Origin of the sequence: Streptomyces fumanus (assembly GCF_014655295.1) — a bacterium.
GTDB lineage: Bacteria > Actinomycetota > Actinomycetes > Streptomycetales > Streptomycetaceae > Streptomyces > Streptomyces fumanus.
In genome coordinates, this window is the sequence record NZ_BNBI01000003.1 from 341,284 (window position 1) to 395,582 (window position 54,299).

The window sequence follows — 54,299 nt, forward strand, 5'->3', positions numbered from 1 at the left end:
CCTCGAACTCGCCGCCGACGGCCAGCAGTTGGTCGTCTACCTCCCGGCGGACGACAGCACGGCACAGGCCGTCGACGCGCTGCTGCGCCCGCGGCACGCCCCGCTCCGCGCCATCTCGTAGCCGGGCCGCCGTACCCGACGCCGAAGCCACCGGGCAGCCTCACCTCCCGGCGTCGTCCCCCCGCTCCCCCGCCAGGCGCCGGCCGACCCGGGCCGCCGTCTCCCGGAGCCAGATGTGCGCCGCGTCGTGGGTGTGCACCGGGTGCCACCACATGGCCTCCCGCAACGGCACGGCCTCGTACGGCGGCTCCAGTACGCGCACGGCGGCCAGCGGTGTCATCAGGTGGGCGAGCCGGGACTGGATCAGGGCGATCCGCCGGGTGCCGGCCACCAGCAGCGGCAGCAACTGGAAGCTGTCCACGGAGACTTCCACCCGCGGTTCGACGCCCAGCATCCCGAGCTGGCGTACGGCCGGCGCGTCGTAGGTGCGCTGGTAGGTGACCCAGGGCAGCTCGGCCAGGTTCCGCCGGGTGAGCCGGTCGCCGACGTCGGGGTGGTCGTCGGCGACGAGGAAGACCCAGCGGTCGCGGTACAGGTCGGTGGCGGGGAAGCCGCTGATCACCCCGTGCGGCATGAACAGGCCGTCGGTGGCGCTGAGCAGCGCCGAGGTGTCGTCGACGACGGTGGGCGGGCTCTGGGTGAAGCGCAGCCGGATGCCGGGGGCCTCCGCGTGCACGACCCGGGCGAGTTCGGCGCCGAAGACGGCCACGGCGTAATCGGAGGCGAGCAGCTTGAACTCGCGGCTCTCCCGCGCCGGGTCGAAGTCGGCCTGGCTGGCGAAGAGGCGTTCCAGCAGGTCGTAGGCGGTGGAGGTGCGGTCCAGGAGGACCTGGCCGAGGGCGGTGAGTTCGTAGTGGCCGCCGACCCGGGCCAGCAGGTCGTCGTCGAAGTGGCGGCGCAGCCGGGCGAGCGCCGCGCTCATCGCGGGCTGGCTGAGCCCGACGCGCTGCCCGGCGCGGGTGACGTTGCGTTCCTCCAGCAGGGCGCGGAGCGCGACGACGAGGTTGAGGTCCAGGCGGGCCAGGTTCACCGGGCTTCCCCTTGCTGTAACTCTCCGACCAGGAGGTATCCGTCAGGTGGATGGCTGCGATCCACACAATCTATTTCCGTGATCACGGGTGGCGGGTCCAGATTAGTCACACCGCAATCAGGAGGACATGTCCGTGAAACCTGAACCCGTATCCGCGCTGTTCGCCGGATCGTTCGCCCTCGCGACTCTCTCGGCCCCGGACGGGCCGCAGTTCCCCGCCCTGGTCACCCCCGACGCGCGGGTGACCGACCTCCGGGTCGCCCTCGCCGACGAGGCGCTGACCGTGCGCGGTCTGCTGGAGGACTGGGCGGCCACCCTGCCGAGGCTGCGGGCGCTGGCCGCCGAGGACGGGCCGCGCCGGCCGCTGGCGGAGTTCCGGGTGCACGCCCCGGTCGAGCCCCGGCAGGTGTTCCAGTCGGGGGCGAACTACCGGCAGCACGTCATCGACCTGCATGTCGCCCACCGCGCCCCGGACGACGACCGTCCCGAGGAGGAGCGGCGCGCGGAGGCCGCGGAGATCATGGACCGGCGGGCCGCCGAGGACCTGCCGTACGTGTTCATCGGCCTGCCCAGCGCGATCACCGGCCCGTACGACGACGTGGTGCTGCCCGCCTGGGCCGAGAAGCCGGACTGGGAGCTGGAGCTGGCGGCCGTCGTCGGCCGGCCCGCCTACCGGGTCTCGGTGGAGGAGGCGCTGGAGTACGTCGCCGGGTACACGATCGCCAACGACCTCACCGACCGGGCGACGGTCTTCCGGCGGGACATGCCGCAGATCGGCACCGACTGGCTGCGCAGCAAGAACGCGCCGGGCTTCACCCCGCTCGGCCCGTGGATCGTGCCCGCCGAGTCGATCGCCGACCCCGGTGACCTGCGGGTCACGCTGAAGCTGAACGGCGAGACCATGCAGGACGAGTCCACCAAGGACATGATCTTCAACGTGGCCCGGATGGTCTCCTACGCCTCGCGGACCGCCCGGCTGCTCCCCGGCGACCTGGTGCTCACCGGCTCCCCGGCCGGCAACGGCATGCACTGGGGCCGGCTGCTGCGCGACGGCGATGTGATGGAGGGGTCGGTCACCGGGCTCGGCACCCAGCGCACCCGCTGTGTGGCGGAGGACGCGTCATGACCCTGGACCGCACCGACCCGGAGGGGTCGATCGCCCGCGCCGCCGAGGCGTACTCCAACTGGGGCCGCTGGGGCGAGGACGACGTGCTGGGCACGCTGAACTTCCTCGACGAGGCCAAGCGCCGCGAGGGCGCCGCCCTGGTGCGCCGGGGCGTCAGCTTCAGCCTGGCCCAGCGGTTCGACATGGACGGCCCGCAGAAGGGCTGGCGGCGGCGGACCAACCCGGTGCACACCATGCTGGACACCGGCGTGGACGCCGCGCTCGGCAACCAGGGCTTCCCGCACGGCATCGGCGGCGCCGACGACGTGATCGCGATGCCGTTGCAGTGCTCCACCCAGTGGGACGGGCTCGGGCACATCTTCGACCACGGCAAGGCGTGGAACGGCCGCCCGGCCGAGCGGGTCGTCACCTCCGAGGGCGACCTGGTCACCGGCATCGAGCACATGGCCCCGCACGTCGCGGGCCGCGGTGTGCTGCTGGACGTGGGCCGGGTGATCGGCACGGACGGCGAGCTGCCGGACGGGTTCGCCGTCACCGAGGAGCACCTGACGGCGACCGCCGAGGCGCACGGGGTGACCGTGGGCCGCGGTGATCTGGTGCTGGTGCGCACCGGGCAGCTCACCCGGGCCCGCCGCGAGGGCTGGGGCGACTACGCGGGCGGGCCCGCGCCCGGACTGTCGTTCACCACGGCCGGATGGCTGCACGGCACCGAGATCGCCGCGATCGCCACCGACACCTGGGGGTTCGAGGTCCGACCCAACGAGTTCGAGCACGCCTTCCAGCCGCTGCACCAGGTCGCCATCCCCAACATCGGCCTGCTGATCGGCGAGATGTGGGACCTGGACGCGCTCGCCGCGGACTGCGCCGAGGACGGTGTGTACGAGTTCTGGCTGACCGCCGCGCCCCTGCCCATCACCGGCGCGGTCGGCTCGCCCGTCAGCCCCGTCGCCGTCAAGTGACACCCGAGGAACGAAGGAGTTCCCATGACCGCACCCCGTAGGGTCCTCGTCGTCGGCGGCGGCGCCGCCGGCAACGCGACCGCGATCCTGCTGCGCCGGGCCGGCCTCGCCGTGGACCTGATCGAGGCCAAGGACGACTGGAACGCCACCGCCGGCTCCGGCATCACCCTCCAGGGCAACGCCCTGCGCGTGCTGCGCGAACTGGGCGTGTGGGACCAGGTGGCGGCGTCCGGCTTCGGCTTCGACGCCGTCGGCCTCACCGCCCCCGACGGCACCGTCCTGCACGTCGAGGCCGGTGCGCGCACCGGCGGGGACGACCTGCCCGCCACCGTCGGCATGCAGCGCCCGCGGCTCCAGCAGATCCTGATCGACGCGGTCCGGGCCAGCGGGGCGAGCGTCCGGCTGGGCACCCGCGCCGACTCCTTCGAGCAGGACGGCGACGGCGTCGACGTACGCTTCACCGACGGCACCGAGGGCCGCTACGACCTGGTGGTCGCCGCCGACGGGCTCGGCTCGGCCACCCGGGCCGCGATCGGCGTCACCGACCGGCCCGAACCCACCGGCATGGCCATCTGGCGCGTGGCCGCCCCCCGCCCGGCCGGGCTGACCCGCACCGACCTGGCCTACGGCGGCCCCGCCTACATCGCGGGCTACTGCCCCACCAGCGAGAGCACGATCTACGCCTACGTCGTCGAGGCCAACCGCGACCGGGCGTCCATCCCGCCGCGGTCGTACGCCGAGGAGATGCGCCGGCTGGCCTCCGCGTACGGCGGGTTCTGGCCGGAGATCACCGCGCACATCACCGATCCGGCGAAGGTCAACTACACCTGGTTCGACCGCCTGCTGGTGGAGGGCTCCTGGCACCGCGGGCGCGTGGTGCTCGCCGGTGACGCCGCGCACTGCTGCCCGCCCACCCTGGCCCAGGGCGCCGCGCTGTCCCTGGAGGACGCCTGGGTGCTGGCCGAGATGCTGACCGGCACCGAGACCTGGGACGACGCGCTGTTCCGGGCGTACTACGAGCGGCGGATCGCCCGGGTCCGCCCGGTCGTCGAGGCGTCCGTGCAGCTCGGCCGGTGGCAGCTCGACGGGGTCCGCGACGCCGACGTACCCGGCCTGATGGGCCGCGTCATGACACTGCTCAGGGAGCTGCCGTGACGTCACCGACCGTGGACGTGCACGCGCACGTCCTGCTGCCCGAGGTGGAGGCGCTGGTGGCGGGGCTGCCGGGGCTGGCCGAGGCGCGGGCGCTGGACGCCCGCCGCAACGGCCCCGAATCCCTCGCGGTCAGCGGCCCGATGGTCCGCGAGCGCATCCCCCGCCTGACGGACGTGACCGTGCGGCTCGCCGCGATGGACGCGCAGGGCGTGGACGTACAGGTGGTCAGCCCGTCGCCGTCGCACTACCACTACTGGGCGGACGAGGACACGGCCCGCGAGGTGTGCCGGCTGGCCAACGAGGCGACCGCCGCGCACTGCGCCCGGGCGCCCGAGCGGCTCAGGGGGCTCGGGCTGGTGCCGCTCCAGCACCCCGGGCTGATGCCGGAGGCGCTCGACCACGCCCTGGCGCAGGGCCTGCTCGGGGTGGAGATCTCCAGCCACGCCCCCGGCCGGGAGCTGTCCGATCCGGCGTACGAGCCGTTCTGGGCGCGGGCCGAGGAGACCGGGGCGATCCTGTTCCTGCACCCCTTCGGGTGCACGCTCGACGAGCGGCTGGACCGGTGGTACCTGTCCAACACGGTCGGCCAGCCCACCGAGAACGCCGTCGCCCTCTCCCACCTGATCTTCTCCGGGGTGCTGGACCGGCACCCCGGGCTGAAGCTGATCGCGGCGCACGGCGGCGGCTATCTGCCGACCCACATCGGCCGTTCCGACCACGCCTGGTCGGCCCGCCCGGACGCCGGGTCCGGCTGCGCGCACCTGCCCAGCAGCTATCTCAAGCGCCTGTACTTCGACTCCCTCGTGCACGATCCGCACGTGCTGCGGGAGCTGGTCCGGGCCGCCGGCGCCGACCGGGTGCTGCTCGGCTCCGACTTCCCCTTCGACATGGGCACCGAGGACCCGGTCGCCGCGCTGCGCGCCGCCCGGTTGCCCGAAGCCGACTTCCACGCCGTACGGGGCGGCAACGCCGCCGCCCTCCTGAGGAAGGACTGACACCATGCGTCTGCTCACCCATCTGAGGCACGTCGACCTCGCCGTGCCCGACTACGACAAGCAGCTCGACTTCTACTCCGGCGTCTGGGGCCTGACCAAGGTCGCCGAGGACTCCGGGATCTCCTTCCTGGCCGCCGAGGGCTCCCCCGAGCAGTACGTCGTCCGGCTGCGCAAGGCCGACGAGAAGCGTCTGGACCTGGTCTCCTACGGGGCCGCCAGTGCCGCCGACGTCGACACGCTCGCCGAGCAACTGCTCGCGGGCGGCGTGCAGTTGATCACCCAGCCGGGGAAGGTCGACACCCCCGGCGGCGGCTACGGCTTCCGGTTCTTCGACGTGGACGGCCGCACCATCGAGGTCTCCGCCGACGTCGAGGTACGCCGGCACCGCAAGATCGAGGAGAAGGAGGCCATCCCGGTCAAGCTCTCCCACGTGGTCCTCAACTCCCCCGATCTGAACCGCACCCGGGAGTGGTACGAGCGGCACCTCGGCTTCGCGCTGTCGGACACGCTCAGCTCGCCGCGCATGGGCGAGGTCATGCACTTCATGCGGATCAGCAACCAGCACCACTCGATGGCCATCGCCCGGGGCCCGCACACCGCCCTGCACCACATCTCCTTCGAGATGCGCGGCCTCGACGAGTACATGCGCGGCTCCGGCCGGGTCATCCGCGCCGGGTACCGGAAGATCTGGGGTCCGGGCCGGCACATGGCCGGGGACAACACCTTCACCTACTTCCTCGACCCGCAGGGCAACACCGTGGAGTACACCACCGAGCTGGAGCTGCTCGACGAGGACACCTGGCACCCGCACGTCTACGACTTCTCCCAGCCCGAGGTCACCGACCAGTGGGGCACCGCCAACCCGATGAACGAGCTGATCGCCAAGGAGTCGTTCAACGACCCCGACCGCGGTGTCTTCGTCGCCCCGCCGGTCTGAGCCACCGCAGCCGACGGCCGGGGACCCGCCACCCGCGCGTCCCCGGCTCCCCCCTCTCCTCACCTCTGCCTCAGGAGTCCCATGCGTTTCGCCGCCTACGAGTACCGGCAACGCCACCAGGTGGCCGTCGTGGAAGCGGACGGCACCCTCTACCCGCTGCCCGGGGTCACCTCGCTCACCGCGCTGCTCACGGAGACCGGCGGGCTGCCCGGGCTGCTCGCCGCCGGCGCGGCGGCCCTGGACGTGCCGCCCGGCCCGCACGTCTCCCAGGTCCGGCTGCTGCCCCCGCTCCAGCCGACCTCCGTACGGGACTTCGTCACCTTCGAGGAGCACGTCGAGGGCATACGCCGTTCCGTGGACGGCGCCGCGGGCGTGCCCGAGCAGTGGTACGCGGCGCCGACCTTCTACTTCACCAACCCGCACGCCATCTACGGCCCCGGCGACGCCGTCCCGGTGCCGCCCGGTTGCACCGCGCTCGACTTCGAGCTGGAGGTGGCCGCGGTCATCGGCCGCGAGGGCCGCGACCTCACCCCGGAGCTGGCCCGCGACCACATCGTCGGCTACACCGTCTTCAACGACTGGTCCGCCCGGGACCTGCAGTCCGCGGAGATGAAGGTCGGCCTCGGCCCCTGCAAGGGCAAGGACACCGCCACCACCCTCGGCCCCTACCTGGTCACCGCCGACGAACTGGAGCCGCACCGGGACGCCGAGGGCCTGCTGAAGCTGGCCCTGACCGCCGAGGTCAACGGCGAGAAGGTCGGCGAGGACCTGCTGTCCCACATGAGCTGGACCTTCGAGGAGATGGTCGCCTACGCCTCGCGCGGCACCCGCGTGGTCCCGGGCGACGTCCTGGGCTCGGGCACCTGCGGCAACGGCGGCTGCCTGGCCGAACTGTGGGGCCGGCGCGGCGAGCAGAGCCCGCCGCCGCTCAAGCCCGGTGACACGGTCACCCTCACCGTCGAGGGCCTCGGCACCCTCACCAACACCGTCGTCCCCGGCGCCGAACCCGTCCCCCTGCCGGCCGGCCGGCGGCACCGCCGGGAGCGGCCGTGAGCACGCCCCCGGGAAAGCTGGCGGGCAAGGTCGTCGTCGTCACCGGCGCGGCCCGCGGCCAGGGCGCGGCCGAGGCGGCGGCGCTCGCCCGCGAGGGCGCCCGGGTCGTCGCCACCGACGTGGACCCGGACGGGGACTGCCGCCGCCTCGACGTCAGCAGCGAGCCGGAGTGGGCGCGGCTCGCCGCCGAACTGCGCGCGACGTACGGGCAGGTGCACGGCCTGGTCAACAACGCCGGGATCACCTGGCGGGCCCGGGTCGGCGAGGTCCGGCCCGAGGACCTGGCACGGGTGCACGCGGTCAACGTCACCGGTCCGCTGCTGGGCATCCAGCACCTGGCGCCGCTGATGCCGGCCGGCGCCTCGGTGGTCAACGTCGGCTCCTCGGCGGCCCTCACCGCGCACTACCCGGTGGCCTACACGACCAGCAAGTGGGCGCTGCGCGGCCTGTCCAAGGCGGCGGCGCTGGAGCTGGGCCCGCGCGGCATCCGGGTGAACACGGTCCACCCCGGCTACATCGAGACCGACATGACCGCCTCCGCCGCCCCGGCGTTCCGGGAGGCCAACGTCCGCGAGACCCCGCTGGGCCGCACCGGCACGGCCGACGAGGTGGCGCCGCTGGTGGTGTTCCTGCTGTCGGACGAGTCGTCGTTCATCACCGGCGCGGAGATCCCCGTCGACGGCGGGCTGACCGCGCACGGCGGTGTCAAGTCGGTCTCCGACGCGCTGCGCGAAGGGGGCGGCGCGTGAAGCGGCTAGCGGGCAAGGTCGCGCTGATCTCCGGGACCGCGCGGGGCCAGGGCCGGGCGGCGGCCCTGCGGTTCGCGGCGGAGGGCGCGCTCGTGGTCGGCGGCGACCTGCGCCACGAGGAGGCCGTCGAGACCCAGCGGCTGATCGCCCGGGAGGGCGGCACCGCGCTGACGCCGCCCGGTCCGCTGGACGTCACCGACGAGGAGTCGGTGCGCGCGTGGGTGGCGGAGGCGGCGGAGGCGTTCGGCGGCATCGACATCGTGTACGCCAACGCCGGGGCGGTGCGCTTCGGGCCGATCACCGAACAGCCGTACGCGGACTTCGCGTTCACGATGCGTGCCGAGCTGGACTCGGTGTGGCTGACCGTCCGGGCGGCCTGGCCGCATCTGCTGCGCAGCCGGGGGTGCGTGCTGACGGTCGGCTCGACCGCCGGGCTGACCGGCTCGCTCACCAACGGCCGGACCGCGCACTCGGCGTCCAAGGGCGCGGTGATCGCGCTCACCCGGCAACTGGCGGCGGAGGGCGCCCCGTACGGCGTCCGCGCCAACTGCGTCAGCCCGGGGATGATCGACACGGAGGGGTCGCGCGGCGATCTGCTCGCCGAAGACCATCCGATGCGCTCCATCGCCCGGCACATCCCCCTGGGCCGGCTCGGCGTCCCCGAGGACGTCGTGAACGCGGCCGTGTTCCTGGTCTCCGACGAGGCCGCGTACGTCACCGGCGCCCATCTCGTGGTGGACGGCGGCTGGTCCGCCGTGCTGCCCGGCGCCGACCCCACCGGAAAGGAAACCCGCACGTGAACAAGGTCCGCGACAGTGCCGCCGAGGCGGTCGCCGACATTCCCGACGGCGCCTCGCTGGCGGTCGGCGGCTTCGGCCTCAGCGGGGTGCCCGAGGTGCTGATCCGCGCGCTGTACGAGCGGGGCTCGACGGGGCTGCGGGTGGTCTCCAACAACTGCGGGGTGGACGGGCGCGGTCTCGGTGTGCTGCTCGCCGCCGGGCGGATCGCCCGGGTCACCGGCTCCTACGTCGGCGAGAACAAGGAGTTCGCCCGCCAGTACCTCAGCGGTGAGCTGGAGGTGGAGCTGACCCCGCAGGGCACGCTCGCCGAACGGCTGCGGGCCGGCGGCGCGGGCATCCCCGCGTTCTACACCCCGGCCGGGGTCGGCACCCAGGTCGCCCGGGGCGGTCTGCCCTGGCGGTACGCGGCCGACGGCACGGTCGCGGTGGCCTCCCCGGCCAAGGAGACCCGGGAGTTCGCCGGCCGCCCGTACGTCCTGGAGCACGGCATCACCACCGACTTCGCCCTTGTACGGGCCTGGCGCGGCGACCGGCACGGCAACCTGGTGTTCCGCAAGGCGGCCGCCAACTTCAACCCGCCGGCCGCCATGGCGGGCAAGGTCACCCTTGCCGAGGTCGAGGAGCTCGTCGAGCCGGGCGAGCTGGCCCCCGACGCGGTGCACCTGCCGGGCGTCTACGTCCAGCGGGTGGTGGCGCTCAGCGCCGAGGAGGCTGCGGACAAGCGGATCGAACGCCTGACGACCTCCGCGTCGTCGACCCGAGGGGCGGTACGCGACTGATGGCCTGGACCCGCGACCAGATGGCCGCCCGCGCCGCCGCCGAACTCACCGACGGCTCCTACGTCAACCTCGGCATCGGCCTGCCCACCCTGATCCCCGGCCACCTCCCGCCCGGTGTGCGGGTGGTCCTGCACTCCGAGAACGGCATCCTCGGCACCGGCCCCTACCCCGCCGAGGACGAGGTCGACCCGGATCTGATCAACGCCGGGAAGGAGACGGTCACCGTGCTGCCGGGGGCGTCGTTCTTCGACTCGGCGCTGTCCTTCGGGATGATCCGGGGCGGTCACATCGACACCGCCGTGCTGGGCGCCATGCAGGTGTCCCAGCACGGTGACCTGGCCAACTGGATGATCCCCGGCAAGATGGTCAAGGGCATGGGCGGCGCCATGGACCTGGTGCACGGGGCCCGCCGGGTGATCGTGCTGATGGAGCACACCGCCAAGGACGGCAGCCCCAAGATCCTCCAGGAGTGCGCGCTGCCGCTGACCGGCGAGCGGTGCGTGCACCGGATCATCACCGACCTCGGCGTCCTCGACGTCACCGAGGACGGCCTGGCCCTGGTGGAGACCGCCCCGGGGGTCACCGCCGAGGACATCGCCGCCCGTACCGACGCCGTGGTCCGCACGGCGTAAGGGGGGCACGGCGCCGTACGCCGCCGCCCGTGCCGGTGGCGGCGCGGGCGGCGGCGGACACGGTCGTCAGGCGGCGGACACGGAGAAGTAGTGCCCCTTGTCCAGGTCCTCCAGGAGGCCGGGGTGGACCGGCTCCCAGTCGAGCAGTTCGCGGGTGAGGGCGCTGGACGCCGGGCAGTCCTCGCCGACGAAGCCGCCGAGCATGGTGAAGTGCGCCGCGGCCTCCTCGGGGGCGACGGAGGCCACCGGCACGCCGAGGTGCCGGCCGATCACCTCGGCGATGTCGCGCAGGGCGACGCCCTCCTCGGCGGCGCCGTGCAGCATCGAACCGGCGGGGGCCCGCTCGACGGCCAGGCGGAACAGCCGCGCGGCGTCGAGCCGGTGCACGGCCGGCCAGCGGTTGGCGCCGTCGCCGACGTACCCGGCGACGCCCCGGTCCCGGGCGGTGGCGACCAGCGCGGCCAGGAAGCCGTTGTCGCCCTCGCCGTGGCAGGTCGGGGAGAGCCGCACCACCGAGGAACGCACCCCGCGGGCCGCGAGGGCGAGCGCCGCGTCCGCAGTGGCCGCGCGCGCCGAGAGCGTCGTGCCGCCGAAGCCGGCCGTGTCCCGCTCGGTCGCGACCCGCCCCGGGGCGACACCGGCCAGCCCGGAGGCGAGCACGAAGGGCCGGTCCGAGCCGGCCAGCGCGTCGCCGAAGGCGTCGACGGCGCGGCGGTCGGCCTCGGCGGCCCCCAGGTAGTCGCCGGTGAACGCGATGTCGTGCTTGAAGGCGAGGTGGATCACGCCGTCCGAGGCGGCGGCCGTCTCCCGGAGCACGTCGAGGTCGTCGAGGGTGCCCCGGACCACGTCCGCCCCGGCCCCGGTGAGGGCGGCGGCGGACGCCTCGGAGCGGGCGAGCCCGACGACCTGGTGGCCGGCGTCGAGGAGTTCGGGGACGAGGGCGGAGCCGATCCAGCCGGACGCGCCGGTCACGAAGATGCGCATGGGAGTTCTCCAAACGGACGGGAAGCAACCGATGTCAGCCGCTGACATAGACGGTACCAGGCGATGTCAGCGACTGCCATCGCGTTAGGATCCCCCCATGAGCAGATGGCAGCCGGACGCGAAGGGACGCCTCGCGAAGGCCGCGCTGGAGCTGTACTGCGAGCGCGGATACGAACAGACCACCGTGGCGGAGATCGCCGGACGGGCGGGACTGACCGAGCGGACCTTCTTCCGGCACTACGCCGACAAGCGCGAGGTGCTCTTCGACGGGACCGCCGCCCTGCAGGAGCTGTTCACGTCGGCGGTGGCCGCGGCACCGGAGGAGGCGGCGCCGATCGAGGCGGTCGCGGCGGGCCTGGAGGCGGTGTGCGCCTCCTTCGCCGGCCGTACGGAGTTCGCCCGCCGCCGGCACTTCGTGATCGCGGCGACCGCGGAGCTCCGGGAGCGCGAGCTGATCAAACTCGCCACGCTGGCGTCCGCGCTCGCCGCGACCCTGCGCCGGCGGGGCGTTCCCGAACCGGCCGCCGGGCTGACCGCGGAGGCGGGCGTGGCCGTCTTCAGGATCGGCTTCGAGCGCTGGGTCGCACCGGGCGAGGACCGGGAGCTGGCGCAGGTGGTACGGGAGTGCCTGGCCGGACTGCGGACCGCCGTCGGCGCCGCGTAGACGGCCGGGGCCCGCCCGGGGCCCCGGCGGGGCGGGTCCGGGCGGGCCCCGGCGGTGCTGCCGCGGTCCGGCGCGGGTGCGCTGGTGCCGTTATCCGGCGTAGGTCTCGAACTCGGCCACCTGGGGGGTGCCGGTCGAGCCGGTGATCTCGAAGGTGATCTTCTTCAGCGAGGTCTTGGGGAAGGTGGCGGTCCCCGCGCCGCTGCCCGAGGCCAGGACGGCCCCGGTGTCGGCGTTGAGCAGCTTCCAGGTGCCGATGCGGCCCGCGGCGCCCGTCGTCTCCCGGATCCTGGCCGTGGAGACGGCCGTGGCGGAGTCCCACTTGACCGAGACCGAGCCGGTGGCGCCGGCCGGCGACCAGTAGGTGCTCGGGTCACCGTCGCGGACGTTGCCGTAGCTGGTGCCGCTCGCCTTGCTGGAGCCGTCGGCACCGGCGGAGAGGCTGAGGTTGGTGCCGGTGGGCTCGCCCGGACCGGGGGTGCCGGGGTCGGTGGGCGTGGGCGTCCCGGGGTCGGTGGGCGTCGGACTCGGCGACTGCGGGGTGCAGTTGCCGTCCGAGACGCGCAGCCCCTTGTTGGCGCCCGCCGTCCGGCTCACCACGTCGGGGACGCAGGACGCCTGGTCGAGAGTGTAGGCGTAGGGGATGCTCACCGTGGTGTTGGACTGCGGGTCCGGTCCGGCCGGGTTGGTGTCGCCGCCGGGGCTGCTCCAGGTGACGTTGTCGAAGATGTTGCCGCTGACCTGCCAGTAGCCGGCCTGGTCGGTGTAGAAGGTGCCGAGGACGTCCTTGGAGTCCTCGAAGTAGTTGTGGTCGACCTTGGCGCGGGCGCCGGCCCGGGAGTTGATGCCGGACTCGTTGAGACCGGCGTAGTGGTTGTTGTAGATGTGCGCGATGCCGCCGCGCAGCAGGGGCGTACGGGAGTCGATGTTCTCGTACAGGTTGTGGTGGAAGGTGACGTAGCCGTTGGAGCGGTCGCTCTCGCTGGAGCCGATCAGGCCGCCGCGGCCGGAGTTGCGCAGGATGCTGTAGGACAGGGTGACGTACTGGGTGTTGTCCTTCATGTCGAAGAGTCCGTCATAGCCCTCGGACTCCCCGCCGGACGCCTCCAGGGTGGCGTGGTCGACCCAGACGTTGCGGACGTCGCTCTCCATGCCGATGGCGTCGCCGCCGTTGGAGGTGGGCGAGCCGGACTTCTTGACGTTCCGGACGGTCACGTTCTGGATGATGATGTTGCTGGATTCACGGATGTGGATGCCGACCTGGTCGAAGACCGCGCCGCCGCCCACGCCGACGATGGTGACGTTGCTGATCTGCTTCAGCTCGATCACCCCGGCGGCGGTGCTGCAACTGGAGCCGGAGACCTTGCTGGTGTTGCCGTGGTTGACGGTGCCCTCGACCTCGATGGTGATCGGGGTGCTGCTGCTGGCCCGGCCGCACAGGGCCTGGTGGATCGCGGTGCCGGTGGTGGCGCGCACCGTCCGGCCGCCCGCGCCGCCGGTGGTGCCGCCGTTCTGGGTGGCGTAGCCGGTGGCGCCGCCGGTCGCGGCCGATGCCTCGGGCGTCGACGCGACCGCCCCGAGCGCGGCCGCGAGGGCCGCCACGGCCGTGGCCGCGGACAGCCGTAGAGCGACTGGTCGTCTCATCCTGACGTCTCCTTGCCTGGAATGCCGGGTGTGGTGCCGTAGCCGCCCCGCGCGCCCGCCGCCGGGCCGGACCGCCCGCCGGCCGGCGGGAACGCGCGTGCGTGCGGGGCGGGGCGCCGGTGCCGCGGCGGAGCTGGTCCGGGCGCGGTGCCGGTCGTGCTCCCGTTGCCTCGGTGACATCGCCGGCGGGGCCGGGGCGGACGGCGCGGCGGGTCGTCGTCGCGGGGTACGTCCTCGGTTCCGTGGCGCGTCGGTTTCCTGGGTGAGACCCCGCGGTGGATCGGTGGCGGCTCGTGCGGAACGCGGGGCGGGAAAGCGCTTTCCGTCCCGGAGGATAGAGTGGCCCGCGAGACAGTGGCAAGGGTTTGCGCAGTCATGGATGTGATCGGCCTTCAGCCCGCTGTTCAGTTGGCGTTCTTCTCCGGGTCTCCGGCGCGCCGCCTCACGCCGCCCGGACCACCTCCGCCGGGGCGGCCCTGAGCGCCCGCCGGGTGGGCAGCTCCACCGTCAGGAAGGACGTGACCGCCACCGTCACCGCGGTCAGCGGCAGCAGCCAGACCGGGCCGGCCGGCCAGGGCCGGCCGAGGAAGCCCTGGCCGAGGAAGGCCAGCGGCAGCGCGGACAGGGCGAGGCCCGCGGCGAGCGCGGCGGCGGTGGTCACCGCCGACTCCCGGCGGGTCATCGCCAGGATCTGCCGGGGCGTGGTGCCAGCCAGTCGCAGCGCGGCGATCTCGGTGCGGCGCTGGGCGGTGGCGGCGACGATCCGGTTGGCGACGCTGAGCAGCAGGTAGCCGATCAGGACGACGACGAGCGCGAGGTTGATCCACACCTCGGGCGGCGTGTCCCGCCCGGCCGTGGCGCCGCTGCCGGTGCCGGTCAGGGCGAGCCCCGGGTGGGCGGCGGTGTATCCGGCCAGTGCGCGTCCGGCGGCGGCCGAACCGTCGGTGCGCACCAGCAGGGACTGGGCGGCCGGGTCGGCCGTGGTGTGCCCGGCGGCCAGGTCCCGGGAGAGGACCACCGGCCCGAAGCCGAGGCCCCGGGAGTACACGGCGACCACCCGGGCGGTGACCCGCGCGCCGTCCCCGAGGACCAGCCGCACCTCACGGCCCGGTCCGGCGTCGCGCGGCCCGGCGACCTCGCTGCTGACGGCGACGGTGTTCCCGGTGAGCCGGTCCAGGCGGCCCTCGCGCACCCCGAGGTCCAGGACGGCCGCCGCGCCCGGCGTGAGCACCGAAGCGGTGGCCGCCTCGCTCTCCGTCTCGCCGAACTGCCGGTACGGCCACACCACCGTGGTGGTGGCCACCGGTTCCGCCGCCCGCACCCCGGGCAGCCCGAGCACGGCGGACCGGGTGCCCTCGGGCAGGCCCCCCAGGGCGGGCGCGGTCAGCCGGTGCTGGGCGAGGGTGCCGGCCCGGGTGTCGCCGGAGGCGGCGGCCAGCACGGTGGTCTGCGCGAAGGTGTACGTCAGCACGAACACGACCGCCATCGCCAGCGGGCTGACCACCCCGGACAGGCGCTGCGCGTACGCCCGTACGTTGGCCAGGGCGAGCCAGGTCGGGGCCGGCGCGCCGGGCCGCAGGCGCCGTACGGCCGCCGTGCCCGCCGCCCTGACCAGGGCGGGCCCGGCCAGTGCCAGGCCGATCGCGGCGATGATGCCCGCCAGCGAGGTGGCGGCGGCGCCGAGGGCGGTACGGGCGAACAGCGGGACGGCGGAGAGCCCGCTCGCGGCGACGATCAGCAGGGCCCCGGCGGTGGTGCGGCCCGGCGAGGACGCGCGGGGTTCGCTGCGGGACTCCGCGACCGCCTCGGTGGCCGGCATCCGGGAGGTGCGCCAGGCGGCGCAGTGGGCGGAGAGCCGTACGGCCGCCGCGGTGAGCAGGACCGTCGCCAGGGCCGGGAGGGGGCCGAGGACCAGGGGCAGTCCGGCGGGCAGGACGCCGCGGTCGACGAGTGCCCCGCGGAAGGTGTCCGCCAGCAGATAGCCGAGCGCCAGGCCCGGGGCCAGGGCGACGGCGGCGACGACCGTCGACTGGGCGGCGGCCAGCTTGCGGATCTGACGGGGTGTCGCTCCCACGGCCCGCATCAGCGCCAGGTCCCGGCGCTGTCCGGCGACGGCCACGCCGAGCGCGCCCGCGGTGACGAACCCGGTGATCAGCAGGACGATCCCGGCGAGCGACCCGGCGAGCAGGACGAGCAGCGAGCGGGCCGCGCCGTCGCCCGGCGCCACGGCCTCGCCGCGCTCGCCGCCGGTACGGACCTGGAGCCCGGTGCCGGCCACCTGGTCGCGGACCACCGCCGCGAGGTCCTCCCCGGCGCCGGGTGCGGCGCGCAGGCCGATCAGGTCGACGGTGCCGGCCCGGGGCCCGGGGGCGCTGGCCGCCCGTCCGGCCAGCTTCAGGGCCGTACGGTCGGCGAAGTAGACGCCCGCTTCCGGCGCGTCGACCACGGCGGTGACCCGGTAGGGCGCGGCGGGGCGGCCGGCGACGACGGCCCGCACGCGCGTGCCCACGTCCAGGCCCGCCGCCGCCGGTACGGCGATCTCGTGCGGGTCCGCCGGTGCCCGGCCCTCGATCCGGGGGCCGGCGAGCAGCCGGGTGGAGGACCAGCCGTGTCCGGCCGTACCGGCGTCCTCGCCGGCCGGCAGGGTCCGCCCGGACCGCAGGAGGGCGGCCGGGAAGCCGATGTCCCCGACGGCCGCGGTGACCCCGGGCAGTCGGCCCAGCTCTCCCACCAGGCGGGCGGGGACGGTGGCGCGTTCGGGCAGGGCGACGGGGAGGTCCGCGTCCGGCCGGTACCGCTGGTCGGCGGTGACCACGACGTCCGCGCCGGCCAGCCGCCCGGGCGGGAGGTGGGAGCGCAGGCCGGTCTCGGCGAGGACACCGGTGGCGGTGATCAGTACGGCACCGCCCAGGACGGCGCAGGCCACGGCGAGCAGGGCGGTGATGCGGTGCGCGGTCATGCGCAGGGCGAGGTGCAGCATGGTGTCTACCTCTCCGCCGACGCGACGAGCCGGTCGGTGAGTTCGGGGGCCGGCGGTTCGGGCAGGTGGTCCGAGGACGGGTGCGCGGTCGGGCGGGGGACGGGGTGCCGCATCGGTCAGCCCTCCCCCAGCGCGACCAGCCGGTCGGCGAGTTCGGCGGCCGACGGTTCGGGCAGGGAGTCCACGACCCGGCCGTCGGCCATCACCAGGGCCCGGTGCGCGCGGGCGGCGGCGGCCGGGTCGTGGGTGACCATCACCACCGTCTGGCCGAGGTCGTCGACGAGGCCGCGCAGCAGGTCCAGGACCTGCCGGGCGCCGCGCAGGTCCAGCGCCCCGGTCGGCTCGTCGGCGAACACCACGGCCGGGCGGGCCGCCAGCGCCCGTACCAGGGCGGCGCGCTGTTGCTGTCCGCCGGAGAGTTCGGCCGGGCGGTGGTGCAGCCGGTCGGCCAGGCCGACGCGTTCGACCAGGGTGTCCAGCCAGGCCCGGTCCGGGCGGCGGCCGGCCAGCCGCAGGGGCAGCGTGATGTTGTCCTGGAGGCTGAGCGAGGGGATCAGGTTGTACGCCTGGAACACGAACCCGACGTGTTCCCTGCGCAGTTCGGTGCGGCGGGTCTCGTCCATCCCGGCGATCTCGTGGCCGTCGATGCGGACGCTGCCCTCCGTGGGCGCGTCCAGTCCGGCGGCGCAGTGCATCAGCGTGCTCTTGCCCGACCCGGAGGGCCCCATCACGGCGAGGAAGGTGCCGTGCCGCACGGTGAGGGTCACGCCGTCGAGGGCGCGCACTCCGCCCGGGTACGTCTTGCCGACGCCCGTCAGCGCGATGGCGGGCGCCTTGCGGCCGGTGCCGGGGACGACGGCGGTGCTCATCGGCGCCCGCGCAGGTTGCGGACGACGAGGGTGCCGGCGGCCAGGAGGGTGACCGTGCCGCAGGCGAGGTTGAGCCAGACGGAGGTGTCGCCGTAGGAGGTCGCCATGTTGGCGACGGCGCTGAGCACGACGACCGCCCAGAGCAGGGTGCGGACGAGGTCCTTCCGGCCGGCGCCGCTCGCGGTGCCGCCCTCGGGGGTACTGGTCAGGCGGTAGGGGTCGGTGTCCGGCATGGCAACTGTCTCCTGGGTCCGGGTCGGTCGGTTCCGTCTCCGTCGACGCTAGGGGCCGGGGGTGCGCCCGGCCGATCCCGCTGTCCGCCCGGTTCGGGGTACAGCAGGCTGTACTTTCCGGGGGTCCGCCTGTCGGCGGACGGACCGGCGCTCTAGGGTCGGTGGCCGAGGAAGGAGGGTTGATGACGACCCGGAGCACGACCGAGGCACCCGGCGCGGGCGCCGGCCCCAGGAAGGCCGCGGCGCGGACCCTGCGGGACGCCGGTGCGGCGCTCGCCCAGCTCGCCCGCGGCCTCGGCACCGCCGTCCCGGCCCTGGCCGTCCTGCTGCTGGTGGTGCTGGCCGCCGTGACCGCGCCGCTGGGCGTGGGGCTGCTGCTCGCCGCCGTGCTGCCCCGGGCGCTGCACGCCCTGGCCGGGCGGGAACGGGCCCGGCTGACCCGCGTCGGACCCGAGGTGGTGCCGCCCGACCCGCCGCCGGTCCGGCTGCGGCAGGCGCTCACCGACCCGACCACCCGGCGGGAACTGCGCTGGCTGGTGCGGCACGCCACCCTCGGCCTGGTCCTCGGGCTGCTCGGCGTCTACCTGCCGATCGCCGCCGTCCGGGACACCCTCTTCCCGCTGCTGTGGCCGGTGGCGCCCGCCGACGCCACCAGCACCTCGCTGGGGTTCGGCACCGCCCGCACCTGGCCGGAGGCGGCCTCGGTGACGCTGCTCGGCCTCGGCTGGACCGCCATCATCCTGGGTCTCGGCCCGGCCCTGGCGCGGCTCCAGGCGAACCCCGGGCGGCGGCTGCTGTCCGCCGGTCCCGGCACCGACCTGTCGCTGCGGGTCGCCGAGCTGACCGCGACCCGGGCCGCCGCCCTGGACGCGCACGCCACCGAGCTGCGCCGCATCGAGCGGTCCCTGCACGACGGCGCGCAGAACCGGGTCGTCGCCGTCACCGTGCTGCTCGGCGCCGCCCGCCGGATGGTGGCCCGCGACCCGGCCGGCGCCGACGAACTCCTGGAGCGGGCCCAGTCGGCCGCCGAACAGGCCCTGGCCGAGCTGCGCGGGGTGGCGCGCAGCATCCTGCCGCCGGTCCTCTCCGACCGGGGTCTCGCGGGCGCCGTGTCGGGGCTGGCCGCGGACTGCCCGGTGCCCTGCCGCACGGAGGTCGACGTGCCCGAGCGGTGCGCCGCCTCCGTCGAGGCCACCGCCTACTTCGTCGTCGCCGAGGCGCTGACCAACATCGCCAAGCACAGCGGCGCCCGGGCGGCCGTCGTCACGGCCCGCTCCCGGGGCGGCAGGCTGCGGCTGCGGATCGAGGACGACGGACGGGGCGGCGCCCACGAGGACGGCGGCAGCGGCCTGGCCGGCATCCGCCGCCGGGTCGCGGCCCATGACGGTACGCTCACCCTGGCCAGCCCACCGGGCGGCCCGACCCTTCTTGAGGTGGACCTGCCATGCGGATCGTGATAGCCGAGGACGACCCGTTGCTGCGGGAGGGCCTGGCGCTGCTGCTGCGCGCCGAGCAGCTCGACGTGGTCGCCACCGCCGGCACCCCCGACGGGGTGCTCGCCGCCCTGGACGAGCACGAGCCGGACGTCGCCGTCCTCGACGTACGGATGCCGCCCAGCCACACCGACGAGGGCATCCGCGTCGCCGTGGAGGCCCGGCGGCGGCGGCCCGGCCTCGCGGTGCTGGTGCTCTCCGCGTACGTCGAGCGGGCCTTCGCCACCGAGCTGCTCACCGGCGGGGTGACGGGCCTGGGCTATCTGCTGAAGGAACGGGTGGGCCGGGTGGAGGAGTTCCTCGACGCGCTGCACCGGGTGGCGTCCGGCGGAACCGCCATCGACCCGGAGGTCGTCGCCCAGCTCTTCACCCGGTCGCGGCAGGACAGCAAACTGGAGCGGCTCAGCCCGCGCGAGCGGGACGTGCTGGCGCTGATGGCGGAGGGGCTGGGCAACACCGCCATCGCCGGGCGCCTGGTGGTGACCGAGGGAGCGGTGCACAAGCACATCCGGTCCATCTTCGCCAAGCTCGACCTGTCGCCGGCCGACCAGGTGGACCGGCGGGTGGCCGCCGTCCTGCGCTATCTGGACGGCACCCGGTCGCGGGCCTGAACAGAGCGTCGGGCAGGTCTCGCACCTGCATTTCCCCGCGGGGAGCGGGACGTCTTGCTTTAGACGACCAACGCCTGACCGTCACCGCCAAGAGCGGCGGGCCGGTCAGGAAAAACCGTAACCGGGCCGGGCCGGCGGCGCACGCCGGCCCGGCGACCGGGGGGTCTCAGCGGGCCTGGGCCCGCGCGTGCGGATCGGTGCCGTTGAGGGTCTGCACGACCTTGTCGTAGTCGCCGCGCGCCTCGGCGTGGCGCAGGAACTTCACCCGCTCGACCAGGATCTCCCCGGCGTCGGGCCGGTCCCGCAGCAGCTCCATGACCTCGGCGACGAACTCGTCGAGCGGCATCGCCAGCTCGTTGTCCTCCTGGCCGGGCAGCAGCGCGGTGCGCACGGACGGCGGTACCAGCTCCAGGACCTCGACGCCGGTGTCGGCGAGCTGCAGCCGGATCGACTCGCTGAGCATGTGGATCGCGGCCTTGGAGGCGTTGTAGCTGGGCGTGGCCGACAGCGGGACGAAGGCCAGGCCGGAGGAGACGGTGAGGACGGTGGCCCTCGGCCGGGACCGCAGGTGCTCGATGAACGCGGCGATGAGCCGGATCGGCCCGAGCACGTTGGTGGTCACCACCTCCTCGGCGGAGGCGAGGAACGAGGCGGGGTCGTGCCAGTCCTCCACCCGCATGACGCCGGCCATGGTGACCAGCACGTCGAGGTCCGGGTGCCGGGCGAGCACCTCCGCCGCGGCCGCCGTGATGCTCGCGGCGTCCGAGGTGTCGATGCGTACGGTGTCGATGCCGGGGTGCCGGGCGGCGATCTCGGCCAGCAGGCCGGTCCGCCGGCCGCCGATGACGACGGTGTTGCCCCGGGCGTGCAGTTCCAGGGCGAGGGCGAGGCCGATGCCGCTGGTGGCACCGGGGATGAAGACGGTGTGTCCGGAGAGGTTCACGCGGTGGTCTCCTGGTCGGTGCCGGTGTCGTCGCCTTCGAGCAGGGCGCGGGTCAGGACGGTGTCCCCGATCCCCCAGCCGCCGTCGGGAACCTCCTCGACGAGCACCATGGTGGTCGCGCGGGCCCGCTCGCCGTAGATCTCGGCGTACAGGTCGGTGGTGCGGTGGACGATGAGTTCCTTCTGCTGCGCGGTGAGTGTGCCCTCGGGCACCTTGAAGTTCGCGAACGGCATGTCGTGGCTCCTTGTGTCGTGGTGACGTCTCCACGATGGGCGCCCGGGCCGGGCGGAGCCAGTTGCCGCGTACCCAGGGGTCGGCACCCCCTGGCTGGGCCGGGCGGCCGGCCGCACACTGGGGGCATGGACCTCGCTGAACTCGGTGCTTTCCTCAAGTCGCGGCGCGACCGGATCCGTCCGGCCGACGTCGGTCTGCCCACCGGGCCCCGGCGGCGGGTGCCGGGGCTGCGGCGGGACGAGGTGGCGCACCTGGCGGGGGCCTCCGTCGACTACTACATCGAGCTGGAGCGGGGCGGCGCGCAGCCGTCCGAGCAGATGCTCGCGGCGCTGGCCCGCGCGCTGCGGCTGACCCAGGACGAACGCGACCACCTGTACCACCTCGCCGGGCGCCCGCTGCCGTCACCGGGCGGCCCGGCGGCCCATGTCCACCCCGGCATGCTGGACCTCCTGGACCGGCTGACCGGCACCCCCGCGCAGGTCATCACCGACCTGCACGTCACGCTGGTGCAGAACCCCCTCGCCGTGGCCCTGTTCGGCCCGGCGCCCGCCGCCGACTCGCCCGGGGCGAGCCTGGCGTGGCGCTGGTTCACCGACCCGGCGTCCCGGCACATCTACCCGGCCGAGGACCACGCCCACCAGTCCCGGCAGCTCGTCGCGGACCTGCGGGCGGCGGTCGGCCGGCGCGGCGCGAAGGACCCGGAGGCCGCCGCGATGGTGTCCGGACTGCGCGCGGCCAGCGATGAGTTCGCGGAGCTGTGGGACCGGCACGACGTCGCCGTCCGCCGTGCCGAGCGCAAGCGGATCGTGCATCCCCGGCTCGGGGTGATCGAGGTCAACTGCCTCACCCTGTTCAGCGAGGACGGCCGCCAGCGGCTGCTGTGGTTCACCCCCGCCGTCGGCACCGAGTCCGGCGCCCGGCTGGAACTGCTCGGCGTCCTCGGCACCCAGGACCTGGTGCCGGAACACTCCTGAGCGACGGGGCGGGAAGCCGTACCCCTAGGGTGTGGCCCATGCCTGCCACGTTGAGTTCCGCGAGAACCCGCGCCGCACTGCGCACCACCGCGCGTTTCTCCGCCGAGTCGCTGCTGGTGCTGGCGGCGCTCGCGGTCGCCCTCTGGATCCTCGGCCGGATGTGGTCGGTGGTGTGGCCGCTGATCATCGGCCTGCTGCTGACCACGCTGACCTGGCCCCTGGCCCGTGTGCTGCGCCGGCACAAGTGGCCCCCGGCGCTCGCGGCGTCGGCGGTGACCGTGCTGTTCCTGCTGGTCATAGCCGGCATCGTGACGCTGATCGCGGTGCCGATGGCGTCCCAGACCGACGAGCTGACCGACGGGGTCACCGAGGGCATCCAGAAGCTGCGGGACTGGGCGGCGGGCCCGCCGCTGAACATCGACGACAGTCAGATCACGCACGCCGTCGACTCGGCGATGGCCCGGGTCCAGGACAGCGTCGGCACCATCACCACCACCGTGGCCACCGGGATCAGTACGGTCGTCAACGGGCTGATCACCGCCGTGCTGGCGGTCTTCCTGATGTTCTTCTTCCTCAAGGACGGGCCCCGCTTCCTGCCGTGGCTCGCCCGCCAGTTGCCCGGCCGGCTCGCCACCGACGTCCCGGTGGTGGCCGCGCGGAGCTGGGAGACGCTCGGGTCCTTCGTCCGCTCCCAGGCGCTGGTCGGGCTCCTCGACGGTGTCTTCATCGGCCTCGGGCTGTGGATCCTCGGGGTGCCGCTGGTGCTGCCGCTGGCGGTGCTCACCTTCGTGTCGGCGTTCGTGCCCATCGTGGGCGCCCTGTTCGCCGGGTTCGTCGCGGTGCTGATCGCCCTGGTGTCCAACGGGCTGACGGACGCGCTGATCACCCTCGCGATCATCGTGCTGGTCCAGCAGTTGGAGGGCAACGTGTTCCAGCCGATCATCCAGAGCCGGGGCCTGGGGCTGCACGCTGCGGTGGTCCTGCTGGCGGTCACCCTCGGCGGCAGCCTCGCCGGGATCGTCGGCAGCCTGCTGGCCGTGCCGGTCGCCGCGCTGATCGCGGTGGTCTGGAACTACGTACGCGAACAGCTCGGCGACGAACCGGACGGCCCGGACCACCCTGACACCCCGGGCGGCCCGGACCGGCCGGAACCCGTGCCCGGACCGGCCGCCGCCGGGTGAGCGGGGCGGGGTCCGGCGTCGGGGTCACTTCTTCTTCTTGAGTGCGGAGGGCTTGTGGACGGCGGTCCGGCCGGACTTGTCGCTGCGCACCTCGTACTGCGGGTCGTCCGGGGACGCGTCCACCGTGCGGCCGGCCGCCTCCGTCCGCTCGGTGATCTTCTTCTCCACCCGTCCCTCGGTCTCGTTGCCGTGGCTGCTCCAGGCGACCTTGTCGCCCTTGTGCGGCCGCTCGTCCCGGTCTCGGTTCTTCGCCATGCCGTGCTCCCTGCCGCCGGTCCGGTCCCGGCTGTTCGCCGTACTTCCAGCCTGCGGGCAACCGGCCCGTCCCGCACACGCGGGGCGTCAGCCGCTCCCCGCCGGGGTGAACCGGACGGGCAGGCTCAGCGGGCCCCGGATCAGCAGGCCGGGGCGCCAGGTGAGGGCCGCCGGGTGGATGTCCAGGGCGAGGCCGGCGCAGCGCTCCAGCAGGGTGCGTACGGCGATCCGGGCCTCCAGGCGGGCCAGCGGCGCGCCCAGGCAGTAGTGGATGCCGTGGCCGAACGCGACATGGCCCCGCGCGTCGCGGCCGATGTCGAAGCGGTCGGGCTCCGGGAACCGCGCCGGATCGCGGTCGGCGTCGGCCAGGGCGATCAGGACCAGCTCACCGCCGCCGGGGACGGTGGTGTCGCCGATGGTGACGGGTTCGGTGGTGAAGCGGTACGACGGGGTCTCCACGGGACCGTCGTAGCGCAGCATCTCCTCGACCGCCGCGTCGATCCGGCTCAGGTCGGCGCGGAGGGCGGCCAACTGGTCGGGGTGGGTGAGCAGGGCGAGGACGCCGTTGGAGATCAGGTTGACGGTGGTCTCGTGGCCGGCGACCAGCAGCAGCCAGGCCATGCCGAGCAGTTCGTCGGGCGACAGGGTGTCGCCGTCCTCGTCCGAGCCGTGGATCAGGGCGCTCATCAGGTCGTCGCCGGGGTGCTGCCGCTTCTCCGCGACCAGCTCCACGAGGTAGCGGGCCATGGCGGCGGCGGCCGCCGCGCGGGCGTCCGGGTCGGTGCTGCTGAGCGCGTCGTTCGACCATGCGCGGAAGGAGCGGCGGTCCAGGTCGGGGACGCCGAGGAGGTCGCAGATGACGGAGATGGGCAGCGGGAAGGACAGCGCCTCGACCAGGTCGGCCCGGCCGTCGGGGGCGGCGAGCATGGCGTCCAGGAGGGTGTCGGTGGTCTTCTGCACGCGCGGGGCGAGTTCCGCGACCCGCCGGGCGGTGAACTCACGGGCGACCAGTCTGCGCAGCCGGGTGTGGTCGGGCGGGTCGGAGCCGAGCATGTGCCGGCCGGAGGAGACGGCGCCGAGCTTGAAGGACGGTGCCGCCTTGTTCCAGTCCTTGGACAGCCGGGGGTCGGCGAGGGCGGCCCGCCCGGCCTCGTAGCCGACGACGAGCCACGCCTCGGCGTTGCCCTCCGGCATCCGGATGCGGTGCACCGGGCCCCGGGCCCGTAAGCGGGCGTAGACGGGATACGGATCGCGGGCGAACTCCTCGCCGAGGGCGGCGAGGTCGACGATGGTCATGGGGCGGTCACCTTCCATGGGCCGGTCGCGGTGTCGCGGTGTCGTCTCCGGACCGCGGGGTGCCGTGCCGTGCTCCCTTCGCTTCCGTACCCCCTGCTCCCGCGGTGGCCGGGAGAGCGACCGTTCCAGCATGGTCGCCGCGTTCCGTCCGGTCCAGAGCGCGGTCCGGCGGGAGGGCGTCCCGCGTCACCGGTCCGCGTCCGACCGCACCGGCGCCGGCCGCGGCTCCCGTCCGGGCGTCCGGTGCGCGGCGTGCAGGAGGCAGGAGGTGGCCACCACGAAGGGCCACAGGGACTGCACGGCCGTCACCGCGCGTTCGGCGACGCCCATCGCGCCGTGCCGGTGCATCTCGACCAGGAACCAGGCGCCGCCCACCGCCATCACCGCGGTCGCGGCGAAGGCGGGCGCGGGCCTGAGCGCCCACGGCGCGGCGTCGCCGCCGGTGGCGGCCAGCACCGGCCAGAGCGCCAGCAGGGCGAAGCCGATCACGGCCACCGCGCCGTGGCGCAGGGAGCCGCCGCTGCTCGGCGCGGGCAGCGCCGCCACCACCAGCGCGGCCACCCCGCCACCGGCCAGCGCCAGCCGTCCGGCGGTGGCCGCCACCCGCAGCCCCCAGGCGGTGAGCAGGTGGCAGACGCCCAGGCCGAGGAAGGCGCCGTTCATCACCCAGTACCCCGGGGTCCCGTACGCCGCCAGGACGCTGATCGTCTCGGTGACGGGGTCGTAGCCGCCGCCTTCCATCGCCGCGGCGACGGCCCAGCCCGCGATCAGCAGGACCGGCGCACTCCCCGACGACAGCAGCACCCACCTGGGAACCCTTCTCACCGGACCACCATAAAGCGGACAGCCCCCGGCATAACGGTCGCCGCTTCGACGTCCGTCGAAAAGCCGCCGCCGCGCGTGCGGGGTGCGGGAGGGTCGTGGTGCGGCGGCCGCGCGGGCCGCCGCACCTTCGAAGGGATCGCCATGACCAGCTCTCGACGTGACCGCCGACACGACCGCCGCCCCGTGGCCGTACTCGCACTGCTGGCCGGCCTGGCGGCGGCGGTCGCCGGGATCGGTGCCTCCGCCGCGTCCGCCACGGGGGACGGGGGCCGAGTGGTCGCCGGGGCGTACGACCCGAACGGCGTCTACGACCCGAACGGCGCCTATGACCCCAACGGGGTGTACGACCCGAACGGCGCGTACGACCCGAACGCGCTGACCCGCTGACCCGGCGGCGCCGGGTTCAGCAGACGCCGTCGCCCGGCTTGGGGTTGCCCAGGCCGAAGAGCGGGCGCAGCTTGAGGCCCACCCAGGTGCCGGCCAGGGCGAAGGCGCCCCAGACCCAGCCGCTCAGGCTGCCGGAGGCGATGCCCGCGAGGTAGGCGCCGATGTTGCAGCCGCCGGCCAGCCGGGCGCCGATGCCCATCAGGACGCCGCCCAGCACCGAGGCGACCGCCGTGCGCCAGGGGATGCCGCGGTGCAGGGCCCAGGTGCCGCCGAGCGCGGCGGCGACCGCGGCGCCGATCATGATGCCGATGTCGGTGAGGCTGGTCTTGTCGGCGAGGACCGGGCCGGCGAGCATCGCGTCGTTGCCGGGCTGCCGCCACCAGGTCCACTGTTCCGGGTGGCCGCCGAGCGCACCCACCAGTTCCGAGCCCCACAGGCTGAACGCGCTGGTGATGCCCCAGGCGCCGCCGGACACCAGCAGGACGCCCGCGCCGAGCACGGCCAGCGCGAGGGCGCCGACGGCCAGCGGCCAGGAGCCGCGCACCGCGCGCAGGGCCGCGCCGCGCGCGGAGGGCACCGGGCCGATCGGCGGCGGGTTGCGGCGGGCCTGGATCCGGCGGGAGACCCACACCACCAGCAGCAGTACGGCGATGGTGACGGCCCAGGATCCGAACCAGCCGATGTGGTCGGCGAGGACCACCGGCCGCCAGGCGGGGAGGTCCTTCCACAGGTCGTACTGCCAGGCGGCGAGCGTCGCCCCGGTGATGAACCCGGCGAGGGTCAGCACCACCGAGGTCTGTCCGGAGCCGACGGCGAAGAGGGTGCCGGAGGCGCAGGCGCCGCCGAGCTGCATGCCGATCGCGAAGAGGACCGACCCGGCCACCAGGCCGACCCCGAGCGGCCCGGCGGAGGGCGCGGGCTGGGCGCCGAACAGACCGGTGCCCGTGCCGATGAGCAGGGCGAACAGGGTGGCGGTGGTGCCGAGCAGCAGGGTGTGGGCGCGCAGTCCGGTGCCGTTGCCGACGGCGACCAACTGGCGCCAGGCGGAGGTGAAGCCGAACCGGGAGTGGAAGAGGGCGACGCCCAGGCCGAGGCCCAGCAGGAGCAGGACGCCCGGCTTGGCGCCGTGCGCGGACCAGACGTACGCGGTCAGCGCCACGGCCGGCAGCGCGGCCACGGCGAGCGGGGTGCGGCGCACCGGGGGCAGAGGCGGTGCGGCGGGCCGGACGGAGGAGGTGGGGGACGGGGTGAACAGGCCGGTGGGCACGCGCGGCGGCGCGGGGGCCCCGGCGGGCGGTGCGGTGGTCACGGACGATCTCCGGGGTGGGGCACGGGAACGACGGGTGGGGGGACGGATGCCGGGCCGACGGCGGCGCGCGACGCGGAGGCGCCGGGGCGTCCGGGCTCAGGGATGCGGAGGCCCCGGGCGCGAGGACGGGGATGCGGAGGCGCCGGGGCGCGGAGGTATCAGCACGCGGAGGCGTCACGGCGCACGGAGGCGTCAGGCGCGGCCGGGGCGGTGTTCAGCGGCGACAGAGGCCGTCGTCGACGCACCACGCCGAGTTCGCGAAGAGCGCGAGGCACAGCAGCGGAGCCGAAGCAGACATGCGTGCGAATATAACGGAACGATCGACTCCGGAAACCCTTCCGTCTCGCCATGTGGACGATTCTTCGAGACAGCGGCGGCTGAAGTACTGCGTTCTCGCGGGCCTGCCGGGCGGGCCGGCGGCGTCCCGTGCCCGGCCGGTGGCCCCCCGGGTCAGGTGAGGACGGTCTCCCAGGTGTCGACGGCGTAGTGCACGGTCATGCCGTGGCGGCCGTACAGGCGGGGGGCGCCCGTCGTGTTGGCGGTGTCGACGCCGAGGCCCACGGTGTCGCGGCCCCGGGCGGCGAACGCCGCGAAGGCGTGGCGCAGCAGCAGGCCGCCGAGGCCCCGGCCGCGGGCCTCGCGCCGGACGCCGAGGCTGCGTATCCAGCCCATCGCCGCGCGGTCGTCCCGGGCGAGCAGGAACCCGGCGTCGCCCAGGTCGTCGGTGGCGGCGATCCACACCAGGGACCAGTCCAGCCCTCCGGCGTCGATGTCGTGCAGCCACTGCCGGTACGTGCGCGGCTGGAAGTCGAAGTGCCCGGCGAACGACGCCTGGTACAGCTCGTGCACCCGCCTCCGGTCCGCCTCGGTGGCGCAGGCCCGCACCCGCGTCCCGGCCGGGGGCCCGGGCGGCAGGTCCCGCGCCGGGTCCAGCGGCCGGTGCAGTACGTGGTAGCGGCGTACGGTGTGCCAGCCCCGGGCGGTGAGCAGGGCGGTGTCGGTCGTGGGCCGGGTGTTCAGGTGCAGGTGGACGACGGCCCGCGCGGCGCCGTTCGCCCGGGCCACGGCCAGCGCGCGGGCCTCCATCGCCGCGAGCATCTCCAGCCCGGCCCGCTGGTGACCGGGCAGCACGTAGTGGTCGATGTCGACGCGCTCCCCGCCGGACTCGTCCCACAGCAGCCCGTACGCCACCGGCACACCGTCCTCGACGGCGACCCAGGAGTCGCGTGCCAGGTCCCGGTCGGGGTGCTTCAGGTCGGCCTCGACGGTGTGCTGGTCGGTCTCGGGGCGGCCGATCTCGATGCGGTCGATCTCGTTGAGCAGGGCGGTGAGGGCGGGGGCGTCGTCGAGCGTGGCCGGCCGCAGGAAGGCTGGGGACATGCCGGAAAGCGTCGGGGGGCGGGACCGGCGCCCGCAAGGCGATTTCCCGGTCGGGTCACCGTCGCCCCGCCCCGCCCCGCGTCTCAGTCCTCCGCCACCAGCGCCGGGGTCGAGCGGGTCAGTACCTCGCCGCGGAAGAAGGCCGGGCTGCGGTGGCGCATGACGGTCATGACGACCAGGCCGAGGGCGAGCAGGCCGACGCCGATCACGAAGACCGAGCCGACGCCGAGGACGGACGATCCGCTGCCGTAGGCCGGGTCCCACATGTCGGCCAGCGTCTTGACGAAGACCGCCGCGAGCAGCAGCCCGCCGACCACCGGGAAGACCCCCTTGAACAGCAGGTCGCGGCCGGAGGCCCGCAGGTCGGCGCGGAAGTACCAGGCGCAGGCGAAGGCGGTCAGCGCGTAGTAGAAGCAGATCATGAGGCCGAGCGCGTAGATCGTGTCGACCAGGACGTGTTCGCTGACCAGTGTCATCACCGTGTAGAACACGCCGGTCGCGACGCCCGCGGTCACCGTGGCGCGGCCGGGGGTGCGGAAGCGCGGGTGCACCTCGGCGTAGGAGGCGGGCAGCGCCTCGTACGCCGACATGGCCAGCACCGTACGGGCGACGGGGATGAACGTGGTCTGCAGGCTGGCCGCGGCCGAGGCGAGGACGGCGACGAACAGCAGGACGCCGAGCGCGGGGCCCATCACCGGACCGGCCAGGGCGGCGAAGACGTTGTCCGAGGTCTCGGGGTTGGCGAGGCCGAGGCCCTGGTCGCCGGAGCCGACGGCCATCTGCGCGGCGACGCCGGTGGCGAGGTAGGAGCCGACGAGCACCACCATGGCGACGAGCGCGGCCCGGCCGGGCGTCCGGCTGCTGCCGCTGGTCTCCTCGTTGGCCGTCAGACAGGCGTCCCAGCCCCAGTACATGAAGATGGAGAGCGACAGCCCGGCCGTGAACGCGGCGAACGACTGGACGGCGAACGGATTCAGCCATGACCAGGAGAAGTCCGCGGAGGTCGGGAAGTCCGCGTCGCCGGCCTTGGTGAAGGCCATGGCCACGAAGACGGCCAGGACCAGCAGTTGGAGCGCGACCAGGGTGTACTGCAGGCCCTTGGTCGCGGTCATCCCGCGATAGCTGATCACCGTGGCGACGGCGATCAGTGTCAGGCAGGTGACGATGTGCACGGCCTTGTCGCCGTCGAGGCCGGCCACCGCGTCACTGCCGGTGATCTCGCCCGCGAGCAGCCAGAAGTACGAGGTCGCCACGCCCGCCAGGTTGGAGAGCACGATGATCGTGGCGATGACCAGGCCCCAGCCGCACATCCAGCCCACGCGGGGCCCGAACGCCTTCACCGTCCAGGTGAACGAGGTGCCGCAGTCGGGCATGGCCTTGTTCAGCTCGCGGTAGGCGAAGGCGACCAGCAGCATCGGCAGGAACCCGGCGAGGAACACCGCCGGCATCTGCGGGCCGACCTCGCCGGCCGTGGAGCCGAGCGTGGAGGTCAGGCAGTAGACCGGGGCGACGGTGGAGACACCGATGACCGCGCTGCCCAGCAGGCCGACGGAATTCCCGCTCAGGCCCTTCGCGCGCATGCCGTCGGCGGGGGCCCCGTCGCCCTTGTCGGTGGCCCCGGGCCGTACGTCGAGCTGAGTCATGAACGAGACGTTAAATCCTGCGGTTTCCGTGGTGTCGGTTCCGCGACGCGATCCACCCGCCCGTCAGCGCACCGTCACTTCGCTGGCGATAGCGACTTCCCACCTTTCAATCGATGGCAGAGTCTCGATCATGTCCGACAGCTCACAGGCCGACTGGTGGGTGTCCGGTATTCGGTAACCGCAGCGGTGGCCGAATCTCGCCCTTCCCCCCTTGCCTCATGATCTGCGTCACACCGGGAGTGTACGTTCGTACGCTCGCGGGGTAGGGTCGCCGTCATGCCGCCGACCGACTACTTCGCAGGCGACCCGCGCAGCAACCTGGAACGGATGCGGGCGGGCGACCTCTACATCGCCGACGACCCCGAGATCGCCCGCCGCCAGCAGCGGGCGGTGCGGCTGGCCGCCCGGTACCAGGCCGCCTACGCCGAGGACGCCGGTGCCGCCCGGCCGCTCCTCGGGGAACTACTCGGCTCGCTGGGCGAGGACGCGCACGTACGACCGCCGCTGTACGTGGACTACGGCGACCACATCGCGATCGGGGCGCGCACCTTCGTCAACTACAACCTGACCGCGCTGGACGTCGCGGCGATCACCATCGGCGCGGACTGCCAGATCGGACCGAACGTCCAGTTGCTGACGCCGACGCATCCGCTGGAGCCGGGGCCCCGGCGGGACAAGCTGGAGGCGGCCCGGCCGATCACCATCGGCGACAACGTGTGGCTCGGCGGGGGCGCCATCGTGCTGCCCGGGGTGACCATCGGGGACGACTCGGTCATCGGCGCCGGCGCGGTCGTCACCAAGGACGTGCCGCCGGGTGTGGTCGCCGTCGGCAACCCCGCCCGCCCGGTCCGCGACCTCTGACCTCCGGTACGCCGACTCCGCCATGGCCACCGGACACACGGACCCCCACCGCCGCGACCGCATCCTCGACGCCGCCCTCGACCTGATCGCCGAGGAGGGCGTCGCGGGCGTCTCCCACCGGAAGATCGCGTCCCGCGCGGGGGTCCCGCTCGGCTCGATGACGTACCACTTCGACGGGATGGACGAGGTGCTCCGCGCGGCGTTCCGCCGGTTCACGGACCACATCGTCGCCGTCTTCGACGCGCACCTGGCCGCCCCGGCCGACCGGGAGGAGGCGAGGGCGGCGGTGGCCGATCTGGTGCACCGCCTCTCCGAGGGCAGCCGCCGGGACCTGGTCCTCACCCAGGAGCTGTACACCCTCGCCGCCCGCCGTCCCGCCTACCGGGAACTCACCCACGAGTGGATGGGCCGCAGCCGGGTCCACCTGGAGAAGCACTTCGACCCGGACACCGCCCGCCAGCTCGACGCGTTGATCGAGGGCCTCACCCTGCACCGGGCCCTGGCCGCCGCACCGCACGGCCGCGCCCTGACCCTGGAAGCCGTCCGGCGCATCACCACGACACCCGCCGAGCGGGCCCCTCAGCCGCCCGTGCGGCACGGAACCTGACCGCCGTGCCGCACGGGCCCCGGCCACCCCGTCCCCTCCCCCGCCCGGCGACGCCCCGTCACGGAATGTCGCCCTGCCAGTCGAAGCGCCGCGCGTCCGTCGGCCGGGGCGCGTACACGGAACGGCCCCCGGGTCCGTACCGGCCTATCTCCGTCGGCAGCGCGACACCCGCGCCCGGGTCGCGGGCCTCGGTGACGTCCAGGAGCAGGCCGTCCAGCGGACCGCCGACCAGTTGCGCGTACGCGCGTCCGGCCCGTGGCCCGGGATCGCCGTGGTCGGCGCCGTAGACCCGGCCGTGCATGAACTCCGCCTCATCCATGCCCCGAAGCCTCGCATCCGCCACTGACATCCACGGCCGCACCGCGGCCCCGCTGTCCACGGCCGGCGTCCGGGCCGGGGGGATCCGCGCGTCCGTCACCGGGGCCCGGCGTACGGCAGGATGAGCACCATGAGCGTAGTCAAGATCAACGTACTGACCGTTCCCGCCGAGCAGCGGGAGACCCTGGAGAAGCGCTTCGCGTCGCGGGCGCACGCCGTGGAGAACTCCGACGGCTTCGAGTGGTTCGAACTCCTCCGGCCGGTCGAGGGCACCGACACCTACCTCGTCTACACCCGGTGGCGCGACGAGGAGTCCTTCCAGGCATGGATGGAGGGCCCGATGAAGACGGCCCACCAGGGCGGCGACGCCCCGTCCGGCGACCGCCCGAAGCCCGCGGCGAGCGGCTCCACGCTGTGGTCCTTCGAGGTCGTACAGCAGGCGGGTCCGGCGGGCGCGTAGTCCCCGCCGGGTCGCGCCGCAGGGCACCCCGGGTCCCCGTCCCCCGACGCGGGCCCGGGGCACCGCCGCTCGCCGGCCGCGGACCGGCGCCCGCCCCTCCCCCGCGTCACCCGGCTCACGCCTTCCTGAGGGTGATCGCCTGGGTGACGGCCGCGCCGACCGCCAGGAAGCCCGCCGCGACGGCGAGCGGGCCCGCCGTGGGCACCAGGGCGTCCGCGGAGTCCGAGGCGTTCTGCAAGCGGGTGAGCATGATGTTGACCGGCGAGACGCCTCTGCCCAGCAGCGCGGCCAGCAGGAGCACCAGGGCGAGGACGAGCGCGTAGCCCTGGCGTCGGAACACCAGCCGTGAGCAGACCAGTCCGATGGCCATGCCGGTGAGAGCACAGGTGAGTTGGGCCTCGACCCCCAGGGCCAGGTCCGCGGGGCCTGGTGTGTGGGTGCCGAACATCAGCGGCAGCAGCAGACCCGCGGCCGCCAGCAGCAGGCACCACACGGCGGCCGTGCCGACCGTCGCGAGCAGCACCCGCAGATGGCTTCCGGCGCTGACGACGACGATCGAGCGGTGCGCCCGGTCCTCCAGGCCGAGCAGGGCCATGGTCAGCCAGACCGAGCACGGCAGCATGGCCCCGGCCACCGAGGCGTAGGTCGCGGTGAGCGGACCGGCGTCGCTGCCGGTGAGCACGGCCACCAGACCGACGAACAGCAGCAGCGGCGCGACGCAGCGCTGGGACAGCAGCAGCACCGTGAACAGGTAACGCACCAGGGCGGTCACAGCGCGGACCTCCTCATGTCGAACCGGTGACGAGGTCCGCCCGCGGTTCCGGTGAGGCCCGCCACCGACCACCGGTGGCGCAGCGCGGTCAGCAGGACGGCGTCCAGGTGCTCCCGCGCCACTCGCAGCACGACCTCCCCGTCGCGCGAGGCGGAGTCGTCCACACCCGGCAGCGCCGACCAGTTGACTTCCGCCGGCCTGCCGCCCGCGGGCGGCACCGCCAGGACCAGCTCGACCACCGCCGCCCCGCGCCCGCCGCGCCCGCCTCCGTGCGAGGTGACCCGGCCGTCGCTGATGACGTGGACGCCCTCGGCGTGCGTCTCGGCGATCGCTTCGCGGTGGTCGGTGAAGACCACCGCCCCGCCCTGTGCGGCCGTTTCGCCGATGAGTTCGGAGAGGACACCGTGGGCCGAGGCGTCCAGACCCGACCAGGGCTCGTCGAGGACGAGCAGGTCGGGCCGGACGAGCAGGGCCTGGGCGAGCGCGACTTTCTGGGCGTTGCCCTTCGACAGCGTGCGCAGCGGGGCCTCCCGCTCGCCCACCAGGGACAGCCGCTCCAGCAGGTGGTCGCCCCGGGCGCGGGCGGCTGAGGTGGACAGGCCGCGGATGCGCCCCAGGTGGGTGAGGTAGGAGAGCGCCGAGACGCGGTCGTGGGGGGTGAAGCGGTCCGGTACGTAACCGATGTGCGTCAGTCGGCGCGACACGCTTCCGGAGGTGGGCCGGGACAGTCCGGCGAGGATCCTCAACAGGGTCGATTTCCCCGAGCCGTTGCCGCCCACCACCGCGAGGACATCACCGGCCGAGATCCTCATGTCGACGTCACGCAGGACCCACCGTCCGCCGCCGTACCGTTTGCCGACCGCCTCGCAACGTAACAACGCGTCCCTCCCTGTGGCCTGAGCACCGGCCCGTCCAGTCTGACGGACGGGAGACCTCGCCGTTCCTCCCGACGAAGGCCGCCGGGGCGAGCGTCCGCGCGGTGGTCGGCGGAGGGTGGCGCTCCGGGTGGTCGGGGTAGCCAGGCCGTCGTCTTGGCGGAGTCCGGCTGTGCGACCGGGAAGCTGTCCGGTGCCCCGGTCGCGCGGCGGGCCGTCGTGCCGGGCCGGCCGGGGCCGTCGTCCGCGCGGTGCGGTGGGACCGCCGCCGAGCGCGGTCACCGCCGTGGCCGGGACCCTCCCGGCCACCCGCCATCCGTCATGATCATGCGGGCTCGTACACTGCCCTTGTCCTGTGAGGCGTTGCCCGTGCACACCGTCGAACCCGACGCCGGGCCGGCGCCGCACAGGGCGTCCTGACGGGTTTTCGGGTCCGCCCGCCCCCCTTCGCAGCACGGGTGGGTCCGAGCCCCCTCCCCCCTCGTGAAAGGTGAACCACCATGGCCCTCGGGCTGCTTCGGCGTCGACGGCACCGGGATGCCGCGCACGCGGCTCTCACGCTGCCCCTCCCGGCCGGCGCGGGCGCCGTCGGCCGTACCGTGCTGGACCCGGTCGACCAGCCGCTGGCCGGGGCCGATGTCACGGTCACCGCGCTGGACACCCACCGGGTCGTCGCCCGCGGCACCACCGACCCCTACGGCCTGTTCCTGGCGGCGCTGCCCGCCGGCCGCTACAGCATGCTGATCGTCGCCGAGGGCCTGGAGCCGCACCGCGAGAGCCTCGATGTCACCGAGGGTGTCAGCGAGCCCCCGTCGGCCGTCCGGCTCCAGCCCGCGCGGCAGCTCGCGCTCCCGCCGGCCGGCAACTGGGTGTTCGACCCGCCGCACACGGCGATCCGGTTCATCGCCAAGCATGTGGGCATGGCCCATGTGCACGGCCGTTTCGAGCGGTTCGACGGTGCGGTGCACATAGCCCCGGACATGTCCGGCTCGCGGGTGCAGGTCCGGATCGAGGCGGCCAGCATCACCACCGGCAACACCACCCGGGACAACCACCTGCGCTCCGCCGACTTCCTCGACGTGGAGCGCTACCCGTACATCGACTTCGTCAGCACGCGGTTCGCGTTCCGCGGCGGCAGCAAGTGGACCCTCAACGGCACCCTCACCATGCACGGCGTGACCCGCTCGGTCGCGCTGGACACCACCTACCTGGGCACGGTCAACGGCGGGTACGGCGAGGAGCTGCGCTGCGCGGCCCTGGCCACCACCGAGCTGCACCGCGAGGACTACACCCTCAACTGGCGGTCGATGCTGGCCCGGGGCATCGCCGTGGTCGGCCCGACCGTGCAGTTGGAGCTGGACGTGCAGGCGATGTACCGCACGCCCGACACCCCGACGCCGCCGGAGTAGCCGCCCGGCCCGCCGCGGGCCCGGGTCACGCCGTGCCCCGCGCTTCCGCCCGGAACCGCAGCGGCGTGCGGCCGTCGTGCCGGCGGAAGAACTTGCCGAAGTCGCCCGGATCGGCGAACCCCAGGTGCCGGGCCACGTCGGCGGCCCCCAGGTCGGTGTGGACCAGCAGCCGCTTGGCCTCCAGCACGATCCGCGCGTCCAGGTACGCCTTGGCGGTGGACCCGGTGGCGGCGAGGGTGGCGCGGGTGAGGGTACGGGTGCTGTAGCCGAGGGCCGCGGCGTAGTCGGCGACGCGGTGGGTGCGGGTGAAGTCCCGCTCCACCGCGGCCCGGTAGCGCTCGAAGGGCCCGTTCCGCCCGGTCGCCGCCACCGCCGCCGGGGGCGCGGCGTGGGTCAGGCGCAGCAGCAGCACCGACAGCAGCGCCCGCAGCGCCTTGTTGTGCGCCTCCAGCGGCATCGCGCCCACGTCCGCGTACTCGGCGACGAGGTGTTCGCGGGCCAGGTCCACCGGGCGGGCCCGGGCGCCGTCCGGGACCACGGGCGCCGTCGCGTCGGGCGGGTCGTCGGGGACGAAACCGGGCCGCCAGATCACGATGAGCCCGTCCGCCACCTCCCAGGGCCCCTCGGGTCCCGCCGCGAACTGGTGGACCTGCCCCGGGCGCACCCACAGCCAGCCCCCCGGCGGAACGACGTGCCGGGTGAAGTCCACGGTGTGGTCCAGCGGCGGCGAGCCGGGGTGGACGTGGATGAGGTGGTGGAAGGCGGGGCGCTGCGGGCTGGACAGGTCGATGCCCCGGCGCCGGCCCCGGGCCCGCAGCTCGGCGAAGTCGACCACGTCCATGCCGATCGGCGCGCTCAGCGCCGGCCGGAACGCCACCTCCGTGATCGCCCCGGCGTCCCGTGCCATGTCTCCCGCACCCTCCGCACCTGACCGTTTTTTCCCATCGGTTGTCCTCAGCGTACCGCCCCTCGCCAGGAGCGCCTCCTAGCGTGAAGGGGAGACGAAGCGGGGACTGACCGAAAAGGAGCAGGTGCCGTGCGGTTGATCGTGGCGATGACGGGGGCCACCGGCGCGCCCTTCGGGGTGCGGCTGCTGGAGCGCCTCGCCGACCTGCCGGACGTGGAGACGCACCTGGTCGCCAGCCGCTGGGCCCGGGCCACCGTCGAGCTGGAGACCGGCCGCACCATGCGGGAGGTCGCCGCGCTCGCCGACGTGGCGCACGCGCCCGAGGACCAGGGCGCCACCATCTCCTCCGGTTCGTTCCGCACGGACGGCATGGTCGTCGTCCCCTGCTCCATGAAGACCCTCGCGGGCATCCGCGCCGGGTACGCGGACGGCCTGGTCGGCCGGGCCGCGGACGTGACGCTGAAGGAGCGCCGGCCGCTGGTGCTGGTGCCCCGCGAGACGCCGCTCAGCGAGATCCATCTGGAGAACATGCTCGCCCTGGCCCGCATGGGCGTGCGGATCGTGCCGCCCATGCCCGCCTTCTACAACCACCCGGCGACCGTCGAGGACGTCGTGGAGCACATCGTCTCCCGCGTCCTGGACCAGCTCGGCCTGCCCGCCGACGGCGCCCGCCGCTGGGACGGCATGCGCGCCGCCCGCCTCGACGGCCCGCGCCGCGCCTCCTGACGCCGCACCCGCACGTCCCACCGCTTCGCGCCCCTCACCCCGAACGCAAGGAGACACCCCCCTCATGCCGTACGACGACCTGCGCTCGTTCCTGGACACGCTGGAGAAGGAGGGACAGCTCCTGCGGATCACCGACGAGGTGCTCCCGGAGCCCGACATCGCGGCGGCGGCCAACGCCGCGGGCCGCATCGGCGAGGGCGCCCCCGCCCTCTGGTTCGACCGGGTGAAGGGCTTCACCGACGCCCGGATCGCCATGAACGTGCACGGCTCCTGGCGCAACCACGCCCTCGCCCTCGGGCTGCCGAAGGAGACCTCCCCGCGCGAGCAGGTCGAGGAGTTCGCCCGCCGCTGGGACGCCTTCCCGGTCGCCCCCGAGCGCCGCGCGGAGGCGCCGTGGCTGGAGAACACCCTCACCGGTGACGACGTCGACCTCTTCCGGGTGCTGCCGCTGTTCCGCCTCAACGACGGCGACGGCGGCTTCTACCTCGACAAGGCGGCCGTGGTCTCCCGGGACCCCGCCGACCCGGACCACTTCGGCAAGCAGAACCTGGGCACGTACCGCCTGGAGGTCATCGGGCGCGACCGGCTCGCCCTCCAGCCGGTGCCGGTGCACGACATCGCCCAGCATCTGCGCACCGCCGAGGAGAACGGCGAGGACCTGCCCGTCGCCATCACCCTCGGCAACGACCCGGTCGTCCCGATCGTGGCCGGGATGCCGCTGCGCTACGACCAGTCGGAGTACGAGATGGCGGGCGCCCTGCGCGGCGCCCCGATGCCCATCGCCACCGCCCCGCACACCGGCCTGGACGTCCCCTGGGGCGCCGAGGTGGTCATCGAGGGCGTCGTCGAGTCCCGGAAGCGGCAGATCGAGGGCCCGTTCGGCGAGTTCACCGGCCACTACTCGGGCGGCCGGCGGATGCCGGTCATCCGTATCGAGCGGATCTCCTACCGCACCGACCCGGTCTTCGAGTCCCTGTACCTCGGCATGCCGTGGACCGAGTGCGACTACCTGGTGGGCCCGAACACCAGCGTGCCGCTGCTGAAGCAACTGCGCGCCGAGTTCCCCGAGGTGCGCGCCGTCAACGCGATGTACACGCACGGGCTGCTGGTCATCATCTCCACGGCCAAGCGGTACGGCGGTTTCGCCAAGGCGGTCGGGATGCGCGCCATGACCACGCCGCACGGCCTGGGGTACGTCTCCCAGGTCATCCTGGTCGACGAGGACGTGGACCCGTTCGACCTGCCGCAGGTGATGTGGGCGCAGTCCGCCAAGGTGAACCCGAGGGAGGACGTCGTGGTCATCCCGAACCTGTCGGTGGTCGAACTCGCCCCGGCCTCCCAGCCGGCCGGCGTCACCAGCAAGATGATCATCGACGCGACGACCCCGGTCGGTCCCGACGTGCGCGGCAACTTCGGCACCCCCGTCAAGGACCTGCCCGAGACCGCCGAGTGGGCCGCGAAGCTGCGCACGCTGCTCGCCGGCCGCTGAGCCCACCCCCCACCTGGAAAGGACCGGATCATGTCTGTTCCGCACACCCCCGACTGCCCCCGCTGCGCCGGGGACGCCGTCACCACCGTCACCACCTCGCCCGTCCCCGGTGTCTGGGAGGTGCTCCAGTGCCCCCGCTGCCTCTACATGTGGCGGACGACGGAGCCGGAGCGGCGCACCAGCCGGGCGGCGTACCCCGCGCTGTTCCGGCTGACGGAGGAGGACATCGCCTCGGCCTCGGAGGTGCCGGCGGTCCCGCCGCTGCGCACCCGCTGAGCACGCCGCCGGGGCTCACACCAGCAGCAGGGACTTGCCGACGGTGGTGCGGCGTTCCAGCGACGTGTGGGCGTCGGCCGCCCGGTCCAGTGGGTGGGTGGCGCCGACGACGGGCCGGATCCGGCCCCGCGCGGTCAGCGTCAGCGCCTGTGCGAGCAGGTCCCGGACGGTGGCCCGGTCGGGCGGGCCGTCGGCCAGGGCGTTGGTCACCCGGATCCGCCGCTCGGCGGCCAGGCGGGGGTCGATGTCGGTGAAGGCGCCCCCGGAGGTGCCGTAGGTGACGAACCGGCCGTCCTCGGCCACCGTGTCGAAGGCGGCCCGGCCGAGGTCGCCGCCCGCGCCGTCGAAGGCGAGGTCGACCCCGGCCCCGCCGGCCGCCTCCCGCACCCGGTGCTGCCACCCGTCCGCCGAGTAGTCGACCACGGCCTCGGCGCCCAGTTCGCGGGCCAGGGCGAGTTTGCGCCCGCCCCGGGCGGCGGCCACGACCCGGGCGCCGGCGTCGCGGGCCATCTGCACGAGCAGCGACCCCGCCCCGCCGGCCGCCGCGGCCACCAGTACCCACTCGCCCCGGGCGATCTTCGCCAGGCGGGCCAGGGAGAGGGCGGTGACCCCGTCGTGGAGCACGGCCGCCGCCTGAGCCGAGCTCACGCCCTCGGGCACCTCGACGACCTCCGTCACGTCGGCGGCCATCCGCTCGGCGTACCCGCCGCCGAAGCGCCGGGCCGCGACATGCCGCCCGAGCCACGCCGGGTCGACGCCCTCGCCGACGGAGAGCACCCGGCCCGCACCGCCCCCGCCGGGCACGTAGGGCGGCCGGACGGGGAAGACGTCCCCGCCCCAGCCCCGGCGCAGCAGGGTGTCGAGGTAGATGACGTCGGCGGCGGCCAGTGCCACCACGACCTGCCCCGGACCGGCCACCGGGTCGGGCACCTCCTCGGGCACCAGCACCTCGGAACCGCCGAACTCCCGTACCCGTATCGCGCGCATCAGGACCACACCCCTCGTCGGAACCGGCAACGCACGCCAACCTAGAACCTCGACCAAAGTCGAGGTCAACCGCGCGGTCGCCCCGTCGACACGGCTCCGGGCGGCGTGCCAGAATCGCCGCCATGACCACCCACTGGTTCGACGCGACGACGGGACCCCTGTGTTGTCCCGGTCGAACCGGGTGTGAGCGCTCCGGCCGATAGCCGCCCGAGCCGCACCGGTGTCCCTTCCCGTGGACGCCGCGGAGCACATCTCACCTCATCTCACGTGACGCACCCGGCAGCGCCGCACGACGGCGGCCCTGTTCCCGGCCGTCCGCCGCCGTCTGCCGTCCGACCGCCACCGGCCCGTCCGCCACCGGACGGAGAAGAGAGGACCCCCATGACCGCCACGGCCCCCGCACCGGCGACCGCGCTGCGCGCAGCCCGCGTCCCCGGGGACGGATTCCATGAGGGACCGCGCGTCCTGCGCCGACTGCCCGACACCTGGGAGGAGCGGCCCTACGAACTCTTCCGGCTGGTCCCGCTGGCCCGCACGATCGGCGCCCGGATCGAAGGCGTGGACCTGTCCCGGCCGCTGACCGGCGCGCTGCGCGCGGAACTCGACCGGGCGCTGCTGGAGTGGAAGGTGCTGTTCTTCCGCGCCCAGCACCTCACCGCCGACCGGCAGCGCGCCTTCGCCCGGCACTGGGGCGAGCTGGAGACCAACCCGCTGCTGGCCGCCGGTTCCCGGGCGGACGTGGTCCGCTTCGACAAGGGCGACACCGCGAACCCGACGTTCGAGAACGTGTGGCACGCCGACGTCACCTTCCGCGAGCGCCCCGCGCTGGGTGCCGTCCTCCAGCTCCGCGAGGTCCCGCCGTCCGGCGGTGACACCCTGTGGGCGGACATGGCCGCCGCCTACGACAACCTGTCGCGGGAGGTGAAGGACCGTATCGACGGGGCTTACGCGGTGCACGACTTCATCCCCGGGTTCGCCCGTTTCACCCCGCCGGAACGGCTCGCCCCGTTCCAGGAGGTGTTCCCGCCCGTGGAGCACCCGGTGGTGCGCACCCACCCGGTCACCGGGCGGCGCACGCTGTTCGTCAACGCCTCCTTCACCACCCGGATCGTCGGCATGGACCGCGACGAGAGCGACCGGCTGCTGCGCCACCTCTTCCAGCAGGCCCATGTCCCCGAGTACCAGGTGCGGTTCCGCTGGGGGCCCGGGGACATCGCCTTCTGGGACAACCGCGCCACCCAGCACTACGCGGTGAACGACTACGGCCCGCACCGCCGGGTCGCCGAGCGCGTGGCCATCGCCGGCGACCGGCCCTACTGACCCCTCCCTTCCCCTCTACTGGCCGCGCAGGCCGCGCACCAGCTCGCGGGGCAGTCCGTGGGTGTCGTGCAGGTAGTGGTAGTCGTCCTCGTCCAGGGGTCCGCGGAAGCGCGGCCGGTCCAGCACCCGCCGGCCGCGTTCCAGGAGCCGCCGGAACCGCCGTTCCTCGTCGAGCAGCACCTCCCGCACCGACGGCACGCCGGCCAACTGCCCGAAGTGGTCCAGGGTGTGGCCGATCAGCTCGACGGGCAGGTCGGCGAGGGTCCGTGACGGTTCGTCACGCAGCAGGACGGTGAGCAGCCGCCGCACCAGCCGGCGCGGTACGTAGCCCCGGCCGGTGTTGGCGGGCCGCACCCCGTCGCCGAGGACCACCACGAGGGAGCGCAGATGGTCGCAGACCAGCCGGAACGACGGTTCGTCCAGCGGCCACAGCGGCGGAAGGAGGCGCCGCCAGGGGTCGAACAGGTCGCAGTCGAAGACCGAGTCCCGGCCCTGGAGGAGGGCGGCCAGCCGCTCCAGGCCGAGGCCGGTGTCGACGTTGCGCCGCGGCAGCGGCACCAGCGAGCCGTCGGCGAGGCGGCGATGACGCATCATCACGTGGTTCCACACCTCGACCCACCGCTCGTCGCGGGTCGGGGCCGACTCGGGCGGGGTGTCGCCGGTCCACAGGAAGATCTCCGAGTCGGGGCCGCAGGGCCCGGTGGGGCCGTTGTCCCACCAGTTGTCCCCGGCGGTCCGCTCGACCGGGACGCCGAGCCGCTGCCACAGGTCGAGCGAGTCGGTGTCGGGGCCGGTGCGGTCGTCGCCGCCGAAGACGGTGGCGTGCAGTTGCCCGGGGTCGATGCCGAAGCCCTCGGTGAGCAGGCCGTACGCCCACTCCAGGCTGGCCGGGCCCTCGTAGTCGCCGAGCGACCAGGTGCCGAGCATCTCGAAGACGGTCAGATGGGTGGGGTCCCCGACCTCCTCCAGGTCGGTGGTGCGCAGACAGCGCTGCACGTTGACCAGCCGCCGCCCCAGCGGATGCGGCCGGCCCTCCAGATAGGGGGTGAGCGGGTGCATACCGGCGGTGGTGAACAGCACGGGGTCGCCGGGCGGCGGGAGCAGCGTCGAGCCGGTGATACGGCGGTGGCCGCGCTGCTCGTAGTACTCGACGAACGTGCGGACGATGCGCGGGGTGTCCATGGGGTGGCTCCTTCGCGGGAATGCGGTGGAGGCACCGGAATCCGGGTCCGCGCCGGGCCGGAACGGGGGCACGAACGCCACGGGTCCACCGGCGGGCCGTTTCCGGTCGCCGGGGAGAGAGGGGGAAGGACGTCAGGCGGCGGCAACCGGCGAGCTGGTCGCTCGCGCGGTCGCGGTGAGACTCCGGCCGATGACGTTCATGATTCAACGGTAACAGGGGGGACGGGGGCGGGCATCCGGGTTTTCCGCGCGGGTGCCCGGAACACCGATGCCCGGTGCCCGGAAGCGTGCGCTTCCGGGCACCGGGCATCAGCCGGTCACCGGTCAGGCGGGGGTGATGTTCTCCGCCTGCGGGCCCTTCTGGCCCTGGGTGATGTCGAACGTCACGGCCTGGCCTTCCTGCAGCTCACGGTAGCCATTGCCGTTGATGTTCGAGTAGTGCGCGAAGACATCGGGGCCGCCCCCGTCCTGCGCGATGAAGCCGAAGCCCTTTTCCGAGTTGAACCACTTGACGGTACCGCTGGCCATGCCTAGCCCTTTCGGTCAGTGTCGGATCCGCACCGCGCGGACCCGGAGGTGATCGTCTTGGTCTTCAGGCACTGCACAGCGAAAACGCCCGCACCGTGGCGCGGGCAGTACGGTCCAACCACGACATCTGTCTCTGACGCTACAGGGCGATGGGCAACCTCACCAGTGAAGTTCGCCGACAGATCAACCGGAGACGATTTTCGTGAACCTCGGCGTGTCGATATTGCCACCGGAGGCGATGAGCCCTATGCGGCGCGGTGGCCGCTCGACGCGCCCGGCCAGCAGGGCGGCCAGCGGGGTGGCGCCGCTGGGTTCCAGGACGATCTTCAGCCGCTCGAAGGCGAACCGCATGGCGTACGCGATCTCCTCGTCATCGACCAGCGCGATCGCGTCGACCAGGCGGCGGTTGATCGCGAAGGTGATCTCGCCGGGGGTGGCCAGGGCCTGGCCGTCGGCGAGGGTACGGGGCACGGGCACGGTGACGCGGTGCCCGGCGGCCAGGGAGCGCAGGGTGTCGTCGCCCGCTTCCGGCTCGACCCCGATCACCCGGACGGCGGGGTGCAGGGCCTTGGCGGCGGTGGCACTGCCCGCGATGAGTCCGCCGCCGCCGACCGGCACGACCAGGGCATCGAGTTCCCCGGTCTCCTCCAGCAGCTCCAGGGCGGCGGTGCCCTGGCCGGCGATGACGTCCGGGTGGTCGTAGGGCGGGATCAGGGCCAGTCCCCGGTCCGCGGCCAGGGCCTCGCCGAGGGCGGTGCGGTCCTCGGTGTAGCGGTCGTACGTGACGATCTCGGCGCCGTACCCGGCGGTGGCCTCGCGCTTGGAGCGGGGGGCATCCTCGGGCATCAGAACGACGGCGCCGGTGCCCAGCTCGCGGGCGGCGAGCGCGACGGCCTGGGCGTGGTTGCCGGAGGAATAGGCGGCGATGCCCTTGGCCCGCCGGGCGGCGGGGAGCAGGGCGGCGGCGTTGTAGGCGCCGCGGAACTTGAAGGCGCCGATCCGCTGGAAGTTCTCGCACTTGACGAAGACCTCGGCGCCGGCCGCGGCGTTCAGGGTGCGGGAGGTGAGGACGGGGGTGCGGTGGGCGACGCCCGCCAGGCGCGCGGCGGCGGCGCGGACGTCGTCGAAGGTCACGGCGGGGGCGGAGGCCATGGGCGGTCCCTCACTCGGTGGGGTCGTAGCCGGTCGCCCGGGCGGCGCCGGTCCGCGCGGCGCCGCGGAAGTCGAGCGCGATCGGCGCCCGGGGGCCCGCCCGGCGGCCCGGCGCCCCTCTGGACGGGGATTCCGGCGCTGGGCCGAGAAAGGCTAAGCGGGGCCCGGTGACGCTGTCCAGGGCGGCCCCGGACACACCGGCGGGCCCGGTCGGCGCCGGGCCCGCCACCGCCGCGGAGGCGGCTACTGGCCGCTCTCCACCTCCAGCTCGCCGCCCTGGTGGTTCTCCACCTTGCCGGCCCAGGTGAGGCCGTCCTCGCCGCCGACGTTCATGTACTCGGCGCCGCTCTGGTGGCTGAAGTAGCCGCCTTCCAGCTCGAAGCCGAACGGGGCGTCGGCGGCGCAGGCCGGCCCGGCGCCGATCACCGCGGTGGCCAGGGACAGCAGCCCGGCGGCCGCGAAGGTACGCATACGCATGTACGTCTCCACAGAGTCGGAGGAGTTGGACCTGGCCATGCCTTCCCCCGCTCCCGTCCCCGGCGGCGCGCACCCCTCCGACGATCACCCGAACGACCTGCCCCGGGCCACCCCGTCGGCGCCGGTTCCCGGGCTCAGGGCGGTCCGTCCGGGTCACCGCCGGCCGGCCGCCGGGGCGGGGGGTCCCCGGCGGTCAGGTGCTCCAGCGCCTCGACCAGTTCCTGGCACGCCTCCTCCACCGAGCGCCGGGTGTTGCGCTGTTCGGTGATCAGGGCCGACAGCAGGAGCGCGGTCAGGGCCATCGTCCCGTTGAACGCCTGGAGTTTGATCATCACCTCCACCTCCGACAGCCCGGCGAACGGCCCGGTCCGGTCCGTCGCCGCGACGGTGGCCAGCACGGAGGCGAACAGCGCGCACAGCATGCTGCCCGCGAAGCGGAACCGCAGGGCCGCCCAGACCAGCAGCGGGAAGACCAGGAACAGCACGCTGACGGAACTCCGCGTGGCCACCGGCACCAGGACCCCGGCGATCACGGTCAGCCCCGCGGCCTCCCCCCACCGGGCCGGCCGGGGCGGTGCCCGGCGGGCCCCGTACAGCAGGAGCAGCAGCGGCGTGACGATGACGACGCCCATCGCGTCCCCCACCCACCAGGCCAGCCAGACGAGCGGCAGCCCGGCCGGGTCCAGCTTGCCGGTCAGGGCGAGCAGCCCGGCGCCGGCGGTGGCGCTGACCAGCATGCCGGTGAGCGCGCCCAGGAAGACCAGCAGAACCCCGTCGCGCAGCTTGCCCAGGTCGGTGCGGAAGCCGGCCGCGCGCAGCATGAGGTAGGCGCAGACGGGTCCGGCGGTGTTGCCGAGGACCACCCCGGCGGTGGCGGGCCGCAGCGGGCCGAGGGACGCGACGACGAGGAGGGCGCCCAGGGCGATGCCCGGGACGCAGCGCGGTCCGAGGACCAGCAGACAGGCCAGGGCGACGCCGGTGGGCGGCCAGACCGGGCTGACCACCGCCTCCTCGGCGACGAGCCGGCGCAGCAGTCCCAGCCTGCCGGCCGCGTAGTAGCCGGCCGCGACGGACAGGGTCTGCACGGCGAGGAGGACGAGGGGCCGCGTCCGGCCAGGGATGCCCAGCACAGCAGCCATGAGACACCGGCCCCGCCCACGCGGCCAGACGGACACCGCCGACCGCGTCCCCTCAGCCCCGCAGCGCACCCGCACGGTCGTCGTGGGCGACCACCAGGACCGCCGCGTCGTCCTCGTGGCCGACGCGCTCGGCGTTGCGGATGACCGCGGCGGCCAGGGAGTCGGCCGCCATGCCCGCGACGGCGGCGATCCCGGCGAGCCGGACGACCTGGTCGAGCCCCTCGTCGACGGTGAGCGCGGGTCCCTCCACCACGCCGTCGGTGAGCAGGATGAAGACGCCGCCGGTGGTGAGCCGGTGCCGGGTGACGGGGAACTCCATGCCCTCCTGGACGCCGAGCGGCGGCCCGCCCTCGTCCTCGGAGACCCCGGACCTGCCGTCGGCGGTCGCCCACACGCAGGGGACGTGTCCGGCCCGCGCGCTCTCCACCAGGCCGGTGGCCGGGTCGAGCCGCATGACGGTGCAGGTGGCGAAGAGGTCGCCGCCGAGGGTGAGCAGCAGGTCGTTGGTGCGGGCGAGCAGGTCGCCGGGGTCGCTGGTGAGGGCGGCCATGGCCCGCAGCGCGACCCGGACCTGCCCCATGAAGGCCGCCGCGTCTATGGTGTGCCCCTGCACGTCGCCGACGCAGAGGCCGATCCGGCCGTCGGGCAGGGTGAAGGCGTCGTACCAGTCGCCGCCCACGTCGAGCCCCGAGTGGGCGGGCGCGTACCGCACGGCCAGGTGGAAGCCGGGGACGGCGGGCATCTCTCCGGGGAGCATGCCGCGCTGGAGGGCGACGGCCAGCTCCACCCGGGAGCGCTGCCGCTCGGCCTGCCGCCGGGCCTGGGCGGTCAGCGATCCGAGCCGGGCCAGCAGCTCGTCGCCGTCGTGCGGGGAGCGCTTGCGGAACATCGGCCACTCCGGTGGATGAGCCCGCTCAGGACGTTAATCCGGTCGGTGCCGTTTGTCATCCGCCGCCGGGCCGCCGGGCGGCGCTCAGCCGACGGGGTCCGGGGTCCAGCGCGGGGCGCTGCCGGCCAGGCGGCAGGTGAGGAAGTACAGGGGTATGGGCGGTGTGTACGGGGAGCCGGTCCGGGGCGCGTGGATGAGGCGCGGCCGGTCCGCTGCCGGGTGGGGGCGGTGGGTGCGGGTCCAGGACGGGTCGGTCAGCCGGCCGCCGACGGCGTAGGCGCTGCTGGGCGGCCAGACGACGCCGATGTGCGAGCCGGCGGGGACGATCCACCACCAGCGCAGGTCGTCGCCGAACACGCAGCCGGCGCGGGGCAGGCAGGCCAGCGCGCGCTCGCCGTGTTCGTGGGGCAGGCCGACGGCGTCGTAGCCGAGGGCGGTGGAGAACCGGGCGGGGATGCGCAGGCGTCCGGTGCGCTCGGGCGGGAGGTGCCGCGGGAGGGGTCGGTCCAGGTCGGGTCGGTGCGGTCGGTCCATGGGGACGGTTCCTTCGGCCGAGTGGGGGGTGGGCCTGGGACGGCGGTGGCCGCCGGTGGTGCGGGGGCCGGGCGGTGGGGCGGCCCGGAGGTCGTGCCCGGAGGCGAGGCGGTCGGGGCCCGGGGGCCCGGGGAGTCGACCTGGCTGCTCGCCTCCGGGTGGTCGCGGTGGCCGAGCCCGGTCCGGTGGTCCACCGGACGGCTCGGCCCCGCGCGGCCGCCCGGCGCGCTCGGCCGGGGGGAGCCGAGGGGAGCGGCACGACTGGAGTGAGGGGTGCTCGGGCAGTCGGCGCAGCGGACGGGAGGAGAGGCCCGCTCCTTCGCCATGACCTTCCGCCCCAACTGCGTGTCCCGGTCCGGATCTTGGTCGTGACCCGGACGGTGATCCCACTGTGGCACTTCGTGAGCGCCGTCCGCAACCGCCAAGTTGAAAATTGCAAGTGGCCTTGTGCATGCTGCATGCGGCGCCCGCCCGACCCGCATGTGTCCCCGCCGGACGAGCACATGAGACGGTGGGGGAACCGTGACAGCCTGGAGCAAGGGGGGCGAGGTGTGACCGAGGTGACCGACTGGGGCGGTGCGCCCTCCGTGCTGCGCATGATCCTCGGCAAGCAGTTGGAGGAGCTGCGCACCCGGGCCGGGCTGAGCTACGAGGAGGCGGGCGCGGCCATCGGGGTCAGCCACTCCACGATCCGCCGCATGGAGGCCGCGAAGGTCGCCCGGCTGCGGCTGCCGGACGCGGAGAAGCTCCTCCAGGTGTACGGAGTGACGGACCAGCAGGAGATCGACACCTTCCTGAAGTCGGTGCGGGAGGCCAACAAGCGCGGCTGGTGGCACACCTACCGCGATGTGATGCCGGACTGGTACGCCGCGTATCTGAGCCTGGAGCAGGCGGCGTCCCAGATCCGCGCCTACGAGCCGCAGTTCGTGCACGGGCTGCTCCAGACCGAGGCGTACACCCGCGCCCTGCTGACCGCCGGGAACCCGCACGCGCCCGCCTCGGCCACCGAGCGGCGGGTGGCGCTGCGGATGCGCCGCCAGGAGCTGCTGGCCCGGCCGGCCCCGCCGAAGCTGTGGGTGGTGATGGACGAGACGGTGCTGCGCTGGCCGGTCGGCGGCGCGGACGTGATGCGCGCGCAGATCGGCCACCTCATCGAGGTGAACCGGCTGCCGCACGTGACCTTGCAGATCATGCCGTTCGCCGGCGGGCCGCACCCCGCGCTGCCGGCCGGGGCCTTCGACCTGTTCCGGTTCCGGGCCCGGGAACTGCCCGACATCGTCTACCTGGGCGGTCTGGTGGGCGCCGTCTACCTGGACAAGGCCGACGACGTGCTGGTGTACCGGGAGGCGTTGGACCGGCTGGGCGCGCAGGCCACCCCGGCCGGGCGGACCGAGGCCGTCCTGGACCGGATCCGCCGGGAACTGTGACGTCGGCCGGACCGGGCCGCCTTCCGCCGCGAAGTGTGCTTACGTGAGGGAGCTTTGGCCAGACGCGACGAGCTGAAGGGGAGACCGAGGGTGCCCGACAACGGATGGCCCGCCGACCGCATCGACACCGAGAACGCGCACTCCGCGCGGATCTACGACTACATCCTGGGCGGCAAGGACTACTACCCGGCCGACCAGGAGGCCGGTGACGCCATGGCCCGGGAGTGGCCCGCCCTGCCGGTCCACATGCGCGCCAACCGGGACTGGATGAACCGCGCCGTGCGCTGGCTCGCCGAGGAGGCCGGGATACGCCAGTTCCTGGACATCGGCACCGGCATCCCCACCTCCCCCAACCTGCACGAGATCGCGCAGTCGGTGGCCCCCGGGGCGCGGGTGGTGTACGTCGACAACGACCCGATCGTGCTCACCCTCTCCCAGGGGCTGCTGTCCAGCACCCCGGAGGGCAGGACGGCGTACATCGAGGCCGACTTCCGCGACCCGGCGAGCATCCTGGGCGCGCCGGAGCTGCGGGACACCCTCGACCTCGGGGAGCCGGTGGCGCTGACGGTGATCGCCATCGTGCACTTCGTCCTGGACGAGGACGACGCGGTGGGCATCGTGCGCCGGCTGCTGGAGCCGCTGCCGCCGGGAAGCTATCTGGCGATGTCCATCGGCACCGCCGAGTTCGCCCCGCGGGAGGTGGCGCGGGTCGCCCGGGAGTACGCGGCCCGGAACATGCCGATGAGGCTGCGCACCCTGGAGGAGGCGCACGAGTTCTTCACGGGTCTGGAGCTGGTGGAGCCGGGCATCGTCCAGGTGCACAAGTGGCGCCCCGACGGCACCGGCGAGCAGGACGTGCGCGACGAGGACATCGCCATGTACGGGGCGGTCGCCCGCAAGCCCTGACCCGGTGCCCCCGGCCCGGGGGTCAGTGGACGACGGGCACCGCGCCGGGGCCGGCGGGCAGCAGGGCCCGACCGCCGTGCGGGCAGTGCACGACGCGGTCGCCGAGGCCGAGCCGGTCGGCCTCGGCGAGGAAGTCGGTCAGCGGGGAGCGCATCACCGTGTAGTCGCCGTAGTGCACCGGCAGCACCCGCCGGGGATCGAGGCGGCGGGCGAGTTCGGCGCCCTGCGCGCCGTCCATGGTGGCCAGGAACCCGCCGGGCAGCGTGGTGCCGCCCAGGTGCAGCACGGCCAGGTCGGCGGCGGGGAAACGCCGGGTGATCTCGTCCAGCCCGTCGTACACCAGGGTGTCGCCCGAGATGTAGAGGCGGAGGCGGACCGGTCCCCCGGCGGGGCCGAACTCCAGCATGCTGCCCATCACCGGGGGCAGCAGCCCGCGCAGCAGCGCCTGCCCGGCGTGCCGGCCGGGCAGGGCGGTGACCCGGACCTGCGCCCCGCCGCGCCGCAGCGTGAACCCCTGCCAGGTGCGCAGGCCGACGGTGCGCGGGAAGCCGTGCAGCACCCGCAGCCGGCGGGCGGCGTGCGGGGTGGTCAGCACCGGCACCGCGCGGTCCAGGTGCCGGCGGGCCCGCCGGTCCCAGTGGTCGCCGTGCAGGTGGGACAGCACGATCCCGTCCAGTCGGGGCAGCTCGTGCACGTCCAGGGCCGGTTCGGTCAGCCGCCTGCTCAGCAGCCCGTACCCGAGGTAGGCGTACTGGCCGCGGTGCAGGAAGTTGGGGTCGGTGAGCAGGGTGAGCGGCCCGTACGACAGCAGGACGGTCGCGTTGCCGATGAAGCGCAGGTCGAGCGTGTCGTCGGCGGGGTGGTCCGTGGTACGCGGCATGGTGATCGCCTCCCCGGCCGGGAGTACCCCGGCGCGGGGCGGGTCACACGCCGCCGGCGGGGCGGCGGGCGGTGGCGTGCAGGTGCTCCGGGGCGTCCAGGGCCACGGTGTACCGGTGCCGGGCCGGCCGGCCGCACCGGCCGCGGTCAGCACCCGCTTCCCGGGCGCCGCCACCGGGCCTGACCGGAGCCCCGCGTCCCGTGAAGTCCCCCGGCGCCGGGCGCGTGATCCCGGGCAGGGGTTGGAACCGGGGCCCGACATGCCTAGCCTTGGCCTGTGGATGCCCCGACACTGCTCGCCATCAGCGACCTGCACATCGCCTACGCGGAGAACCGCGAGATCGTCGAAGGATTACGGCCGCAGCACGACGGCGACTGGCTGATCGTCGCCGGTGACGTCGGGGAGGTCTTCGCCGACGTGGAGTGGGCGCTCGGCCTGCTCGCCGACCGGTTCGCCAAGGTGATCTGGGTGCCGGGCAACCACGAGCTGTGGACGCCCCGCGAGGACCCGGTCCAGTTGCGCGGCGAGGCCCGCTACCGGCGCCTGGTGGCGCGGTGCCGCGAACTCGGCGTGGTCACGCCGGAGGACGAGTACCCGGTGTGGACCGGACCGGGCGGCCCGGTGGTGATCGCCCCGCTGTTCCTGCTGTACGACTACTCCTTCCGGATGCCGGGCCTGGCCACCAAGGAGGAGTCGCTGGCGCGCGCCTACGAGGCGGGCGTGGTCTGCACCGACGAGTTCCTGCTGCACCCCGATCCGTATCCCGGCCGGGAGCACTGGTGCTGGGCGCGGGTGGCGGAGTCGGAGCGGCGGCTCCAGGACGTCGACCCGGCGCTGCGCACGGTGCTGGTCAACCACTGGCCGCTGGTGCGCGAGCCCACCCGGGTGCTGCACTACCCGGAGTTCGCCCAGTGGTGCGGCACCGACCGGACCGCCGACTGGCACGTCCGCTACCGGGCCGCGGCGGTCGTCTACGGGCATCTGCACATCCCCCGGACCACCTGGTACGACGGTGTCCGCTTCGAGGAGGTCTCGGTCGGCTACCCGCGCGAGTGGCGCCGCCGGACCACCCCGCCGGGGACCCTGCGTCCGGTGCTGGACCGGGTCCTGGACTGAGCACCCGGGCCCGTCCGTCCGCCCTCGCGCAGCCGATCGTGCGGCCAACCGCACGGGGACGTTCAGCTCGCCGTCAACGCCCGGACACGGCCGGGGATCACCGTTGCCGCCGAGTCACTTCCCCAGCGCTGGAGGGCAGATGGGTACGGCAGGGCAGCACACCCCGGGCAGACGCGCGCTGTTGCGGGCGGCGGTGGCCACCGGCGCCGTGACCGCGGCGGCCGGAGCGGTCGAGGTCGGCACCGCGGGGGCGGCGCGGGCGGCGGGCGGCGGGTTCGACGCCGGGAGTCCGCGGTTCACCCTCGCCGTGCTGCCCGACACGCAGTACCTGTTCGACGCCGACAGCGCCGACCCCGCGCCGCTGAAGGAGACGTTCCGCTACCTGGTGGCCGAGCGGGCCGACGCCAACATCGCGTTCCTGGCCCATCTCGGCGACGTCACCGAGCACGGCACCGAGGACGAGATCGAGCGGGCCGCGGACACCTTCCGGCATCTGCACGGCAAGGTGCCGTACAGCGTGCTGGCGGGCAACCACGACATCGCCTCGGCCACCGACGACCAGCGCGGCGACTCCCCCTACCTGGCCGCGTTCGGGCCCCGGCGCTACGCCTCGATGCCGACCTTCCGCGGCGCCTCCCCGGACGGCTACAACAGTTGCCACGTGGTGCGCGCCGCGGGCCGCGAGTGGCTGGTCCTCGCCCTGGACTGGCGGATCTCCGACCAGGGCCTGGCCTGGGCGCGGGGGGTGCTCGACGAGCACGGCACGCTGCCCGCCGTGCTCACCACGCACGACCTGGCCTTCGCCGACGACCGGGGCGACGCCCGGCTCTCCGACCACGGCCGCCGCCTGTGGGACCGGCTGATCCGCGGCAACGATCAGATCTTCCTCGCCCTCGGCGGCCACTACTGGCCGCCCGGGCGCACGGTCCTGACCAACGACGCCGGCCACGAGGTCCACCTCCACGTCACCAACTACCAGGACCGCTACTACGGCGGCGCCGGCATGATCCGCACCTACGGCTTCGACCTGGCGCGCGGGGTGATCGACGTGGCGACCTTCGCGCCCTGGTTCCTGGCCCGGGACCCCGCGCGGCGGACCCCGCTGGAGGCCGAGACCGTCGAACTGACCGGCCCCGCCGACCGGTTCAGCCTGAGCATCGACTTCGCGGAGCGCTTCAAGGGCTTCGCGCCCGTCACCCCGACGAAGCCGCGCCCCGCGTCCGCGGTGATGCCGCGCGGCACGGTCGCCTACTGGCGGTTCGACACCCCCGGCGGCGGCGCCGGGGCGCCGGTCGCGGACGGCACGGTCGTCCGCGACCTCACCGGCCACGGCAACGACCTGACGGTCCGCCGGATCGGCGCGGGCGGTCCCGGGGTCCTCACCTGGTCCCCGGACCACCACCCCGGCCAGCCCGCGCACGCCAGCCTCCGCTTCGACGGCGGCACCGGACCCGACCGGGGCGCGATCCTCACCACCGGGGCCCGAGCCCCCCTGAACAGCGAGAAGTTCACCAAGGGGTACACCATCGAGACCTTCGTCCGGCTCCCCGAGCCGTTCGAGGGCGACCACGCCTGGATGGGCATCTGGAGCTGGGAGGGCCGCAACGGCGACGCCGGCAAGACCACCGGCTGGTCCCCGCTGGAGCCCACCTGCAGCCTCAACCTCTCCCCCGAGCGGTTCCTGCAGTTCGTGGTCTATCCGCACCGCCAGGACGCCGACCCCACCTCGTGGAGCCACGCCCTCCCCACCGGCCGCTGGACGCACATCGCCGTCGTCAACGACGGCCGCCGCACCGTGATGTACGTCGACGGCTCCCGGATCGCCCGCAACCCCGCCCAGGCGTCGACCGGCATCGCCACCCTCGGCAAGCCCTTCGTGCTGGGCGCCACCCAGTTCGACGAGCGCTACGGGCAGGGCTTCTACGGCTGGATCGGCGACACCCGGATCGTCGGCCGGGCGCTGCGGACCGGCGAGTTCCTCACGTCATGACGTCGGACCGGCCGATGAGCCGAGGAAGGGGCCATCGGGGTGGTGCGCGGTCGGTGCCGCAACCGCGCGGGCGCCCCGGTGGCTCTTCCCCGGTGTCCGGCACCCTCGTGGAAGGAGCCTTCCGGTGAGCATCATCGCCTTCGAGCACGGACCGGCGCGGGCCTACGTCGACCCGTACGTCCGCGACGACGCGGCGGACCACCCGCTGCCGCCGCCGCACCCGGCCGACCGGATCGGGAGCGTCGTCGGCCCCCGGGACCGCCGGAAGCTGGACCTGCACGCGGCGCTCACCGCCGCCGGGATCCCGCCCCGCCCGGCCGACCGCGAGGCCATCGAGCAGCTCAGCGCCCTGCCCGGCGAGGTCAGCGACACCGTCCGGCGCTGGCTGCGGCACTCCGTCCGGCAACCGGGCGACTGAGCCCGCCGCGCCGGAATCCGGTTGACCGCGGCGGCGTACGGCGGGTCGGACGACGCTCCATGGACAGTGCGCGGACACCCGTGATCGACGGGGAGCTGGTGCGGCGGCTGGTGGCGGGGCGGTTCCCCGAGTGGGCGGGGCTGCCGGTGGAGCGGTTCCCGTCCGGCGGCACGGTCAACGCGGTGTACCGGCTCGGCGCGGACCTGGCCGTACGGCTGCCGCTGACGGAGTCGGGGGCCGGGGACGTGGCGCTGGAGCGGCAGTGGCTGCCGAGGCTGGCGCCGCACCTGCCGGTCGCCGTGCCCGAGGTGCTCGGGCACGGGGAGCCCGCCGAGGGGTTCCCGTGGCCGTGGTCGGTGTACCGGTGGCTGCCCGGGGAGAACCCGCGGGCCGGGGCGCTGGACGATCCGGTCGCCCTCGCCGGGGACCTGGCCGGATTCGTGACGGCGATGCGGAGCATCACTCTGCCGGGCG

General features: G+C 74.3%; 58 protein-coding genes (2 of these 58 only partly in view). 31 read left to right on the top strand and 27 right to left on the bottom strand.

The window, feature by feature from the left end; genetic code table 11:
* Positions 1–121: the 3' end of a helix-turn-helix domain-containing protein gene (locus IE316_RS08630; protein ID WP_190203565.1), read on the top strand. Its footprint begins 716 nt before the window's first position; the window shows 121 of its 837 coding nt (coding positions 717–837); its start codon lies off the left edge, out of view; the stop codon is at positions 119–121.
* A 39-nt stretch (positions 122–160) separates the two neighbouring features.
* On the opposite strand, the gene IE316_RS08635 is transcribed toward IE316_RS08630, so the two are convergent.
* Positions 161–1,090, bottom strand: a complete 930-nt coding sequence (locus tag IE316_RS08635; RefSeq protein WP_190203566.1) for a LysR family transcriptional regulator — start codon at positions 1,088–1,090, stop codon at positions 161–163.
* Between the two features lie 127 nt (positions 1,091–1,217).
* On the opposite strand from IE316_RS08635, the gene IE316_RS08640 reads away from it, so the two are divergent.
* From IE316_RS08640 to IE316_RS08685, 10 genes are all read left to right on the top strand, one after another.
* Positions 1,218–2,216: a fumarylacetoacetate hydrolase family protein gene (locus tag IE316_RS08640; RefSeq protein ID WP_190203567.1), complete on the top strand. Its 999-nt coding sequence runs from the start codon at positions 1,218–1,220 to the stop codon at positions 2,214–2,216.
* Entirely contained in the window at positions 2,213–3,175 is a 963-nt protein-coding gene (locus tag IE316_RS08645) for a cyclase family protein (protein WP_190203568.1), read from the top strand. The genes IE316_RS08640 and IE316_RS08645 overlap by 4 nt, the downstream gene beginning before the upstream one ends.
* A gap of 24 nt (positions 3,176–3,199) precedes the next feature.
* Positions 3,200–4,330: an FAD-dependent oxidoreductase gene (locus IE316_RS08650; protein ID WP_190203569.1), complete on the top strand. Its 1,131-nt coding sequence runs from the start codon at positions 3,200–3,202 to the stop codon at positions 4,328–4,330.
* Positions 4,327–5,325 (top strand): amidohydrolase family protein, encoded by a 999-nt coding sequence (locus IE316_RS08655; protein ID WP_190203570.1) that lies wholly within the window; start codon positions 4,327–4,329, stop codon positions 5,323–5,325. Before IE316_RS08650 ends, IE316_RS08655 begins: the two co-directional genes overlap by 4 nt.
* Positions 5,326–5,329: 4 nt before the next feature.
* Positions 5,330–6,262 carry a VOC family protein gene (locus IE316_RS08660; protein ID WP_190203571.1) on the top strand — a complete coding sequence of 311 codons (933 nt, stop codon included), beginning with the start codon at positions 5,330–5,332 and terminating at the stop codon, positions 6,260–6,262.
* An 81-nt stretch (positions 6,263–6,343) separates the two neighbouring features.
* Positions 6,344–7,315 carry a fumarylacetoacetate hydrolase family protein gene (locus IE316_RS08665; protein WP_190203572.1) on the top strand — a complete coding sequence of 324 codons (972 nt, stop codon included), beginning with the start codon at positions 6,344–6,346 and terminating at the stop codon, positions 7,313–7,315.
* Entirely contained in the window at positions 7,312–8,064 is a 753-nt protein-coding gene (locus tag IE316_RS08670; protein ID WP_190203573.1) for an SDR family NAD(P)-dependent oxidoreductase, read from the top strand. Before IE316_RS08665 ends, IE316_RS08670 begins: the two co-directional genes overlap by 4 nt.
* The gene (locus IE316_RS08675; RefSeq protein WP_190203574.1) at positions 8,061–8,864 is read left to right on the top strand and encodes an SDR family NAD(P)-dependent oxidoreductase; all 804 of its coding nucleotides are present in this window, start codon (positions 8,061–8,063) and stop codon (positions 8,862–8,864) included. Before IE316_RS08670 ends, IE316_RS08675 begins: the two co-directional genes overlap by 4 nt.
* Positions 8,861–9,643, top strand: coding sequence for a CoA transferase subunit A (locus tag IE316_RS08680; RefSeq protein ID WP_190203575.1), 783 nt, complete (start codon positions 8,861–8,863; stop codon positions 9,641–9,643). Before IE316_RS08675 ends, IE316_RS08680 begins: the two co-directional genes overlap by 4 nt.
* Positions 9,643–10,275 carry a CoA transferase subunit B gene (locus IE316_RS08685; RefSeq protein WP_190203576.1) on the top strand — a complete coding sequence of 211 codons (633 nt, stop codon included), beginning with the start codon at positions 9,643–9,645 and terminating at the stop codon, positions 10,273–10,275. Before IE316_RS08680 ends, IE316_RS08685 begins: the two co-directional genes overlap by 1 nt.
* 66 nt (positions 10,276–10,341) lie before the next feature.
* Here the strand turns inward: IE316_RS08685 and IE316_RS08690 are convergent, their stop codons facing one another.
* Positions 10,342–11,259 (bottom strand): SDR family oxidoreductase, encoded by a 918-nt coding sequence (locus IE316_RS08690; RefSeq protein ID WP_190203577.1) that lies wholly within the window; start codon positions 11,257–11,259, stop codon positions 10,342–10,344.
* A 97-nt stretch (positions 11,260–11,356) separates the two neighbouring features.
* Here IE316_RS08690 and IE316_RS08695 point away from each other — a divergent pair, with 97 nt between their 5' ends.
* The gene (locus tag IE316_RS08695) at positions 11,357–11,923 is read left to right on the top strand and encodes a TetR/AcrR family transcriptional regulator (protein ID WP_190203578.1); all 567 of its coding nucleotides are present in this window, start codon (positions 11,357–11,359) and stop codon (positions 11,921–11,923) included.
* 90 nt (positions 11,924–12,013) lie between these two features.
* On the opposite strand, the gene IE316_RS08700 is transcribed toward IE316_RS08695, so the two are convergent.
* From IE316_RS08700 to IE316_RS08715, 4 genes are all read right to left on the bottom strand, one after another.
* Positions 12,014–13,567, bottom strand: coding sequence for a pectate lyase family protein (locus tag IE316_RS08700; protein WP_190203579.1), 1,554 nt, complete (start codon positions 13,565–13,567; stop codon positions 12,014–12,016).
* A gap of 442 nt (positions 13,568–14,009) precedes the next feature.
* On the bottom strand, positions 14,010–16,547 hold the full coding sequence (locus tag IE316_RS08705; RefSeq protein ID WP_190203580.1) for an FtsX-like permease family protein: 2,538 nt from the start codon (positions 16,545–16,547) through the stop codon (positions 14,010–14,012).
* Between the two features lie 116 nt (positions 16,548–16,663).
* A complete protein-coding gene (locus IE316_RS08710) occupies positions 16,664–17,416 on the bottom strand; it encodes an ABC transporter ATP-binding protein (RefSeq protein WP_190203581.1) in 753 nt (250 codons plus the stop codon).
* Complete coding sequence (locus IE316_RS08715; protein WP_190203582.1) at positions 17,413–17,649, bottom strand: hypothetical protein; 237 nt, start codon at positions 17,647–17,649, stop codon at positions 17,413–17,415. The genes IE316_RS08710 and IE316_RS08715 overlap by 4 nt, the downstream gene beginning before the upstream one ends.
* 182 nt (positions 17,650–17,831) lie before the next feature.
* Between IE316_RS08715 and IE316_RS08720 the strand changes: the two genes are divergently transcribed.
* Entirely contained in the window at positions 17,832–19,106 is a 1,275-nt protein-coding gene (locus tag IE316_RS08720) for a sensor histidine kinase (RefSeq protein WP_190203583.1), read from the top strand.
* The gene (locus IE316_RS08725; protein ID WP_190203584.1) at positions 19,094–19,753 is read left to right on the top strand and encodes a response regulator transcription factor; all 660 of its coding nucleotides are present in this window, start codon (positions 19,094–19,096) and stop codon (positions 19,751–19,753) included. Before IE316_RS08720 ends, IE316_RS08725 begins: the two co-directional genes overlap by 13 nt.
* A 166-nt stretch (positions 19,754–19,919) precedes the next feature.
* Here the strand turns inward: IE316_RS08725 and IE316_RS08730 are convergent, their stop codons facing one another.
* Together IE316_RS08730 and IE316_RS08735 are read right to left on the bottom strand one after the other, a co-directional pair.
* The gene (locus tag IE316_RS08730) at positions 19,920–20,696 is read right to left on the bottom strand and encodes an SDR family oxidoreductase (protein WP_190203585.1); all 777 of its coding nucleotides are present in this window, start codon (positions 20,694–20,696) and stop codon (positions 19,920–19,922) included.
* Positions 20,693–20,929 carry a 4-oxalocrotonate tautomerase family protein gene (locus IE316_RS08735; protein WP_190203586.1) on the bottom strand — a complete coding sequence of 79 codons (237 nt, stop codon included), beginning with the start codon at positions 20,927–20,929 and terminating at the stop codon, positions 20,693–20,695. Before IE316_RS08735 ends, IE316_RS08730 begins: the two co-directional genes overlap by 4 nt.
* Before the next feature lie 126 nt (positions 20,930–21,055).
* On the opposite strand from IE316_RS08735, the gene IE316_RS08740 reads away from it, so the two are divergent.
* Positions 21,056–21,904 (top strand): MmyB family transcriptional regulator, encoded by an 849-nt coding sequence (locus IE316_RS08740; RefSeq protein WP_190203587.1) that lies wholly within the window; start codon positions 21,056–21,058, stop codon positions 21,902–21,904.
* Positions 21,905–21,942: 38 nt separating this feature from the next.
* Positions 21,943–23,085: an AI-2E family transporter gene (locus tag IE316_RS08745; protein WP_190203588.1), complete on the top strand. Its 1,143-nt coding sequence runs from the start codon at positions 21,943–21,945 to the stop codon at positions 23,083–23,085.
* A gap of 24 nt (positions 23,086–23,109) precedes the next feature.
* Here IE316_RS08745 and IE316_RS08750 read toward each other — a convergent pair whose 3' ends face one another.
* The 3 genes from IE316_RS08750 to IE316_RS08760 all read right to left on the bottom strand — a co-directional run bounded on the left by IE316_RS08750 (position 23,110) and on the right by IE316_RS08760 (position 25,461).
* Positions 23,110–23,340, bottom strand: a complete 231-nt coding sequence (locus IE316_RS08750) for a hypervirulence associated TUDOR domain-containing protein (protein ID WP_190203589.1) — start codon at positions 23,338–23,340, stop codon at positions 23,110–23,112.
* 87 nt (positions 23,341–23,427) lie between these two features.
* On the bottom strand, positions 23,428–24,636 hold the full coding sequence (locus IE316_RS08755; RefSeq protein ID WP_190203590.1) for a cytochrome P450 family protein: 1,209 nt from the start codon (positions 24,634–24,636) through the stop codon (positions 23,428–23,430).
* A 186-nt stretch (positions 24,637–24,822) separates the two neighbouring features.
* A complete protein-coding gene (locus tag IE316_RS08760; RefSeq protein ID WP_190203591.1) occupies positions 24,823–25,461 on the bottom strand; it encodes a DUF998 domain-containing protein in 639 nt (212 codons plus the stop codon).
* 183 nt (positions 25,462–25,644) lie between these two features.
* Between IE316_RS08760 and IE316_RS08765 the strand changes: the two genes are divergently transcribed.
* Positions 25,645–25,848, top strand: coding sequence for a hypothetical protein (locus tag IE316_RS08765; RefSeq protein ID WP_190203592.1), 204 nt, complete (start codon positions 25,645–25,647; stop codon positions 25,846–25,848).
* A 16-nt stretch (positions 25,849–25,864) separates the two neighbouring features.
* On the opposite strand, the gene IE316_RS08770 is transcribed toward IE316_RS08765, so the two are convergent.
* The 3 genes from IE316_RS08770 to IE316_RS08780 all read right to left on the bottom strand — a co-directional run bounded on the left by IE316_RS08770 (position 25,865) and on the right by IE316_RS08780 (position 30,180).
* Positions 25,865–27,157: a YeeE/YedE family protein gene (locus tag IE316_RS08770; protein ID WP_190203593.1), complete on the bottom strand. Its 1,293-nt coding sequence runs from the start codon at positions 27,155–27,157 to the stop codon at positions 25,865–25,867.
* Between the two features lie 450 nt (positions 27,158–27,607).
* Positions 27,608–28,537: a GNAT family N-acetyltransferase gene (locus IE316_RS08775; RefSeq protein WP_190203594.1), complete on the bottom strand. Its 930-nt coding sequence runs from the start codon at positions 28,535–28,537 to the stop codon at positions 27,608–27,610.
* 83 nt (positions 28,538–28,620) lie between these two features.
* On the bottom strand, positions 28,621–30,180 hold the full coding sequence (locus IE316_RS08780; protein WP_190203595.1) for an APC family permease: 1,560 nt from the start codon (positions 30,178–30,180) through the stop codon (positions 28,621–28,623).
* A gap of 276 nt (positions 30,181–30,456) precedes the next feature.
* Between IE316_RS08780 and IE316_RS08785 the strand changes: the two genes are divergently transcribed.
* Positions 30,457–31,041: a sugar O-acetyltransferase gene (locus IE316_RS08785; RefSeq protein ID WP_190203596.1), complete on the top strand. Its 585-nt coding sequence runs from the start codon at positions 30,457–30,459 to the stop codon at positions 31,039–31,041.
* A gap of 22 nt (positions 31,042–31,063) precedes the next feature.
* A complete protein-coding gene (locus IE316_RS08790; protein ID WP_190203597.1) occupies positions 31,064–31,648 on the top strand; it encodes a TetR/AcrR family transcriptional regulator in 585 nt (194 codons plus the stop codon).
* A gap of 58 nt (positions 31,649–31,706) precedes the next feature.
* Here IE316_RS08790 and IE316_RS08795 read toward each other — a convergent pair whose 3' ends face one another.
* Positions 31,707–31,967: a hypothetical protein gene (locus tag IE316_RS08795; protein ID WP_190203598.1), complete on the bottom strand. Its 261-nt coding sequence runs from the start codon at positions 31,965–31,967 to the stop codon at positions 31,707–31,709.
* A gap of 129 nt (positions 31,968–32,096) precedes the next feature.
* Between IE316_RS08795 and IE316_RS08800 the strand changes: the two genes are divergently transcribed.
* Complete coding sequence (locus IE316_RS08800; RefSeq protein WP_190203599.1) at positions 32,097–32,426, top strand: antibiotic biosynthesis monooxygenase family protein; 330 nt, start codon at positions 32,097–32,099, stop codon at positions 32,424–32,426.
* 115 nt (positions 32,427–32,541) lie between these two features.
* Here the strand turns inward: IE316_RS08800 and IE316_RS08805 are convergent, their stop codons facing one another.
* Both IE316_RS08805 and IE316_RS08810 read right to left on the bottom strand, forming a co-directional pair.
* The gene (locus IE316_RS08805) at positions 32,542–33,198 is read right to left on the bottom strand and encodes a hypothetical protein (protein ID WP_190203600.1); all 657 of its coding nucleotides are present in this window, start codon (positions 33,196–33,198) and stop codon (positions 32,542–32,544) included.
* Positions 33,195–34,025 (bottom strand): ATP-binding cassette domain-containing protein, encoded by an 831-nt coding sequence (locus IE316_RS08810; RefSeq protein ID WP_268257636.1) that lies wholly within the window; start codon positions 34,023–34,025, stop codon positions 33,195–33,197. The genes IE316_RS08805 and IE316_RS08810 overlap by 4 nt, the downstream gene beginning before the upstream one ends.
* Positions 34,026–34,573: 548 nt before the next feature.
* On the opposite strand from IE316_RS08810, the gene IE316_RS08815 reads away from it, so the two are divergent.
* Positions 34,574–35,482 (top strand): YceI family protein, encoded by a 909-nt coding sequence (locus IE316_RS08815; RefSeq protein ID WP_190203602.1) that lies wholly within the window; start codon positions 34,574–34,576, stop codon positions 35,480–35,482.
* 25 nt (positions 35,483–35,507) lie between these two features.
* Here the strand turns inward: IE316_RS08815 and IE316_RS08820 are convergent, their stop codons facing one another.
* Positions 35,508–36,389, bottom strand: a complete 882-nt coding sequence (locus IE316_RS08820; protein ID WP_229910278.1) for a helix-turn-helix domain-containing protein — start codon at positions 36,387–36,389, stop codon at positions 35,508–35,510.
* A 129-nt stretch (positions 36,390–36,518) separates the two neighbouring features.
* Here IE316_RS08820 and IE316_RS08825 point away from each other — a divergent pair, with 129 nt between their 5' ends.
* The 3 genes from IE316_RS08825 (at position 36,519) to IE316_RS08835 (ending at position 38,880) form a co-directional block, all read left to right on the top strand.
* On the top strand, positions 36,519–37,115 hold the full coding sequence (locus IE316_RS08825; protein ID WP_229910279.1) for a non-oxidative hydroxyarylic acid decarboxylases subunit B: 597 nt from the start codon (positions 36,519–36,521) through the stop codon (positions 37,113–37,115).
* A 64-nt stretch (positions 37,116–37,179) separates the two neighbouring features.
* The gene (locus IE316_RS08830; protein WP_190203603.1) at positions 37,180–38,604 is read left to right on the top strand and encodes a non-oxidative hydroxyarylic acid decarboxylases subunit C; all 1,425 of its coding nucleotides are present in this window, start codon (positions 37,180–37,182) and stop codon (positions 38,602–38,604) included.
* 30 nt (positions 38,605–38,634) lie between these two features.
* Positions 38,635–38,880 carry a non-oxidative hydroxyarylic acid decarboxylases subunit D gene (locus tag IE316_RS08835; RefSeq protein WP_190203604.1) on the top strand — a complete coding sequence of 82 codons (246 nt, stop codon included), beginning with the start codon at positions 38,635–38,637 and terminating at the stop codon, positions 38,878–38,880.
* A 15-nt stretch (positions 38,881–38,895) separates the two neighbouring features.
* On the opposite strand, the gene IE316_RS08840 is transcribed toward IE316_RS08835, so the two are convergent.
* Positions 38,896–39,867: a zinc-binding dehydrogenase gene (locus IE316_RS08840; protein WP_190203605.1), complete on the bottom strand. Its 972-nt coding sequence runs from the start codon at positions 39,865–39,867 to the stop codon at positions 38,896–38,898.
* A 381-nt stretch (positions 39,868–40,248) separates the two neighbouring features.
* Here IE316_RS08840 and IE316_RS08845 point away from each other — a divergent pair, with 381 nt between their 5' ends.
* Positions 40,249–41,187, top strand: a complete 939-nt coding sequence (locus IE316_RS08845) for a TauD/TfdA dioxygenase family protein (protein ID WP_190203606.1) — start codon at positions 40,249–40,251, stop codon at positions 41,185–41,187.
* Between the two features lie 15 nt (positions 41,188–41,202).
* Here IE316_RS08845 and IE316_RS08850 read toward each other — a convergent pair whose 3' ends face one another.
* From IE316_RS08850 to IE316_RS08880, 7 genes are all read right to left on the bottom strand, one after another.
* Complete coding sequence (locus tag IE316_RS08850; RefSeq protein WP_190203607.1) at positions 41,203–42,369, bottom strand: alanine--tRNA ligase-related protein; 1,167 nt, start codon at positions 42,367–42,369, stop codon at positions 41,203–41,205.
* Positions 42,370–42,693: 324 nt separating this feature from the next.
* Positions 42,694–42,897, bottom strand: coding sequence for a cold-shock protein (locus tag IE316_RS08855; RefSeq protein ID WP_190203608.1), 204 nt, complete (start codon positions 42,895–42,897; stop codon positions 42,694–42,696).
* A gap of 183 nt (positions 42,898–43,080) precedes the next feature.
* The gene (locus IE316_RS08860; RefSeq protein WP_190203609.1) at positions 43,081–44,049 is read right to left on the bottom strand and encodes a threo-3-hydroxy-L-aspartate ammonia-lyase; all 969 of its coding nucleotides are present in this window, start codon (positions 44,047–44,049) and stop codon (positions 43,081–43,083) included.
* A gap of 243 nt (positions 44,050–44,292) precedes the next feature.
* Positions 44,293–44,526 (bottom strand): hypothetical protein, encoded by a 234-nt coding sequence (locus IE316_RS08865; protein WP_190203610.1) that lies wholly within the window; start codon positions 44,524–44,526, stop codon positions 44,293–44,295.
* 134 nt (positions 44,527–44,660) lie between these two features.
* On the bottom strand, positions 44,661–45,665 hold the full coding sequence (locus tag IE316_RS08870; RefSeq protein ID WP_190203611.1) for an MASE1 domain-containing protein: 1,005 nt from the start codon (positions 45,663–45,665) through the stop codon (positions 44,661–44,663).
* A 52-nt stretch (positions 45,666–45,717) separates the two neighbouring features.
* On the bottom strand, positions 45,718–46,554 hold the full coding sequence (locus tag IE316_RS08875) for a PP2C family protein-serine/threonine phosphatase (RefSeq protein WP_190203612.1): 837 nt from the start codon (positions 46,552–46,554) through the stop codon (positions 45,718–45,720).
* Positions 46,555–46,638: 84 nt separating this feature from the next.
* Positions 46,639–47,088: a hypothetical protein gene (locus IE316_RS08880; RefSeq protein ID WP_229910280.1), complete on the bottom strand. Its 450-nt coding sequence runs from the start codon at positions 47,086–47,088 to the stop codon at positions 46,639–46,641.
* 551 nt (positions 47,089–47,639) lie between these two features.
* Between IE316_RS08880 and IE316_RS08885 the strand changes: the two genes are divergently transcribed.
* Both IE316_RS08885 and IE316_RS08890 read left to right on the top strand, forming a co-directional pair.
* Positions 47,640–48,515 (top strand): Sco1979 family transcriptional regulator, encoded by an 876-nt coding sequence (locus IE316_RS08885; protein WP_190203613.1) that lies wholly within the window; start codon positions 47,640–47,642, stop codon positions 48,513–48,515.
* A 90-nt stretch (positions 48,516–48,605) separates the two neighbouring features.
* The gene (locus IE316_RS08890) at positions 48,606–49,421 is read left to right on the top strand and encodes an SAM-dependent methyltransferase (RefSeq protein WP_190203614.1); all 816 of its coding nucleotides are present in this window, start codon (positions 48,606–48,608) and stop codon (positions 49,419–49,421) included.
* Between the two features lie 22 nt (positions 49,422–49,443).
* Here the strand turns inward: IE316_RS08890 and IE316_RS08895 are convergent, their stop codons facing one another.
* A complete protein-coding gene (locus tag IE316_RS08895) occupies positions 49,444–50,301 on the bottom strand; it encodes an MBL fold metallo-hydrolase (RefSeq protein ID WP_190203615.1) in 858 nt (285 codons plus the stop codon).
* Positions 50,302–50,577: 276 nt separating this feature from the next.
* On the opposite strand from IE316_RS08895, the gene IE316_RS08900 reads away from it, so the two are divergent.
* The 4 genes from IE316_RS08900 to IE316_RS08915 all read left to right on the top strand — a co-directional run.
* Positions 50,578–51,417 carry a metallophosphoesterase family protein gene (locus IE316_RS08900; protein ID WP_190203616.1) on the top strand — a complete coding sequence of 280 codons (840 nt, stop codon included), beginning with the start codon at positions 50,578–50,580 and terminating at the stop codon, positions 51,415–51,417.
* Between the two features lie 139 nt (positions 51,418–51,556).
* The gene (locus tag IE316_RS08905; protein ID WP_190203617.1) at positions 51,557–53,407 is read left to right on the top strand and encodes a LamG-like jellyroll fold domain-containing protein; all 1,851 of its coding nucleotides are present in this window, start codon (positions 51,557–51,559) and stop codon (positions 53,405–53,407) included.
* A gap of 124 nt (positions 53,408–53,531) precedes the next feature.
* Entirely contained in the window at positions 53,532–53,825 is a 294-nt protein-coding gene (locus IE316_RS08910; protein ID WP_308438906.1) for a hypothetical protein, read from the top strand.
* Between the two features lie 59 nt (positions 53,826–53,884).
* Positions 53,885–54,299, top strand: the 5' portion of a protein-coding gene (locus IE316_RS08915; RefSeq protein WP_190203618.1) for an aminoglycoside phosphotransferase family protein. 476 nt of this gene lie beyond the right edge of the window; 415 of the gene's 891 nt are visible here — the first part of the coding sequence; its start codon is at positions 53,885–53,887; its stop codon lies beyond the right edge, outside the window.

Bases quoted from the DNA above. Each gene is read 5' to 3' on its own strand.
- IE316_RS08640 (WP_190203567.1), top strand. From the start codon at position 1,218: ATGTCCGTGAAACCTGAACCCGTATCCGCGCTGTTCGCCGGATCGTTC.
- IE316_RS08645 (WP_190203568.1), top strand. From the start codon at position 2,213: ATGACCCTGGACCGCACCGACCCGGAGGGGTCGATCGCCCGCGCCGCC.
- IE316_RS08650 (WP_190203569.1), top strand. From the start codon at position 3,200: ATGACCGCACCCCGTAGGGTCCTCGTCGTCGGCGGCGGCGCCGCCGGC.
- IE316_RS08660 (WP_190203571.1), top strand. From the start codon at position 5,330: ATGCGTCTGCTCACCCATCTGAGGCACGTCGACCTCGCCGTGCCCGAC.
- IE316_RS08665 (WP_190203572.1), top strand. From the start codon at position 6,344: ATGCGTTTCGCCGCCTACGAGTACCGGCAACGCCACCAGGTGGCCGTC.
- IE316_RS08685 (WP_190203576.1), top strand. From the start codon at position 9,643: ATGGCCTGGACCCGCGACCAGATGGCCGCCCGCGCCGCCGCCGAACTC.
- IE316_RS08690 (WP_190203577.1), bottom strand. From the start codon at position 11,259: ATGCGCATCTTCGTGACCGGCGCGTCCGGCTGGATCGGCTCCGCCCTC.
- IE316_RS08695 (WP_190203578.1), top strand. From the start codon at position 11,357: ATGAGCAGATGGCAGCCGGACGCGAAGGGACGCCTCGCGAAGGCCGCG.
- IE316_RS08700 (WP_190203579.1), bottom strand. From the start codon at position 13,567: ATGAGACGACCAGTCGCTCTACGGCTGTCCGCGGCCACGGCCGTGGCG.
- IE316_RS08705 (WP_190203580.1), bottom strand. From the start codon at position 16,547: ATGCTGCACCTCGCCCTGCGCATGACCGCGCACCGCATCACCGCCCTG.
- IE316_RS08710 (WP_190203581.1), bottom strand. From the start codon at position 17,416: ATGAGCACCGCCGTCGTCCCCGGCACCGGCCGCAAGGCGCCCGCCATC.
- IE316_RS08715 (WP_190203582.1), bottom strand. From the start codon at position 17,649: ATGCCGGACACCGACCCCTACCGCCTGACCAGTACCCCCGAGGGCGGC.
- IE316_RS08720 (WP_190203583.1), top strand. From the start codon at position 17,832: ATGACGACCCGGAGCACGACCGAGGCACCCGGCGCGGGCGCCGGCCCC.
- IE316_RS08725 (WP_190203584.1), top strand. From the start codon at position 19,094: ATGCGGATCGTGATAGCCGAGGACGACCCGTTGCTGCGGGAGGGCCTG.
- IE316_RS08735 (WP_190203586.1), bottom strand. From the start codon at position 20,929: ATGCCGTTCGCGAACTTCAAGGTGCCCGAGGGCACACTCACCGCGCAG.
- IE316_RS08740 (WP_190203587.1), top strand. From the start codon at position 21,056: ATGGACCTCGCTGAACTCGGTGCTTTCCTCAAGTCGCGGCGCGACCGG.
- IE316_RS08745 (WP_190203588.1), top strand. From the start codon at position 21,943: ATGCCTGCCACGTTGAGTTCCGCGAGAACCCGCGCCGCACTGCGCACC.
- IE316_RS08750 (WP_190203589.1), bottom strand. From the start codon at position 23,340: ATGGCGAAGAACCGAGACCGGGACGAGCGGCCGCACAAGGGCGACAAG.
- IE316_RS08755 (WP_190203590.1), bottom strand. From the start codon at position 24,636: ATGACCATCGTCGACCTCGCCGCCCTCGGCGAGGAGTTCGCCCGCGAT.
- IE316_RS08775 (WP_190203594.1), bottom strand. From the start codon at position 28,537: ATGTCCCCAGCCTTCCTGCGGCCGGCCACGCTCGACGACGCCCCCGCC.
- IE316_RS08780 (WP_190203595.1), bottom strand. From the start codon at position 30,180: ATGACTCAGCTCGACGTACGGCCCGGGGCCACCGACAAGGGCGACGGG.
- IE316_RS08785 (WP_190203596.1), top strand. From the start codon at position 30,457: ATGCCGCCGACCGACTACTTCGCAGGCGACCCGCGCAGCAACCTGGAA.
- IE316_RS08790 (WP_190203597.1), top strand. From the start codon at position 31,064: ATGGCCACCGGACACACGGACCCCCACCGCCGCGACCGCATCCTCGAC.
- IE316_RS08795 (WP_190203598.1), bottom strand. From the start codon at position 31,967: ATGGATGAGGCGGAGTTCATGCACGGCCGGGTCTACGGCGCCGACCAC.
- IE316_RS08800 (WP_190203599.1), top strand. From the start codon at position 32,097: ATGAGCGTAGTCAAGATCAACGTACTGACCGTTCCCGCCGAGCAGCGG.
- IE316_RS08815 (WP_190203602.1), top strand. From the start codon at position 34,574: ATGGCCCTCGGGCTGCTTCGGCGTCGACGGCACCGGGATGCCGCGCAC.
- IE316_RS08820 (WP_229910278.1), bottom strand. From the start codon at position 36,389: ATGGCACGGGACGCCGGGGCGATCACGGAGGTGGCGTTCCGGCCGGCG.
- IE316_RS08830 (WP_190203603.1), top strand. From the start codon at position 37,180: ATGCCGTACGACGACCTGCGCTCGTTCCTGGACACGCTGGAGAAGGAG.
- IE316_RS08835 (WP_190203604.1), top strand. From the start codon at position 38,635: ATGTCTGTTCCGCACACCCCCGACTGCCCCCGCTGCGCCGGGGACGCC.
- IE316_RS08840 (WP_190203605.1), bottom strand. From the start codon at position 39,867: ATGCGCGCGATACGGGTACGGGAGTTCGGCGGTTCCGAGGTGCTGGTG.
- IE316_RS08845 (WP_190203606.1), top strand. From the start codon at position 40,249: ATGACCGCCACGGCCCCCGCACCGGCGACCGCGCTGCGCGCAGCCCGC.
- IE316_RS08850 (WP_190203607.1), bottom strand. From the start codon at position 42,369: ATGGACACCCCGCGCATCGTCCGCACGTTCGTCGAGTACTACGAGCAG.
- IE316_RS08855 (WP_190203608.1), bottom strand. From the start codon at position 42,897: ATGGCCAGCGGTACCGTCAAGTGGTTCAACTCGGAAAAGGGCTTCGGC.
- IE316_RS08860 (WP_190203609.1), bottom strand. From the start codon at position 44,049: ATGGCCTCCGCCCCCGCCGTGACCTTCGACGACGTCCGCGCCGCCGCC.
- IE316_RS08865 (WP_190203610.1), bottom strand. From the start codon at position 44,526: ATGCGTATGCGTACCTTCGCGGCCGCCGGGCTGCTGTCCCTGGCCACC.
- IE316_RS08870 (WP_190203611.1), bottom strand. From the start codon at position 45,665: ATGGCTGCTGTGCTGGGCATCCCTGGCCGGACGCGGCCCCTCGTCCTC.
- IE316_RS08875 (WP_190203612.1), bottom strand. From the start codon at position 46,554: ATGTTCCGCAAGCGCTCCCCGCACGACGGCGACGAGCTGCTGGCCCGG.
- IE316_RS08880 (WP_229910280.1), bottom strand. From the start codon at position 47,088: ATGGACCGACCGCACCGACCCGACCTGGACCGACCCCTCCCGCGGCAC.
- IE316_RS08895 (WP_190203615.1), bottom strand. From the start codon at position 50,301: ATGCCGCGTACCACGGACCACCCCGCCGACGACACGCTCGACCTGCGC.
- IE316_RS08905 (WP_190203617.1), top strand. From the start codon at position 51,557: ATGGGTACGGCAGGGCAGCACACCCCGGGCAGACGCGCGCTGTTGCGG.